Genomic DNA, 56,366 nt, shown 5'->3' on the forward strand with positions numbered 1-56,366 from the left:
TCATCTTCCTCGCCGAGGCGTTCACCCGGCCCGCGGTCATGCGGGCCCTGGCCCAGGCGGGCTTCCAGCAGTCGTACACGTACTTCACCTGGCGCAACACCAAGCAGGAGCTGACCGACTGCCTCAGCGACCTCAGCGCCGGGAGCGCCGCGTACCTGCGCCCCAACCTGTTCGCGAACACGCCGGACATCCTGTCCGGGTATCTGCAGCAGGGCGGCCGTCCGGCCTTCGAGGTACGGGCCGTGCTGGCGGCCACCCTCTCGCCGAGCTGGGGCGTCTACGCCGGCTACGAGCTGTGCGAGAACGACGCGGCCGGCGCCGGCAGCGAGGAGTACCTGCACTCGGAGAAGTACGAGCTGCGCCCGCGCGACTGGGCCGCCGCCGAGCGTGCGGGCGACTCCATCGCACCCCTCATCACGACACTCAACGGGATACGGCGACGCCACCCCGCCCTGCACGCGTTGCGGAACCTCCGCTTCCACCAGGCCGACGACGACGACGTCATCGTCTACAGCAAACGCGACGGCCAGGACCTGGTCGTGGTGGTCGCCAACCTCGATCCCCATCAGACCCACGAGGCCACGGTCACGCTGGACATGCCGGAACTCGGCCTCGGGCAGCACGAGACCGTGCCCCTGCGCGACGAGCTCAGCGGTGAGTCGTACACCTGGGGCCGGACCGACTTCGTACGTCTCGGCCCTGGCGGCGCGCACGTGCTCGTCGCCACCGGAGGTGCAGCCGCATCATGAGCGTCAACGAGCCCGTCCCCGACACCTTCCAGGACACCCCCGCGAAGGACCGCGACCCCGAGTGGTTCAAGCGCGCCGTCTTCTACGAAGTACTCGTGCGCTCCTTCCACGACAGCAACGGGGACGGCGTCGGCGACCTCAGAGGGCTGACCGCCAAGCTCGACTACCTGCAGTGGCTGGGCATCGACTGCCTGTGGCTGCCGCCGTTCTTCGCGTCGCCGCTGCGCGACGGAGGCTACGACGTCTCCAACTACACGGCCGCGCTGCCGGAGTTCGGCGACCTCGCGGACTTCGTGGAGTTCGTGGACTCCGCACACCAGCGGGGTATGCGCGTGATCATCGACTTCATCATGAACCACACCAGCGACCAGCACCCCTGGTTCCAGGCCTCCAGGAGCGATCCCGAAGGACGTTACGGCGACTACTACATGTGGGCCGACGACGATCAGCAGTACCGCGGCGCCCGCATCATCTTCGTCGACACCGAGTCCAGCAACTGGACGTACGACCCGGTGCGCAAGCAGTACTACTGGCACCGCTTCTTCTCCCACCAGCCGGACCTCAACTACGACAACCCGGCCGTCCAGGAGGAGATCCTCTCCGCGCTGCGTTTCTGGCTGGACCTGGGCATCGACGGCTTCCGGCTGGACGCGGTGCCGTACCTCTACGCCCGCGAGGGCACCAACTGCGAGAACCTGCCCGAGACCCACGACTTCCTCAAACGCATCCGCAAGGAGATCGACGCCGCCTACCCCGACACCGTGCTCCTCGCCGAGGCCAACCAATGGCCCGAGGACGTCGTCGACTACTTCGGCGACTACCCCGCCGGCGGCGACGAGTGCCACATGGCCTTCCACTTCCCCGTCATGCCCCGCATCTTCATGGCCGTCCGCCGCGAATCGCGCTACCCCGTCTCCGAGATCCTCGCCAAGACCCCCGAGATCCCCGCCGGCTGCCAATGGGGCATCTTCCTGCGCAACCACGACGAACTCACCCTCGAAATGGTCACCGACGAAGAACGCGACTACATGTACGCGGAATACGCCAAAGACCCCCGCATGCGCGCCAACATCGGCATCCGCCGCCGCCTCGCCCCCCTCCTGGACAACGACCGCAACCAGATCGAACTCTTCACCGCCCTCCTCCTGAGCCTCCCCGGCTCACCGATCCTCTACTACGGCGACGAGATCGGCATGGGCGACAACATCTGGCTCGGCGACCGGGACGCGGTGCGCACCCCCATGCAATGGACCCCCGACCGCAACGCCGGCTTCTCCTCCTGCGACCCCGGCCGCCTCTACCTCCCCACCATCATGGACCCCGTCCACGGCTACCAGGTCACCAACGTCGAAGCCGCCATGTCCTCCCCCTCCTCACTCCTGCACTGGACCCGCCGCATGATCGAAGTCCGCAAACAGAACCGCGCCTTCGGCCTCGGCACCTACCACGAACTCCCCTCCACCAACCCCGCCGTCCTCGCCTTCCTCCGCGAGCACGAGGACGATCTCGTGCTGTGCGTCAACAACTTCTCCCGCTTCGCCCAGCCCACCGAACTCGACCTGCGCGCCTACGCGGGACGGCACCCCGTGGAACTGATCGGTCAGGTGCACTTCCCCGCCATCGGTGAACTGCCCTACCTCCTGACGCTGGCAGGCCACGGCTTCTACTGGTTCCGGCTGACCGGCCGGACGCGACGTCCGGACCCACCCGCCGGGCACCGCTGAAGGGATGAGTCCCATGCTGAAGACGGCATCGCAGTCGCCGGGCGTACTCAGCCGGCCACAGCTGTCGGCCTCGCTCGCCGGACTCCTTCGCGAGTGGCTGCCGAAGCAGAGGTGGTACGCGGGCAAGGGCCGGCCGGTCACGGAACTGGCCGTCCTGTCGGCGACAGAGCTCTATCCGGGCTGCCTGCACCTGCTGGTGCGTACGGGCCATACCGGGCAGTCGGACGACTGCTACCAACTCCTTCTCGGCGTCCGCGAGCAGCTGCCGCCCCGGCTGCGGCACGCGTTCATCGGCCGACCGGACACGGGCCCGCTCACGGGGCTCAGCGTGTACGACGCCCTGCTGGACCCGTGGTCCGCGACGCTGCTCCTGGAACGCCTGCGCGTCCCCGGGGTCGCGGGTCCCCTGCGGTTCGAACGGGACGCGCGGACCGTGGTCCCGGGCGGACTCACGCCCCGGCTGTTCGACGGTGAGCAGTCCAACACCTCCCTGGTGTACGGGGACGCCTTCATCCTGAAGCTCTTCCGCCGCGTCCAGCACGGCGTCAACCCCGACCTGGAGGTGCCGCGGGCGCTGGCCCGCGGCGGCTGCGACCGGGTGCCTGCGGCAGTCGCCTGGTTCGGCACCACCGAACCGCGGCCGATGACGCTCGGCGTGCTGCAGCCCTTCCTGCGCGACGCGACGGACGGCTGGACGCTGGCGCTGCGGTCCCTCGCCGAGGGCGACGACTTCAGCGCCGAGTCGTACGAACTGGGCCGCGCCACCGCCGAGGTGCACGGGGCGCTCGCCCGGGCCTTCGGCACCGGGCCCGTGGACCCGCGCGGCGGCGAGCTGCTGGCCGCCGCCATGACCGAGCGGCTGGAGAACGCCGCCCGCCAGGTGGCCGGACTCGCTCCCCACATGGCCCGGCTGAAGGCGGCGTACCGCACCGTCGCGGCCGGCGGACCGGGCCGCCCGGCCCAGCGGATCCACGGCGACCTGCACCTCGGCCAGGTGCTCCGGGCGGGGCAGCGCTGGTTCGTCATCGACTTCGAGGGCGAACCGGCCCGGCCGCTCTCCGAGCGCCGGCACGCGCAGTCCCCCGTCCGCGACGTGGCGGGCATGCTCCGCTCCTTCGACTACGCGGCCCACGCCCGGCCCCCTCGGCAGGCCGGGTGGGTGCGGCGATGCCGGGACGCCTACTGCGCCGGGTACGCCGCACAGGCGCCCTGGGATCCGCGCGCGGAGGCCGGACTCCTGCGCGCGTACGAGACCGACCGAGCCGTCTACGAAGCGCTGTACGAGGCCAGGCACCGCCCTGACTGGCTCCCCGTCCCCATGGCGGCGATCGCCCGCCTCGCAGAGGAGAGCTGAGACCGTGGACACCACCCGCACGTCCGTCCCGCCGGCACCCCTCGACGCACGGGACAGGCACCGCCTGCTGTCGGGCACCCACCACGATCCGCACGCCGTGCTGGGCGCGCATCCCGGGCCCGCGGGCACGGCCTTCGTGGTCCTGCGCCCGTACGCCCAGGCGGTGGCGCTCCTCACCGGGGGGCGGTGCGTGCCGCTGAACGACATGGGCGACGGGCTCTTCTCCGGTGTGCTGCCGGTCGACTCCTCCGGTGGGCCGCCGCGGGACGCGATACCCGGGTACCGGCTGCGCGTCACCTACGACGGCCGGGACTTCGACCACGAGGACCCCTACCGCTTCCTGCCCGCCCTCGGTGAGCTCGACCTGCACCTGATCGGCGAGGGCCGGCACGAGGAGCTGTGGCGGGCGCTGGGGGCGCACCCGATGGTCCATCAGGGCGTGCCCGGCACCCGGTTCACGGTGTGGGCGCCGCATGCGCGGGGCGTCGGGGTCTGCGGTGACTTCAGCTCCTGGGACGGCGCCGCCCATCCCATGCGCTCGCTGGGTTCGACCGGCGTGTGGGAGCTGTTCGTCCCGGGGCTCGGCGCGGGGGCGCGCTACAAGTTCGACATCACCCGCCCCGACGGCACCCGCACCCTGCGCGCGGACCCGATGGCCCGCCGCACCGAGGTGCCGCCCGCGACCGCCTCCGTCGTCACCGAGTCGTCGTACGACTGGGGGGACGCCGAGTGGATGGCGCACCGGGCGGACCGTCCCGTGCACCGGTCCCCCTTCTCGGTCTACGAGGTTCACGCGGCGTCCTGGCGGCCGGGCCTCTCCTACCGGGAGCTCGCCGGCCAACTCACGGAGTACGTCACGGCCGCCGGCTTCACCCACGTGGAGCTCATGCCGGTCGCCGAGTACCCGTTCAGCGGCTCCTGGGGCTACCAGGTCACCGGCTTCTACGCCCCCACCGCCCGCCTCGGCACCCCCGACGACTTCCGCCACCTCGTCGACACCCTGCACCAGGCCGGCATCGGCGTCATCCTCGACTGGGTGCCGGCACACTTCCCGAAGGACGACTGGGCGCTCGCCGCCTTCGACGGAGCGCACCTCTACGAACCGGGGGACAGCCGGCGCGCCGAACACCCCGACTGGGGCACCCTGACCTTCGACTACGGCCGCAAGGAGGTCCGCAACTTCCTCGTCGCCAACGCCCTGTACTGGTGCGAGGAGTTCCACCTCGACGGCCTGCGGGTCGACGCCGTCGCCTCGATGCTCTACCTGGACTACTCCCGTGAGGACGGGCAGTGGGCACCCAACGAGTCCGGCGGCCGGGAGAACCTCGACGCCGTCGCCTTCCTCCAGGAGATGAACGCCACCCTCTACCGGCGCTGCCCCGGCGTCGTGACGATCGCGGAGGAGTCCACGGCGTGGAACGGCGTGACACGGGCCACCCACCTCACGGGCCCGGACGGCCTCGGGGGCCTCGGCTTCGGCATGAAGTGGAACATGGGCTGGTCCCACGACTCGCTCGAGTACGTCGGGCGCGATCCGGTGCACCGCCGCCATCACCACGGTGAGATGACCTTCTCGATGGTGTACGCGTACAGCGAGAACTACGTCCTGCCCCTGTCCCACGACGAGGTCGTCCACGGCAAGCGGTCCCTGGTCTCGAAGATGCCCGGCGACTGGTGGCAGCAACGCGCCAACCACCGGGCCTATCTGGGCTTCATGTGGGCGCACCCGGGGAAGCAGCTCCTCTTCATGGGCCAGGAGTTCGCGCAGGGCGCCGAGTGGTCCGAGGAGCACGGCCTCGACTGGCGGCTGCTGGATCCGGGCTACCCGGCGGAGGCCGACCACGCGGGCGTACTGCGGCTGGTCCGGTGCCTCAACCTCGCGTACCGGTCCACCCCCACCCTGTGGGAACAGGACACCGAGCCTGCCGGCTTCTCCTGGGTCGCGGCGGACGCGGCCGAGGACAACGTGCTGGCGTTCCTGCGCTTCGCCGCGGACGGCTCCCCGCTGCTGGCCGTGTGCAACTTCTCCCCGGTGGTACGCCATGACTACGCGCTCGGTGTCCCGGACGCGGTCGCGGTGTGGCGGGAGGTCCTCAACACCGATCTGGCCCTCTTCGGGGGAAGCGATGTCGACAACCCCGGCCCGCTGAAGCCCGCCTGGGAGCCGGCCCACGGCCGCCCGGCCTCGCTGCGGGTGACCCTTCCGCCGCTCGCCACGGTGTGGCTGCGCCCCGAGTGAGGGCACGACCTGCCGCCCCCGGACGCGATCCGGCAGGCCACGTACCGTACGGACCCTCCCCCGGCGGCCCGCGGGCGGCTAGTCTGCGCGGCAACGGGAGGCTCGGGGAGGCTGGTGCGGTGTTCTACTACGTGCTCAAGTACGTGCTGCTGGGACCACTCCTGCGGCTGGCGTTCCGGCCGCGGATCGAGGGCTTGGAGAACATTCCCGAGGAGGGCGCGGCCATCGTCGCCGGCAACCACCTGTCGTTCTCGGACCACTTCCTGATGCCGGCGATCCTCAGGCGGCGCATCACCTTCCTCGCCAAGGCGGAGTACTTCACCGGGCCGGGCATCAAGGGACGCCTGGTCGCGGCGTTCTTCCGCAGCGCGGGCCAGATCCCGGTGGACCGCACGGGGCGCAAGGCCGCGCAGGCGGCGATCGACGAGGGGCTCGGCGTCCTGCGCAAGGACGAACTCCTGGGCATCTACCCGGAGGGCACCCGTTCGCACGACGGGAAGCTGTACAAGGGGCGCGTCGGCGTGGCGGCGATGGCGGTGCGGGCGCAGGTCAAGGTCATCCCCTGCGCGATGGTCGGCACCTTCGAGCTGCAGCCGCCGGGACGCGTCATCCCGCGCGTCGGCCGGGTGACCATCCGCTTCGGCGAACCGCTGGACTTCACGCGGTTCGCGGGGATGGAGAAGGAGAAGGCCGTCCTGCGGGCCGTCACCGACGAGATCATGTATGCCATCCTGAAGCTGTCCGGTCAGGAGTACGTCGACCGGTACGCGACGGATGTGCGCGCCGAGCTGGAGGCCGCGCGCAAAGCGGCCTGAACGGCCACGGGGGGAACAGTGAGCGCACGGCTGAAGAGCCTTGCCCGGCAGAACCGCGAGATCACCGAACGGGGCGGCTACACCGCGCCCGGCGGATCGTGGGTGGCGCTGGACGGGCGGGTGGACGCCGCGGTGCGCGGCACGCGGGTGTACGGGCCGGAGCCGGTGGCCGTCTCCCCGGCCGGCGGTGCGGCGACCGTCTTCGAGGTCACCGGCGAGGACAGCCTGGCGGCGGCGCGGCGGCTCACCGAAGCCGGCCCCTCGCGGGTCGGGGTGCTCAACTTCGCGTCCGCGCGCAACGTGGGCGGGGGGTACGTCAACGGCGCCAGGGCCCAGGAGGAGGACGTCTGCCGGGCGTCCGCGCTGTACGAGTGCCTGCTGTCCGTACCGGAGTTCTACACCGCGCACCGGGCCGACCCGAGCCCGTTCTACAGCGACCGCGTCATCCACTCCCCGGCCGTGCCCGTGTTCCGCGACCGGCGGGGCGGGCTGCTGGACGCGCCGTACGGCGTCGACTTCCTGACAGCGGCGGCGCCGAACGCCGGGGTGATCGCGCGGCAGACACCGGAGCGCACCGGGGAGATCCCGGGCGCGCTGCTGCGGCGTGCCGGGCGGGTGCTCGAGGCCGCGGCGGCGGGCGGATGCCGGGAGCTGGTGCTCGGGGCGTGGGGGTGCGGGGTGTTCCGTAACGAACCCGCGGTGGTGGCGGGGGCGTTCGCGGCGCTGCTGCTCGACGGGGGCCGCTGCGCGGGGTGGTTCGAGCGGGTGGTGTTCGCCGTCTGGGAGCGCGCCGAGGCCGCACCGGCGCGCGGGGCGTTCGAGGAACGCTTCGCGGTCGCGCGGGCCTAGCTCGCGTCCGGGGTCGCGGTCGCGCCCGCCTAGCTCGCGTCCGGGGGTGCCGGGCGATGCTCGGCCGCGATGCCGAAGCGGCGGCGTTCGCCCATGGCGGACACGGGGGTGCGCAGCGTGGAGACGGTGCTGATCACGCCGTCCTCCGCGGGCGCGCCCAGCGCCTCGAGACGTGCCAGGTCACCGGAATCCCGTGGGCCATGCTGCCATGCTGACGGACTGTACGTTCTGTACATTTTCCCGTGCGGAAGGGGTGACCCCCGATGAGGCATCCGGGCGCCAGGTACGTCCTGCCGGAGTTCACGGAGCGCACGAGCGGCGGGTACCGGTCGCTGGATCCGTACGCGAAGCTCTTCCAGGAGCGCATCGTCTTCCTGGGCACGGCCGTCGACGACACCGCGGCGAACGACGTGATGGCCCAGCTCGTCCAACTGGAGCACGCCGCACCGGACATGGACATCTCCCTCTACCTCAACTCCCCGGGCGGGTCCTTCACCGCCATGTCCGCCGTCCACGACACGATGCGGTTCGTCGGCTGCGACATCGAGACCGTGTGCCTGGGCCAGGCGGCGTCCGTCGCGGCCGTGCTGCTGGCGGCCGGAACGCCGGGCAAGCGGTACATCCTGCCGGGGGCGCGGGTGCTGCTGCGCCAGCCCCGGCTGAGCGAGGCCGTCCAGGGGCAGGCGGACGATCTGCACATCCAGGCCGAGGAACTCCAGCGCCGCCGCCGGTGGATGGAGGACGTCCTCGCCGAGTACACCGGGCAGTCGGTGGAGAAGGTGCGCGCCGACATCGAGCGGGACCTGTTCCTGGACGCGGCCGCCGCCGTGGAGTACGGGCTGGCCGACCGGATCACCGAGCGCCACCGCCCTGCCGGACGGGGGTGAGCGTGCTGCCTCCGGAGCCGCCGAAGCTGCCCGCCCTCACCCGCGCCGAGGGCCGGTTCATCGACGCCTACCTCGCGGTGGTGGACCAGGTCGGCCGGATCAACCCGGCCCGGCGCGACCACACCTACGGCGCGCTGCGCGCCGCCCAGGCGCTCGTACGCAGCGCCGTGGAGCTGCGCGACGCGCTGGCGCAGATGCATCTGCGCGGCGAGAGCGACCTGCACTCGGCCACCCTGGAGGAGGCGCTGCGTGTGCTGGACGGAGAGCGCCGGGCGCTGCAGGTGACGCTGCCGCAGCCGCGGGACGAATAGCGGGCGCCCCTCCGCGGTTTCGCACGAAGGGCGTCGGATACGTTGACGTGATGACAGATCATCTCGCGGGGGTACTCGCCGACGCCGCACGCGGCGTCTTCCCGCCGTCCGACGGCTCCGTGCACGTACTGCCGCCGCCCTCGCCGAGGGACTCGGGGATCATCGCGCTGACGGCGTGCTCCCTGGTGTTCGCCGACGTGGACGAGCGGTGGGTACGGGACCTGCTGCCGCCGGACGATCTGTCGGCCCCCCTCAACCCGCCGTTCCTGCGGGCGCTGGAGGAGCGCACGGGACGGCGGGTCAACAACGTCGATGTGCTGACCGTCGCCTCCCGACTCGACGGCCCCCCACCCCTGGAGCTGGCGCCCACCGAGGACCGCCGCCATCCGCGGATCGTCCGCGCGCTGCACCACCGCGACGACGTCCGCGCGTGGACGGTGCCGGGTGGGACGGTGCTGCTGGGGCGCGGGGTCGCGGGGCGCTGGGAGGTGGCCGTCGAGGTGGAGCCGCCGGCGCGCGGCACGGGACTCGGCCGACGGCTCGCGGTCGCCGCGCGCCATCTGGTGCCGCAGGGCGAGCCGTTGTGGGCGCAGATCGCGCCGGGCAACGCGGCGAGCGTCCGGGCGTTCCTGGCGGCCGACTTCCTTCCGGTGGGCGCCGAGGCGCTGCTGGTGGCGGACCACGCATAGGGGCCCCCGGCTGGTGGCGGACCACGCATGGGCCCCCGGTGCCACGGGTGGGCTCACGCCACCGGTGTGCGCCACGGCATCGCGATCCAGATGGTCTTGCCGCCGTCCGGGGTGGGAGTGACGGTCAGCCGGCCGCCCGACTCCGCGACCAGGATGCGGATGATGGCCATCCCGCGGCCGTTGTCCTGCTGCACCGCGGCGGGCAGCCTGCGCGGCCAGCGCGGATGACTGTCCGTCACACCGATCCGCAGCTCCTCGTCGCGCTCCAGGATCAGGTCGAGCGTGAACGTCGGCGACTGGCCGAGGGTGTGCTGGATGGCGTTGGTGGCGAGTTCGGAGACGATCAGCCGGACCGTGTCCGCGACGTCCGTCCCGTCCGCGAGCCCCCACTCGCCCAGCGTCCGCACCGCGTAGCGGCGGGCTGTCGTCACTGAGACCGGCTCGCTCGGCAGAGTGACTGCGGCTTCTCGTTGGTCTGCCATGGCGTGCCGTCCCCTTCCACCCGGGGCCGGACTTCGACAGAGCGGTGAAGTCGAGGACGGCTTCGAGCAGTTACCTCGTGACGAGGTGTAACCGATGTTCCACCATCCACGACAGATCCATCAAGATATGCATATATCTGTCCCTCGAAGCGGTGAACTCTGCTACGGCCGACCGGATTCGCACGGCACAATGTCGCAACGCCCAACGGGCATTCGGCGAGCCGGGAGGCACCATGGCGCACGGTCCGGCGGTACGCCGCCGCAAACTCGGTGCGGAACTGCGCCGCCAGCGCGACCTCGCCGGCCTCACGAGCGGTGAGGCGGCCACCCGGGCGGGCTGGCACCAGTCCAAGGTCAGCCGGATCGAGACGGGACGCAGCGCGGCGAAGGCCGCCGACGTAAGGCTGCTGCTGGACGTGTACGAGTGCGCCGACGCGGACCTGCGGGCGGTGCTCGAGGCGCTGACCGTCCCGGACGCGCCGGACCGCGCCTGGTGGCGGGCGTACCGGGAGCTGCTGCCCGACGCGTACCGGGACTTCATCTCGCTGGAGGGCGAGGCGACGCTCGTCCGGACGCTGGAGACGATGGTGGTGCCCGGCCTGCTGCAGACGCCGGCCTACGCGCGCGCCGTCACCCGGGCGGCCATGGCCGGGGCGGCCGAGGGGAAGGTCGCGGCCCTGGCGGACGTGCGCATCGCGCGCCAGGCGGTGCTGCGGGCGACACCGCCGCTCACCCTGCACGCGGTGCTCGACGAGGCCGTGCTGCGCCGGGAGGTCGGCGGGCGGGAGGTGATGGCGGAGCAGTTACGGCACCTGGTGGAACTCGGGCGGCTGGAGAACGTCCGGTTGCAGGTGCTGCCGTTTTCCAGCGGTGTGCATGTCGGAGTCTGCGGGCCTTTCGTTATGTTCTCATTTCCGCACAGTTCCGACCTGGATGTTGTGGTTCTTGACCATCTGACGAGTAGCTTCTATCTCGAACGGAAAGAAGACCTGGGGGCGTACGTCGAGGCTTTCGCAGACCTTCAGGCAAGCGCCCTCTCGCATGAGCAGTCGTTGGCATTCATGGCCGGTATCAACTCCGGCATGTGAGGAGGCATGATGAGCGCATTGCCGCGATTTGTTCCCTCCAGTCAGGAACTGCACGACGCCGACTGGATTCGCAGCAGCCACAGCACGGGCGCCAACAATTGTGTGGAAGTCACCCCTGTCGGGGCGGGCGGTCTCGCGGTTCGCGATTCGAAGAACCCCCAGGGACCCGCCCTGGTCTTCACCCCCGCCGCATGGGCGGACTTCCTGTCCGCGATCCGCGGCGGGGACATCTGACGCCGCGGCGCGGCGCGTTCAGGCGCGCGGGGCGGACGCCGTAATCGCCCCGAGTGCCCGGTCGACGTCCTGCGGGCGCAGATCCGCACGCGCCGTCAGGCGCAGGCGGGAGATCCCGTCCGGCACGGACGGCGGACGGAAGCAGCCGACCCGGACTCCGTCGGCATGGCAGCCCGCTGCCCACTGAAGTGCCTGCTCCGGTGTGGGAGCGAGTACGGAGACCACCGCGGCGTCCGGCCGCAGCGACCTCAGGCCGGACGCCGTCAGTCCCTCGTGCAGCGCGAGGGCCACCTCGCGCACCTTCGCGACACGCTCCGGTTCCCGGCGCAGCAGCCGCAGCGCGGCCAGCGCCCCGCCGGCGGCGGCGGGGTTGAGACCGGTGTCGAAGATGAACGTGCGCGCCGTGTTGACCAGGTGCTCGATGACCGCGGCCGGGCCCAGGACGGCTCCCCCCTGGCTGCCCAGGGACTTCGACAGCGTCACGGTCGCCACGACGCCCGGCGCACCCGCCACGCCGTACGCCCGCGCCGTACCACTGCCGTCCGGGCCGAGGACGCCCAGGCCGTGGGCGTCGTCCACCAGCAGCGCCGCGCCGCGCTCCGCAGCCACCCGGTGCAGGGCGGACAGCGGCGCCGCGTCGCCGTCGACGGAGAAGACGGCGTCGGTGACGACCAGCGCCCGCCCGTCGTGCTCCGCCAGCGCCTTGTCCACGGCGTCCGGGGAGGCGTGCGGGGTCACCGTGGTGGCGGCGCGGGAGAGGCGGCAGCCGTCGATGAGGGAGGCGTGGTTGCCCGCGTCGGAGACGACGAGGCTGTCGGCGCCGGTCAGGGCGGTGACGGCGGCGAGGTTGGCGGCGTAACCGGAGGAGAAGACCAGGGCCGCCTCGAAGCCGCAGAAAGCGGCCAGCTCCGCCTCGAGCTCGGCGTGCAGCTCGGTCGTCCCGGTGACCAGCCGGGAGCCGGTGGCACCGGCGCCCCAGCGGCGGGCGGCGGCAGCCGCCCCCTCGACCACCTCGGGGTGGCGGGTCAGGCCCAGGTAGTCGTTGCCGGCGAGGTCGAGCACCGCGCTGTCCGCGGGGCGCGGGCGCAGGGTGCGCACCAGGCCGGCGCGGCGGCGGGCGGCGGCCGCGTCGGTGATCCATTCGAAGGGGTCGCGGGGCATGGCACGTCCTCGTCAGCGGTTCGGCGGGTCAGCAGTCGAGCAGTTCAGGGGTTCGGCGGGGCAGCAGTCGGGCGGTTCAGCGGTCGTCGGTCACGTGCGGGCACGCTACCGGTGGCCGCCTCCCGGCGCGGTGTGGCAAGACACACAGTGTCCGGGGCACCTCTTGTGCGGTGTCCCCTTGGCTCGCGGCGAGCCGGTAGGCGACTATCGGCGCCATGGACCTCCTCACAACGCTGGTGGACAAGGGGCTGCGCCGTGCGCTGCCCACGCGCGACGAAGCGCTCGCCGTCCTCGCGACCTCCGACGACGAACTCCTCGACGTGGTGGCCGCCGCGGGCCGCGTGCGCCGGCACTGGTTCGGCCGCCGCGTGAAGCTGAACTACCTCGTCAACCTGAAGTCGGGCTTGTGCCCGGAGGACTGCTCGTACTGCTCCCAGCGCCTGGGCTCCGAGGCGGGCATCCTCAAGTACACCTGGATCAAGCCGGAGGAGGCCGCCCGGGCCGCGGGGGCGGGCGTCGCGGGCGGCGCCAAGCGGGTGTGCCTGGTGGCCAGCGGGCGCGGTCCCACCGACCGCGACGTGGAGCGGGTCGCGGGGACCATCGCCGCGATCAAGGAGCAGAACGAGGGCGTCGAGGTGTGCGCCTGCCTCGGACTGCTCTCCGCCGGCCAGGCCGACCGGCTGCGCGCGGCCGGGGCGGACGCGTACAACCACAACCTCAACACCTCCGAGTCGACGTACGGCGACATCTGTACGACGCACGACTACGCGGACCGCGTCGACACCGTGCAGCAGGCGCAGGCGGCGGGTCTGTCGGCGTGCTCCGGGCTGATCGCCGGGATGGGCGAGAGCGACGGGGACCTGGTGGACGTGGTCTTCGGGCTGCGGGAGCTGGACCCGGACTCCGTTCCGGTGAACTTCCTGATCCCCTTCGAGGGGACGCCGCTGGCCAAGGAGTGGAACCTCACCCCGCAGCGCTGCCTGCGGATCCTGGCGATGGTGCGGTTCGTCTGCCCGGACGTCGAGGTGCGGCTGGCGGGCGGGCGCGAGGTGCATCTGCGCAGCATGCAGCCGCTGGCCCTGCACCTGGCCAACTCGATCTTCCTCGGCGACTATCTGACCAGTGAGGGCCAGGCCGGCCAGGCCGACCTCGACATGATCACCGACGCGGGCTTCGAGGTGGAGGGCGCGGGGACGACGACGCTGCCGTCGCACCGGGCGGACGTGGCCGCCGCCGGCTGCGGGGGCGGGGGATGCGGGCCGTGCGGCGAGGACGCCGGTGCCGCCGAGCCTGCCGCCGCCTGCGCCCCCGCCGCCGTGGCGGCGGCGCCCGCGGACGGCGCCGGGGCGCGTACGGACCTCGTGTCCGTACGCCGTCGGGGCGCGGGGACGGATCTGCCGCCCAATGCCTGAGCCGCTCTCCCCCGGCCGGCTGCTGGAGCTGGACCGGGAGCACGTCTGGCATCCGTACGGGCCCATGCCGGGGCGCCAGGAGCCGCTCGTCGTCGAGTCCGCGTCCGGGGTGCGGCTGCGGCTCGCGGAGCCGGTGCACGGCACCGCGGAGCTCGTCGACGGGATGTCGTCGTGGTGGTCCGCCATCCACGGCTACAACCACCCCGTCCTCAACCGCGCGGCGCACGACCAGCTGGAGCGCATGAGCCATGTGATGTTCGGCGGCCTCACCCACGAGCCCGCCGTACGGCTCGCCGCCCGGCTGGTCGAGATCACCCCCGAGCCGCTGCGCCACGTCTTCCTCGCCGACTCGGGCTCTGTGTCCGTCGAGGTCGCCGTCAAGATGTGCCTGCAGTACTGGCGTTCCGTGGGCAGGCCCGAGAAGCGCCGGCTGCTGACCTGGCGCGGCGGCTACCACGGCGACACCTGGCATCCGATGTCCGTCTGCGACCCCGACGGCGGCATGCACGAGCTGTGGAGCGGCTCGCTGCCGCGCCAGGTGTTCGCCCCGGCGCCTCCCGGCGGCTTCGGGGACGAGCCCGATCCCGCGTACGTACGGGAGCTGCGCACGCTGATCGAGCGGCACGCCGCCGAGGCGGCCGCGGTGATCGTCGAACCGGTGGTGCAGGGCGCGGGCGGGATGCGGTTCCACTCCCCCGGCTATCTGCGCGTGCTGCGCGAGGCGTGCGACGAGTACGGCGTCCTGCTGGTGTTCGACGAGATCGCGACCGGGTTCGGGCGTACGGGAGCGCTCTTCGCCGCGGACCATGCCGGGGTGTCTCCCGACGTGATGTGCGTGGGCAAGGCGCTGACCGGCGGCTATCTGACGATGGCGGCGACGCTGTGCACCTCGCGCGTGGCCGAGGGGATCTCGCGGGGCGAGGTGCCGGTGCTGGCGCACGGGCCGACGTTCATGGGGAATCCGCTGGCGGCGGCGGTCGCGGACGCGTCCATTGATCTACTGATCGGACAAGACTGGGCGTTCCACGTGAAACGCCTGGAATCCGGCCTCTCCGCGGGGCTGGCCGAGGCGGCCGGGATCGACGGGGTCGCCGACGTACGGGTGCTCGGCGGCATCGGCGTGGTGCAGCTGGACCACCCCGTCGACATGGCTGCGGCCACCGCCGCGGCGGTGCGGGCCGGGGTGTGGCTGCGGCCGTTCCGCGACCTCGTCTACACCATGCCGCCGTATGTCACCGACGACGACGATCTGGCGCGGATCTGCCGCGCCGTGTGCGCGGCTGCGGCCGCGGGATGAGGAGCTGCAAGTGAGCGTGCTGGTCGTCACCGGGACCGGGACGGAGGTCGGCAAGACCGTGGTGACCGCCGCGCTGGCGGCCGTGACGGCGGCCGGCGGCTGGTCGGTGGCCGCGCTGAAGCCCGCCCAGACGGGTGTCGCCCCGGGCGAACCGGGCGACGTGCACGAGGTGGTCCGGCTGGCCGGCGACACCGTCACGGGTGTGGAGCTGGCCCGCTTCCCCGACCCCCTCGCCCCGGCCACGGCCGCGCGCCGGGCGGGGGTGTCGCCGGTGCGGCCGACGGAGGTGGCGGAGGCCGCGGCGAAGCTGTCGGCCGCCCACGACGTGGTGCTCGTGGAAGGGGCGGGCGGGCTGCTGGTCCGGTTCGACGACGAGGGCTCGACGCTGGCGGACGTCGCCGCCCTGCTGCGCTGCCGGGTCCTGCTGGTGGCGCAGGCGGGGCTGGGCACGCTGAACACGACGGCCCTCACCGCGGAGGCGCTGAAGGCCCGCGACGTGCCGTGCGCGGGCGTGGTGGTGGGCAGCTGGCCGCACGAGCCGGGCCTGGCGGAGGTCTGCAATCTGACCGACCTCCCCGAGGCGGCGGGGGCTCCGCTGCTCGGGGTGCTGCCGGAGGGGGCGGGCCGGATGACACCGGAGGCCTTCCGGGGGGCCGCGCCCGGCTGGCTCGCACCGGAGCTCGGCGGCGTGTGGGACGCGGCGGGGTTCGTGGCCCGGCAGCGGGGCTGAGCGCCGAGCCTCACCGCGCCGGGACGTCTCCTGGAGGACAATCGCGGGTAGCCGTGCTCTGCCGCGTCCTTCCGGGAGGGATATGCCATGCCGCTGGGCAGCCGCCGTCCGCACCGTGATGCCGTGCACCATCCCCTCTTCGCCCGGTGGTACGCGGCCACCAGCCCGCGGGCCGACGTCGGATCGGGTGTGGCGGCGCACCGCGCCGAGCTCCTCGCCGGGCTGTCCGGGCGGGTCATCGAGATCGGCGCCGGCAACGGCCTGAACTTCCGCCACTATCCGGGCACGGTGTCCGAGGTCGTGGCGATCGAACCGGAGCACCGGCTGCGGCAGCTCGCGGTGGACGCGGCGATGCACAGCGACGTCCCCGTGGACGTGGTGCCGGGCGCCGCCGAGGCGCTGCCCGTGAAGAGCGAGGCGTTCGACGCGGCCGTCGCCTCGCTGGTGCTGTGCTCGGTACGGGACGTACCGCGCGCGCTCGCCGAACTGCGCCGCGTGCTGCGGCCCGGCGCGGAGCTGCGGCTGTTCGAGCACGTGCGGTCGGAGAAGCCGGTCAAGCGCAGGGTGCAGCGGCTGGCCGACGCCACCGTGTGGCCCCGGCTGTTCGGCGGCTGCCACAGCGGCCGCGACCTGCTGAGGGAGCTCGACGCGGCGGGCTTCGACCTGGTCGACCACCGGCGGCTGCGGGTGCCGGCGCGGGGGCCCGCGACGCCGGCGTCGGAGCATGTGCTGGGGGTGGCGCGGAAGCGGCTCTGAGGGGCCGGCCCGTGTCACCCCTCCCGGCGCCCCGGTCTCACTCCCCGGTCACGCCGTCGATCGCCTCGCGCAGCAGGTCCGCGTGGCCGTTGTGCCGGGCGTACTCCTCGATCAGGTGGCCGTAGACCCAGCGCAGGCTCGTGGTCCGGCCCCGCTTGTCGGTGAAGATCTCGTCCAGGCCGCGGTCGGCGACCGCGGCGTCGCAGGCGGCGGTCTCCGCCTGGTAGACGGCCAGGTCCGCACGGGCGTCGGCGGTCGGTACGTCGTCGAAGTCGCCGTCGGGGTTGTCGGGGGTCCAGTACAGGTCGTCCACGTCCTCGCCCAGGAAGCACTGGCGGAACCACCAGCGCTCCACCAGTGCCAGATGGCGCAGCAGGCCGTGCAGAGTGAGAGTGGAGGTAGGCACGCTCGGCGTGCGCAGCTGCTCGGGGGTCAGGCCCGCGCACTTCATCAGCAGGGTGTCGCGGTGATAGTCGAGCCAGCCCTGCAGCATCTCCCGTTCGGGAGCGGTTCGGGGCTCGGTACGGCGTTCGGTCTGCGGCATGGTCCAGGTCATGCGGCGCAGCCTAGCGGGCGGTCCGGCGCGGGTCCCCCGGATATTCCCGCTGGTGAGGAGGGCGCCCAGGAGCACCGTTACTCCCGCGGTAGCTCGTACGAGCTCCTCCCGCAGAACGAGGGAGCATCGTGGAGTTGGCCCGCCAGAGGGATGCCGAGGCGGCTGCGGGCCCCCTAGTCTCGGCCTGCAGGCGGGAGTTGAGCGGATCGAGCGCGAGGAGGCGCTGTGTCCACACCGGCGGCGGCACAGGAGTACGGTCTGGCGGACGGGGCCGGGATCGCGGCCCGGGCTGCCGGGCTGACCAAGGCGTACGGCACCGGCGAGACGACCGTCGTCGCGCTCGACGCGGTGGACGTGGCGATCACCCGCGGGCGGTTCACGGCGGTGATGGGGCCCTCCGGGTCCGGGAAGTCGACGCTGATGCACTGTCTGGCCGGGCTGGACACGGTATCCGCCGGGCAGGTGTGGCTGGGCGGGACGGAGATCACCGGGCTGAACGACCGGGAGCTGACCCGGCTGCGCCGCGACCGGGTGGGGTTCATGTTCCAGTCGTTCAATCTGCTCCCCACGCTCAACGCGCTGGAGAACATCACCCTGCCGATGGACATCGCGGGCCGCAAGCCCGACCGGGAGTGGCTGCGGCAGGTCATCGACACCCTGGGGCTGGGCGACCGGCTGAAGCACCGGCCGGCGGAGCTGTCTGGCGGGCAGCAGCAGCGCGTCGCCTGCGCCCGGGCGCTGGCCTCCCGCCCCGAGCTGATCTTCGCCGACGAGCCCACGGGCAACCTCGACTCGCGCTCCGGCCAGGAGGTGCTGGCGATGCTCAGATCGGCCGTGGACGAGCTCGGGCAGACGGTGGTGATGGTGACCCACGACCCCGGCGCGGCCGCGGTCTCCGACCTGGTGCTGTTCCTGGCCGACGGGCGGATCGTGGACGAGATGCCGCACCCGACGGCCGAGGCGGTCCTCGAGCGGATGAAGCGCTTCGACGGGGTACGGAAGAGCTGAGGCCCGGAGATGCTGAGGGCGAGCCTGCGGAGCTTCGTCGCACACAAGGGGCGGATGCTGCTGTCCGCCCTCGCCGTCCTGCTGTCCGTGGCCTTCGTGGCCGGGAGCCTGATCTTCTCCGACACCGTGAGCCGCACCTTCGACCGGCTCTTCCAGTCCAGCGCCGCCGATGTGGCGGTGGAGCCGCGGGAGGACTTCAACGAGGCCGGGGGCACGCGCTCGGGCCAGACACCCGTCATCCCCGCCTCGCTGCGGGAGAAGGTGGCCGGGGTGGAGGGCGTCGCCGCCGCCCATCTCGATGTCGGCGTCGAGAACATCACCCTGGTCGACGAGAACAACAAGCAGGTGGGCCCGACGACCGGCCCGCCCACCCTGGGTGCCAACTGGCAGCAGACCGACCACAGCGTCGTCGAGCTGCACAGCGGACGCGAACCGCGCGGGCCGGACGAGGTCCTGCTGGACAAGGACACGGCCGACCGCAAGGACGTGGAGATCGGCGACACGCTGAGGGTGATCGCCGCGCCGGGGTCGTTCGACGCCGAGGTCGTCGGCATCGCCGCGTTCACCTCGACCAACCCGGGCGCCGCGCTCGTCTGGCTCGAGACACCGGCGGCGCAGGAACGGCTGCTCGGGCGTACGGACGCCGTCACCTCGATCTCCCTGGACGCCGCGCAGGGAGTCTCCGACAAGGAGCTCAAGCAGCGGGTGGCGGCGGCCGTCGGCCCGCAGTACGCGGTGAAGACGGCGGACGAGCAGGCCAAGTCGGCGACGGAGGAGCTGGGCGGGTTCCTCGACATCATCAAGTACGTGATGCTCGGCTTCGCCGGGATCGCGGTGCTGGTCGGCGTCTTCCTGATCGTCAACACGTTCTCCATGCTCATCGCCCAGCGCACCCGCGAGCTGGGCCTGATGCGCGCGCTCGGCGCGGACCGGCGGCAGGTGCGGCGCTCCGTGCTCACCGAGGCGGTGCTGCTGGGCCTGGTCGGCTCCACGCTCGGCCTGGCGGCGGGAGTGGCTCTGGCGGCGGGGCTGATCGAGCTGCTGGGCGCGCTCGGCATGAACCTCGACGCGGCGGAGATGGTCGTGGTGTGGACGACGCCGCTCGCCGCGTACGTGGTGGGGCTGGGCGTGACGTTCGTCGCCGCGTATCTGCCCGCCCGGCGCGCGGCGCGGGTCTCGCCGATGGCGGCCCTCGCGGACATCGAGGTGTCCGGGACCGGGAAGCCGCTGCGGATACGGGCGGTCGTCGGCGCCGTGGTCGCGGCCGGCGGAGTGGCCTCGCTCGCGGCGTGCGCGGTGAACGCGGACACCTCGACGGCGTCGCTGTGGCTGGTCACGGGCGTGGTCCTCACCCTGATCGCCACGGTGATCGCGGGGCCGCTGCTGGTGCGTCCGGTGATCCGGGTGCTGGGCGGGGCGTTCCCGCGGGTCTTCGGACCGGTCGGGGCGATGAGCCAGCGCAACGCCCTGCGCAATCCGCGCCGTACCGGAGCGACCGCCTCGGCCCTGATGGTGGGGCTGGCGCTGGTCGGCGGGCTGTCCATCGCCGGGGCGTCGATGACCCGGTCCGTGGACGACGAGCTGGACCGCACGCTGGGCGCCGACTTCGTGATCACCGGCAACAACTTCATCCCGTTCCAGCACGAGGTCACCGAGCGGGTCCGCGACGTCGACGGGGTGGGGCTGCTGATCCGTGAGCGGGCCGCCACGGCCCGGATCACCCTGCCCGACGGCGGGACCACGCGGACCCCGATCGGCGCGTACGACCAGGGCGTCGACCGGGCGTTCAAGCTCGAGTACGCGGGCGGCGACACCGATGCCGCGCTGGCGAAGGACCGGCTCGGCGTGCAGAAGGACTACGCGGACGAGCACGGGATACGCATCGGCAGCGTACTGCCCGTCCAGTTCGCGGACGGCACGCGTGCGCGGCTCACCGTGGCGGCGCTGACGGTCGCGGAATCCGATGCCTTCACCGAGGGCGGCGGGTTCTTCATGGGCATCGAGACGCTGGACGAGTACCAGCCCGGCGCCCTGGACAGCGGGCTGCTCGTCAACGCCGCGGACGGCACCTCCCCGGAGCGGCTGCGCGCCGGGCTGGAGTCGGCGCTCGAGGAGTATCCGCAGGTGGCGGTGCGCGACCGCGCGGACTTCAAGGAGCTGATCCGCCAGCAGATATCCGTGCTGCTGTATCTGGTGTACGCGCTGCTGGGCCTCGCGATCGTCATCGCGGTGCTCGGCGTCGTCAACACCCTCGCGCTGTCCGTGGTGGAGCGCACCCGGGAGATCGGACTGCTGCGGGCGATCGGGCTGTCGCGCAGACAGCTGCGGCGGATGATCCGGCTGGAGTCCGTGGTGATCGCGGTGTTCGGCGCGGTGCTGGGCCTCGCCCTCGGGCTGGTCTGGGGTGTCTCCGTGTGGCAGGTGCTGGCGCTCGAAGGGCTGAAGGCGTTCGCCATCCCGTGGGTCACGGTCATCGCGGTCGTCGCCGGCTCGGTGCTGGTCGGACTGGCCGCCGCCCTGCTGCCCGCGCTGCGGGCGGCGCGGCTGAACGTACTGGCGGCCATCGCCCACGAGTGACGGACGGCGCGCTCGGGTTGCGCGAGGCGTGCGGGGCGCAGAGGACGGACGGGGCGCAGGGGACGGGCGGGGCAGACCGGGCGCACGGGGCGGAAAAACACTTGGACGGCGGGGGCGTCGGCGCGGGAGACTGCTGCGGTTTCCCCGCCGCCCCCCTGCTTCTGCCCTGCGCTGCTTCCTGCTGCGCGCGCGAGCACGGTGGCGGCCGCCGCACGACCATTCGGGGTGGAGATGGCAACGCCCGAAAGGCGCGGAGGTTTACCGGGCAAGGGCCCGGTGCTCCTCGCGCTCCGCTACTACGGACACGAACTCAAACGCCAGCGCCGGCTGACGGCGCCGGCCCTGCTGCTGCCCGCTCTCGGCAACATCGGCCTCAACTACCTCGCACCACTGGTCATCGCCAAACTCGTCGCCGACATCGCCGACGGCGGTGACACCGGACTCGACGCGACGCTCCCCTACGTCCTCGCCTTCGCCGGCGTCCTGCTCTTCGCCGAGGTGCTCTGGCGCGTCGGCCTGCACTGTCTGAACCGCCTCGACGCGCGCGGCGTGGAACACCTGTACGTCATCGGCATGGACGAACTGTTCGCCAAGGACGCCGCGTTCTTCCACGACAACTTCGCCGGATCCCTCACCAAGCGGGTGCTGAGCTTCGCCACCCGCTTCGAGGAGTTCGTCGACACCCTCACCTTCCAGATCATGGGCAGCGTCGTGCCCCTGCTGTTCGGCTCCGTGGTGCTGTGGCGCTACGAGCCGCTGCTGGTCGTCGTCCTGCTGACGATGATCGGGCTGACGGCGCTGTGTGTGGTACCGCTGATCCGCCGCCGCCAGGCGCTGGTCGACCTGCGCGAGCAGGCCATCGCCCGGGTGTCCGGCCATGTCGCCGACAGCCTGATGAACATGGACACGGTGCGGGCGTTCGCCGCCGAGGAGCGCGAGGCGGCCGAACACCGCTCCCGGGTCGCGGAGTCGCGCCGCCTCACCCTGCGCTCCTGGGACTACGGCAACCTGCGCATCGACACCCTGGTGGCCCCGATGTCCGTGGCCACGAACGCGCTGGGCCTGCTCCTCGCGGTGACCCTCGCCGGGAACGGGCACGACATCGAGGCGATCGTCGTCGCGTTCACGTACTTCAGCAACGCCACCCGGATCATGTTCGAGTTCAACCAGATCTACCGCCGGCTGGAGAGCTCGATGACGGAGGCCGCGCAGTTCACCGAGCTGCTGCTGAGTCCGCCGACCGTGCTGGACCCGGCGGAGCCCGAGCCGCTCGCCCCGCGGCCCCGCGACGTGTGCTTCGAGCGGGTCCACTTCACCCACCGGGGCGCCGACCCGCTCTTCGAGGGCCTCGACCTGGCCGTGCCCAGCGGGACGAAGGTGGGCCTGGTGGGCCGCTCCGGCGGCGGCAAGACCACCCTCACCCGGCTGCTGCTGCGGATGACCGACATCGACGGCGGCCGGATCCTCGTCGGCGGCCAGGACATCAGCCGGCTGCGCCAGGCCGACCTGCGCAACCTGATGGCGTACGTGCCGCAGGACCCGGCGATGTTCCACCGCACGCTGCGCGACAACATCGCCTTCGCCCGGCCCGGCGCCACCGACGCCGAGATCCGGCGGGCGGCGGAGGCGGCGCACGTCACGGAGTTCGCGGACGCCCTGCCCGACGGCTTCCGGACGATGGTGGGTGAGCGGGGCATCAAGCTCTCGGGCGGTCAGCGCCAGCGGGTCGCGCTGGCCCGGGCGATCCTGCGGGACGCGCCGATCCTGCTGCTCGACGAGGCGACCAGCGCACTGGACTCCGAGAGCGAGCTGCTGGTCCAGGAGGCGCTGTGGCGGCTCATGGAGGGCCGTACGGCGCTGGTGGTGGCGCACCGGCTGAGCACGGTCGCCGGCATGGACCGGCTGGTGGTCCTCGACCGCGGCCGCATCGTCGAGCAGGGCAGCCACCAGGAGCTGCTGGACGCCGAGGGCACGTACGCGAAGCTCTGGCGGCACCAGTCGGGCGGCTTCCTGGACGACACGGCGGACGACGAGCCCGCAACGGACGTCAGCAGCGTCCCCGTCCACAGTGTGGAAACCCGCTCGCCAGGCGGTCAGCCGCTCTGATTGGCTCGCCGCCATGAGCGATCTCCACATCCGCCACGCCACCCTCGCGGACATCGACGACGTGCTCGGCTTCTGGCGGGAGGCCGCCGAGGGCACGAGCATCAGCGACGACCGCGAGGGGGTGGCCCGCCTCATCGAGCGGGACCCCGAGGCCCTGCTCCTGGCGGAGCGCGGCGGCGCACTGGCCGGCTCGGTCATCGCCGGCTTCGACGGCTGGCGGTGCCACGCCTACCGGCTGGCCGTGCACCCCGCGCACCGCCGGCAGGGCGTCGGCACCGCCCTGCTCGAGGCGGCGGAGAAGCGCTTCGCGGCGCTCGGCGGGCGCCGCGCCGACGCCATGGTCCTCGAGGCGAACGAACGCGCCCAGCACGCCTGGGGCGCGTCCGGCTACCACCGCGAGGACCACTGGCGCCGCTGGGTCAAGCCGCTGTAGAGGGCTCCCCGGGACTCCCCGCACTCCCGCGGCCGCACCCCACGCCCATCCCCTTTGCCTTTCCTTTACTATGGACCGTCACACAGGAACCCGACGGACGACCAGAAAGGTGTGAGCGTCCCCTGATGGACGAGCCTCCCAGTAGCCGGTATCGCGTAGCCCGCCCCCCGTGTCCGATCATGGAGCGGTGGTGACCCGATGACCGAACTTCTCCTCCTGGCGCTCGCCCTCGCGCTGTGCCTGGCGTGCGGCCTCTTCGTAGCCGCCGAGTTCTCCCTGACCACCGTCGAGCGCAGTGAGCTCGAAGAGGCCGTGGAGCGGGGTGAGCCCGGCGCGGAGAGCGCGCTGAAGGCGGTCCGCAGCCTCACCTTCCAGCTCTCCGGTGCCCAGCTGGGCATCACGGTCACCAACCTCGTCGTCGGCATGCTCGCCGAGCCGTCCGTCGCCGCGCTCCTGCACGGGCCGCTGACTGCCGTCGGCGTCCCCGAGTCGGCCGTGCCCGGCGTCGCCCTGGCCCTCGGCACCGCGCTGTCGACCCTCGTGCTGATGGTGGTCGGCGAGCTGGTGCCGAAGAACTGGGCGATCTCCCGCCCGCTGCCCGTGGCCAAGCGGGTCGCCGCGTTCCAGCGCGGGTTCAGCGCCGCGTTCGGCCCGTTCATCCACTGGCTGAACAACACCGCCAACCGCCTGATCCGCCTGATGGGCATGGAGCCGGCCGAGGAGCTGGCCTCGGCACGCAGCCCGCAGGAGCTCGTCGCCCTGGCCCGGCACTCCGCGAGGGAGGGCTCGCTGGAGGCGGACACGGCCGAGCTGTTCGTCCGTACGCTCAATCTCGCGGACCTGACCGCCGAGAACGTGATGACGCCCCGGGTGCAGGTCACCGCCCTGGAGATCCAGGCCACCGCGGAGGACGTCGCCAACGCCACCCGCGCGACCGGCCTGTCCCGCTTCCCCGTCTACCGGGGCACCCTCGACACCGTCGTCGGCATCGCGCACATCAAGGACGTGCTGGCCATACCGGCCGAGCGCCGCCCCCGCGTACCGGTGGGCGATCTGATGCGCGAGCCACTGCTGGTGCCCGAGACGCTCACCGTGGACCGGCTGCTCGACCGGCTGTCCACCCAGCGCTCCATGGCCGTCGTGATCGACGAGTACGGCGGTACGGCCGGCGTGGCCACCCTGGAGGACATCGTCGAGGAGGTCGTCGGCGAGGTCCGCGACGAGCACGATCCGCACGAGACGGCCGACCTGGTCGCCACCGGCGCGGACGCCGACGGCCGGCAGACATTCGACGCCGACGGCGCGGTCCGGCCGGACCAGCTGGAGGCCATCGGCATGCGGGCGCCGGAAGGCCCGTACGAGACGCTCGCCGGGCTCGTCGCCACCGAGCTGGGGCGTATCCCGGCCGGCGGTGACCGGGTGCTGGTCGGCGGCTGGGAGATCGAGGTGGTCGACGCCACCGGCCGCCGCGCGGCGCGGGTCCTGCTGCGCGCGCCGGCGAACCACGGACACGAGCACGAGCGGAGTGAGGGCCGATGACCGCCGTACAGCTGCTGATCGGCCTGCTGACGCTGGTCGTGAACGCGTTCTTCGTCGGCGCCGAGTTCGCCCTGATCTCGGTGCGCCGGGCGCAGATCGAACCGTTCGCCCGCGCCGGCAACAAGCGGGCGCGGCGGGTGCTGTGGGGACTGGAGCACGTGTCGACGCTGATGGCGAGCGCGCAGCTGGGCATCACGCTGTGCACCCTAGTGCTGGGCATCGTGGCGGAGCCGGCGATCGCACACCTGCTGGAGCCGGTGTTCGACGCCGTCGGGGTGCCGCACGGACTGGTGCACCCGATCTCGTTCGTGATCGCGCTGTCCGTGGCGACGTATCTGCACATGCTCCTCGGCGAGATGCTGCCGAAGAACGTGGCGCTTGCCGACCCGGTCCGCTCCGCGCTGCTGCTGGGGCCGCCGCTGGTGGCCATGACGCGCGCGCTGCGGCCCGTGGTGTACGTCGTGAACGCCGCCGCCAACGGACTGCTGCGGCTGCTGCGGGTGGAGCCGAAGGACGAGGTCTCGGCGACGTTCTCCGACGACGAGCTGGCCCGGATCGTGCGCGACTCCGGTGAGGCGGGACTGATCGACGACCGGGCGAAGGAGCGGCTGCAGGACGCCCTGGAGCTGGGCCGCCGTCCGGTGCGCGAGATCGTGCTGCCGCCGGAGCGGGTGGTGTCGGCCCGGTTCGGGATCACCCCGGAGGGGCTGGAGCAGCTGTCGGCGGAGTCCGGGTTCTCCCGCTTCCCGGTGGCCGACGACGGCGGCCGCGTCTTCGGGTACCTGCATGTGAAGGACGCCCTGGACCGCTCCCCGCGGGACCTGCCGTTCCCGGTGAGCGCGATGCGGCCGATCGCCCGGGTCCGGGCGGCCACACCGCTGGACGACGTGCTGACCGCGATGCGCCGCAGCCGTACGCATCTGGCCGCGGTGACGGACGAGGACGGGCGCCCGGCGGGCATGGTCACGATGGAGGACGTGCTGCGCGAGCTCGTCGGACAGGGCGCGTAAAATCTCCACCGCTATGGAGATCAGTGCCCAGTACACCAGCTTTGTCGCGGTCGGCGACTCGTTCACCGAGGGAATGTCGGACCAGCTGCCGGACGGTACGTACCGCGGCTGGGCCGACCTGCTGGCGGCCCGCCTCGCGGGCCGCTCCCCCGGCTTCCGCTACGCCAACCTCGCCGTGCGCGGCAAGCTCATCGCGCAGATCCTCGACGAGCAGACGGAGCGGGCCGCGGCGATGAACGCGGACGTCGTCACACTGGTCGGCGGGCTGAACGACACCCTGCGGCCCAAGTGCGACATGGTGCGGGTGAAGGACCATCTGGAGCAGGCCGTGGCTACGCTGGCGCCGAGCTGCAAGCAGCTGGTGCTGATGCGCAGCCCGGGCCGCCGCGGCCCGGTCATGGAGCGCTTCCGGCCCCGCATGGAGGAGCTGTTCGACCATATCGACCGGCTCGCCGGGCGCTACGACGCGGCCGTGGTCGACCTGTACGCCTCCGAGGCGCTGGGCGACCCGCGCCTGTGGGACGAGGACCGGCTGCACCTGACCGCCGAGGGCCACCGGCGGGTGGCCGAGGCCGTCTGGCAGCGGCTGGGGCTGCCCGCCGAGTCCGACTGGAACACCCCGCTGCCGCCCGCCGTACCGCCGGGCCTCGTGGCGCGGCGGCGCGCGGACCTGTCCTTCGCGCGCAAGCACCTCGGCCCGTGGATCGGCCGCCGGCTGACCGGCCGCTCCTCCGGCGACGGGCTGCCGCCCAAGCGCGCCGAGCTGCTGCCGTACCTTCCGCCGGAGGCGTGACCTGCGGGGCCTGGAGAATCGTCCAGCTCCCCGGCCCCGTATCATTCGGTTACGTGAACAAGCCCCGCATCCCCAATGTCCTGGCCGGCCGCTACGCCTCCCCGGAGCTGGCCGTCCTGTGGTCCCCCGAGTACAAGGTCGTCCTGGAGCGGCAGCTGTGGCTGGCCGTGCTGCGCGCGCAGAAGGATCTGGGGATCGAGGTGCCGGACGCCGCGATCGAGGACTACCAGCGGGTGATCGACCAGGTCGACCTGGAGTCGATTGCCGCGCGGGAGAAGGTCACCCGGCACGACGTGAAGGCGCGGATCGAGGAGTTCAACGCCCTCGCCGGCCACGAGCAGGTGCACAAGGGCATGACGTCCCGCGACCTCACCGAGAACGTGGAGCAGCTGCAGCTGCGGCTGTCGCTGGAGCACGTGCGCTCCCGCGCGGTGGCCGTGCTGGCGCGGCTGGGCCGGCTCTCCGGCGAGTACGCGGAGCTGGTGATGGCCGGGCGTTCGCACAACGTGGCGGCGCAGGCCACCACGCTGGGCAAGCGCTTCGCCACCGCCGCCGACGAGCTGCTGGTGGCGTACGCGCGGCTGGAGGACCTGCTGGGCCGCTACCCGCTGCGGGGCGTCAAGGGCCCGGTCGGCACCTCCCAGGACATGCTGGACCTGCTCGGCGGCGACGCGGCCAAGCTGGCGGAGCTGGAGGAGCGGATCGCCGCGCATCTGGGCTTCGCGCGGGCGTTCACCTCGGTCGGCCAGGTCTACCCGCGCTCGCTGGACTACGACGTGGTGACCGCCCTGGTGCAGCTGGGCGCGGCGCCCTCGTCGCTGGCCAAGACGATCCGGCTGATGGCGGGCCACGAGCTGGTCACCGAGGGCTTCAAGCCCGGCCAGGTCGGCTCGTCCGCGATGCCGCACAAGATGAACACCCGCTCCTGCGAGCGCGTCAACGGCCTCATGGTCATCCTGCGCGGCTACGCCTCGATGACCGGCGAGCTGGCCGGCGACCAGTGGAACGAGGGCGACGTGTCCTGCTCCGTGGTCCGCCGGGTGGCGCTGCCGGACGCGTTCTTCGCGCTGGACGGCCTGCTGGAGACGTTCCTGACGGTGCTGGACGAGTTCGGGGCGTTCCCGGCCGTGGTCTCCCGCGAGCTGGACCGCTATCTGCCGTTCCTGGCCACCACCAAGGTGCTGATGGGCGCGGTACGGGCCGGGGTCGGCCGGGAGCTGGCGCACGAGGTCATCAAGGAGCACGCGGTGGCCTCCGCGCTCGCCATGCGCGAGCGGGGCGCCGAGCGCAACGAGCTGCTGGACAAGCTGGCCGCCGACGACCGGATCCCGCTGGACCGGGCGCAGCTGGACGCGCTGATGGCGGACCGGCTGTCCTTCACGGGCGCGGCCGGCGACCAGGTGGCCGCGGTGGTGGCCCGGATCGAGGAGCTCGCCAAGCAGCACCCCGAGGACGCCGCGTACACCCCCGGCGCGATCCTCTGACCCCGCGGCCGACCCGGGCGGACCTGGAGGCCGCCCGGGACCGCCTCGTACCGGACGTGGCCGCGGCCGGGCTCTCGGTGCTGTTCTGCGGCATCAACCCCGGCCTGATGACGGCGGCCACCGGCCACCACTTCGCCCGCCCCGGGAACCGCTTCTGGCCGGTGCTGCACCGCTCCGGCTTCACCCCGCGGCAGCTCGCCCCCGCCGAGCAGGACGAGCTGCTGTCGTACGGGCTCGGGATCACCAACGTGGTGGCGCGGGCCACCGCGCGCGCCGACGAGCTGAGTGCCGGGGAGTACGCCGAGGGCGGGCGGCTGCTGACGGCCAAGGTCCGCCGGCTGCGGCCGGGTTGGCTGGCGGTCGTCGGGATCACGGCGTACCGCGGCGCCTTCGGTGAGCCGAAGGCGGTCGTCGGGCCCCAGGAACGCACGATCGGCAGCACCCGGGTGTGGGTGCTGCCGAATCCGTCGGGGCTGAACGCCCACTGGACGCTGCCCGCAATGGGCGAGGAGTACGGCCGGCTGCGGGAGGCGGCGGGACTGCCGCGCCGGTGACCGGCCGGCCCGGGAAGGGCACGAAGCGCCGGTGACCGGCCGGCGCCTCAGGAGGACGCCCGCTCCGTGCTCCTGGTGGCCTGCTCCGGGAAGCCGGGGCGGCCGGCCAGGTCGGAGGTGCAGAAGGCGCAGCGGACGGCGGCGACCGGCACCGTGCTGAGGCAGTCCGGGCAGTCGGCCTTCGTGACCGGCTCCTCCTTGACCGGGTCGAAGCGGGACTGCAGCTTGCCGACCGGCAGCACCACCGCGAAGTAGATCACCGTGGCGACGAGGACGAAGCTGATCAGCGCGTTGAGGAAGGCCCCGTAGGGGAACTCGGTGCCGCTGACCGTGAACGTCTCCTTGCTGAAGTCGCCGACCACGCCGGTCGCGATGCCGATCAGCGGCGTCAGGAAGGCCGTGACGAAGCCGGTGACGACGGCCGTGAAGGCGGCGCCGATGACGATACCGATGGCCAGGTCGACCACGTTGCCGCGCAGCAGGAAGCTGCGGAATCCCTTGAACACCAGGTGCTCCACTCGTGAATGAATCGTTCCGCCCGACGGGCGGGACAGTCCCGGTGGACCGCCCGGCGGGCCATGCTGCCGATCCCGCCGGGTCAAGTCCAATCGGCTGACACGATCCGGTGATCTCCGGGGGCCGTCACGCGTCGCGGCGGCTCATCGACCACCAGCCGACGGCCACGGCCGCCGCGCTCCACAGCGCCAGGATCCCCATCCCCGTCCAGGGGCCGAAACCGGCCGTCGGGTCCTGGTAGAAGATCATCTGGCCGGCGCGGTCCGGGAGGTAGGCCGTGAAGTCGTCCCCGCCCACGCCGAGGACGAACGGCAGGATCAGGATGCACGGGATCAGGATGCTCAGCGTGGCCGTGCCGCTGCGCAGCAGCGCGGTCAGACCCGCCGCGAACAGGGCGATCAGCGCCGTGTACAGACCCGTGCCCACGCAGGCCCGCAGCACCCCCTCGTCGCCCAGCGACATCGCCGGCATGTCACCGCGCAGCGCCTGGCCGCCCAGGAACGAGGCGAATCCGCAGACCAGTCCGACCGCCAGGGCCAGCGCGCCGGTCACGGCCAGCTTCGCGCCGTAGAACAGGCCCCGGCGCGGCACCGCGGCCAGCGAGACGCGCAGCGCGCCGCCGTGGAACTCCGACGAGACCGCCATCGCGCCGAACGAGATCGCGGCGACCTGGCCCATGAGGATGCCGAAGAAGGCGTGGTACAGCGGGTCGAGGTTGCCCTCGTCCGTCTCGGTCGTCGCGGCGGTGAGCCAGCTGAAGCCGACGGTGAGCACGAACAGCAGCGACAGGGACAGCCAGGTGCCGCGCAGTGAGCGGAGCTTGATCAGCTCGGAGCGCAGGACGGCGGCCGTGGAGGTCCGTCCGGTCACGGGGACGGCGGCGAGGGTGGTGGTCATGTGCTCAGGCCTCCTGGCGGGTGGCGGCGAACTGGGTGGCGGTGGCGGTGAGATCGAGGTACGCCTGCTCGAGCGTGGCCTCCTCGGCGGCGAGTTCGAGGATCGGGATGCCGGCGTCGGCCGCGAGCGGACCGACGTCCTCGACCCGGGCGCCGTCGACGATCAGCCGTCCGTCGTCCGCCGGCACGGGCACGTAACCCCGGTCGTGCAGCAGCGCGCGCAGCCGCTCGCCCTCGGTCGTACGGACGCGGACGCGGGGCTTGATCCGGGCGTCGATGAACTCCTTCATCGGGGTGTCGGCGAGCAGCCGGCCGCGGCCGAGGACGACGAGGTGGTCGGCGAAGGAGGCCGTCTCGCTCATCAGATGGCTGGAGACCAGGACCGTGCGGCCCTCGCGGGCCAGTCCGCGCAGCAGTTCGCGGATCCAGATGATGCCCTCGGGGTCCAGTCCGTTGGACGGTTCGTCCAGCAGCAGCACCCGCGGATCGCCGAGCAGGGCGGCGGCGATGCCGAGGCGCTGGCGCATGCCGAGGGAGAAGGTCCTGATCCGGCGGCCGGCCACCGACGCCAGGCCGGTGCGCTCCAGCACCTCGCCCACCCGGCCGTCCGGGATCCGGTTGCTGGCGGCGAGCGCGCGCAGATGACTGCGGGCGGTGCGCGAACCGTGCGCCGCGCCCGCGTCCAGCAGCGCGCCGACGTGGTGCAGTGGTTCGGCGATCCCGGCGTACGGCCGGCCGCCGATGGTGGCGGTGCCCGCGGTGGGGCGGTCCAGGCCGAGCATCAGCCGCATGGTGGTCGACTTGCCCGCGCCGTTCGGGCCGAGGAAGCCGGTGACGCGGCCGGGCTCGACGGTGAAGGTGAGGCTGTCCACGGCCCGGACCCGGCCGTAGTCCTTGCTGAGGTCGTGCACTGCGATCGAGGTCATGCCCTCAGCCTGGCGTTACGGCGGGGGCCCGGGCTTCCCCCCGCCGGGGGTTCGCTCTCCCCCGCGCGGGGGAGTCGGGGCCCCGCGCCGGCCTGGCACGATGGCTGGGTGATCAAGATTCTCCGGGACTTGCTGACCGGTGCGGTGCGGCCCCTCACCCGGGCCGTCACCTATACGCGGTGGGTGCATCTGCTGCTGGGCGCGCTGCCGGCGCTGGTGGCGGCGATGGTGCTCGGCACGGCGCCGTTCTTCCTGTCCACGGTGATCATGCCGATGGCGGTGATCGTGCCCCTGCTGGCCGTCGCCGCGCTGGTGCCCCAGATGCGCGTGCTGGAGTCGGCGCAGGCGCGGACCCTGCTGTTCCCCGGGCCGCACGCGCGCGTGCGCGGCGAGGACCCGGGCATCGCGCGCGGCCCCTCGGCGTCGTGGGACGACCGGGTCCGGGTGCTGGGCTGGCTGGTGCTGCGGCTCGTCGCCGGATCGCTGGTCGGGCTGGTGACGGTGGTGCTGTGGGGGCAGTCGCTGGGGCTGCTCGTCGGTCCGGCCGGCGGCGCCACCGATCTGCCCTGGATCGACCGCTGGACCCCGTGGTACGCGCTGCTCTCCCCCGTCGTGTTCGCCCTGCTGCTGGCGGTGGTCGTGGTGGCCGGGGCGGGGATGGCCCGCGCGGCGCGCGCCCTGCTCGGGCCGTCGCGTACGGAGCGGCTGGCCGCGCTGGAGGCGCGCACCGAGCGGCTGCTGGAGCACAACCGGCTCGCCCGCGAGCTGCACGACTCCATCGGCCACGCGCTGACCGTCGCCGTCGTGCAGGCCGGCGCGGCGCGGGCCGCCGGCTCGCCGGAGTTCACCGAGCGGGCGCTGGCCGCCATCGAGGACACCGGCCGCCAAGCCCTGGACGAGCTGGACCGGGTGCTGCGGGTGCTCCGCGAGGACGCCGGGCGCGAGCCCTCCTCCCGGCCGGGCCTGACGCAGGTCGACCGGCTGGTGGACGCGGCGCGGGCGTCGGGCGCGGAGGTCTCCTTCGCGGTGATCGGTGATCTGGAGCAGGTGCCGGGGCCGGTGTCGCGGGAGGCGTACCGGATCGTCCAGGAGTCCCTCACCAACGTGCTGCGCCACGCGGGCAGCGTGCCGGTGCGGGTGCGCGTCGACGCCGGCGGCCGGGCGCTGGAGCTCGACGTACGCAACGAACTGCCCGACGGGCAGGCCCGGCTGCAGGGCGGGGGCAGCGGGCTGCGGGGCATCCGGGAGCGGGCGGCGCTGCTCGGCGGCGAGGCCCGTACGGGGGCCGAGGAGGGCGTGTGGCGGGTGTGGGCCAGGCTGCCGATAGTGTGAACCGGTGGGAACGATCAGCGTACTGCTCGTGGACGACGACCCGTTGGTGCGGGCGGGGCTCCGCGCGATCCTGGAGGCACAGCCCGACATCGAGGTGGCCGGGGAGGCCGCGGACGGCGCGGCCGTGCTGCCGCTGGTGCGCCAACTGAGGCCGGACGTGGTGGCGATGGACGTGCGGATGCCCCTGCTGGACGGCATCGAGGCGACGCGGCTCGTCCTGCGGTCGGTCGACGACCCGCCCAGGATCCTCGTCGTGACGACCTTCGAGGAGGACGAGTACGTCTACGAGACGCTGCGCGCCGGCGCCGACGGCTTCCTGCTCAAGCGCGCCCGGCCCGCGGAGATCGTGCACGCGGTGCGGATCGTGGCGGAGGGCGAGTCCCTGCTGTTCCCGGCGGCGCTGCGGTCCATCGCCGCCACCCGCGGCAACGACACGGCGGCCCGCGCGATGGAGCGTGCCGCGCTCACCGAGCGTGAGGCCCAGGTGCTGCGGCTGATCGCCCGCGGGCTGACCAACGCGGAGATCGCCGCGGAGCTCGTGCTGGGGACGGAGACGGTGAAGTCGCACGTGAGCGCCGTACTGACGAAACTCGGCGCCCGGGATCGTACCCAGGCAGTCATCGCCGCCTACGAGTCCGGGTTCGTCGCTCCCGGTGCGGGCGGATAGCGGATAGCATCCGCCCCACAAGGGCTTTTGATGGGGAGGCGGACGTTGGGGCAGCTCACCGGTGGGGATCCGTCCCTGCTGCGACGCATCAACTCCGCGGTGGCGCTGCACGCGCTGCGCGACGCCGACGCCCTCACGCTCACCGAGCTGGTGCGCGTCACGGGGCTGTCGCGGCCGACGCTGGAGGGCGTCATCGAGGGGCTGGTCGAGTCCGGTCTGGTGGTGGAGGCCCCGGCGGACGCGGGCACGACGCGCAAGCAGGGCCGGCCGGCGCGGCGGTTCCGCTTCCACGCCGAGTCGGGGCATCTGCTGGGCATCGAGATCGGCCCGCACCGGGTGGCGGCGCTCCTCTCCGACCTGGACGGCGGGCTGCGCGGCTCCGTCGCACGGGACGTCGCCGAGGACGCCCCCGCCGAGGAGCGGCTGGAGCGCACCCGGGCCGCGGTCGGCGACCTGCTGCGCCGCTCGGGCGTCGCCCGCAGTTCGCTGCGCGCCGTCGGGGTCGGTACACCCGGCATCGTCGAGGCCGACGGCACGGTACGGCTGGGCACGGCGCTGCCCGGCTGGACGGGGCTGCGGCTCGGGGACCGGCTGCAGCGCTCCTTCCGCTGCCCGGTGATCGTGGAGAACGACGCCAACGCGGCGGCCGTCGCCGAGCACTGGCGGGGGGCGGCGCGCGAGTGCGGGGACGTGGTGTTCGTCCTGGCCGGGCTGTCACCGGGCGCGGGCGCGCTGATCGGCGGCCGGCTGCACCGCGGCTTCAGCGGGGCGGCCGGGGAGATCGGCGCGCTGCACCTGCTGGGGCGCGAGGCGTTCCCGGAGAAGCTGCTGTCGACGACCGGTGAACCGCTGCATCCGCTGGACGAGGCGGCGGTCGCCCAGGTCTTCACCCGGGCGGCGGCCGGTGAGGCGGGCGCCCGGGACGCGGTGGAGCGCTTCCTGCACCGCCTGGTGCACGACGTGGCGGCGCTGGTGCTGGCCCTCGACCCCGAGCTGGTGATCGTCGGCGGGTGGGCGGCGGGGCTGGACGGCGTACTGGAGCCGCTGCGCCGCGAGCTGGAGCGCTACTGCCTGCGCCCGCCGCGGGTGGCGCTGTCGCTGCTCGGCGAGGCGGCGATCGCCACGGGGGCGCTGCGGCTTGCGCTCGATCATCTGGAGCGGGAGCTGTTCGCGGTGGAGAGCACGGTCTCGGCGCGGGCGTGAGGGCCCCAACGGGGCTTGTTCGGCAGGGTTGCTGAGAAAATCCGTGGCGCGCGGACCCTTTGGCGTGTGACAGTCGGTACACCGAAGGGGCGTAGCTCAGCTGGCCAGAGCGCCGGTCTCCAAAACCGGATGCCGCAGGTTCGAATCCTGTCGCCCCTGCCAAAGGCCGTCCCACCGCGGTGCCGCCCCGCCACGCGAGGTGCGAAGCATTCCCGTGAGTGGTGAAATCGGGACATGAACGACGAATTTGAAGATGTGGGACCCATCGACTACCTGGTCCTCGAGTTCCCGGGCAACAAGATGACCGGGGAGGCGTTCCCCCTGCTGGTGGACCTGGTCGACCGGGGCATCGTCCGCATCCTCGACCTGGTCTTCGTACGCAAGGACATCGACGGCTCCCTGGTCGCGCTGGAGCTCGCCGACCTGACCGGCGACGGCGAACTCGACCTCTCCGTGTTCGAGGGCGCCTCGTCCGGCCTACTGGGCGGAGACGACATCAGCGAGGCCGGGAAGGTGCTGCAGCCGAACAACTCCGCCGCGATCCTCGTGTACGAGAACCTCTGGGCCGCCCCGCTCGCCGGGGCCCTGCGGCGCAGCGGCGCGCAGATGGTAGCAGGGGGCCGGATCCCCGTCCAGGCCCTGCTGGCCTCGCTGGAGGAGCTGGAGGACAGGGACACGGGCAGGGCCGCCGCCTGATCGGCCGTGCGTTTCAGCGTTTCCGAGAGTGAGGAGAAGTGACATGCCAGGTCTTCTTCGCGGAGTAGCCCGCACCGCGGTGGTCGCGGGCACGGCGACCGCGGTGTCCAACCGGGTCTCGCGCCGCCAGGCGGGCCGCTGGGCCGCCCAGGAGGCGCCGCAGCAGCAGTATCCGCCGCCGCAGGCCGCTCCCCCGCCGGCCGCTCCGGCTCAAGCCGCCCCGGCGGACGATATGAGCAGCAAGATCGCTCAGCTCAAGGAGCTCAGCGGGCTCGTGGAGCAGGGAGTACTTACCCAGGAGGAGTTCGCCGTCCAGAAGAGCAAGATCCTCGGTTCCTGACCCGCCGGAGCCGCCCGGTCAGCTCGCGATCACGCTGCCGTCGTCGCTGAACGTCAGCCGGCAGGTGTCGGCGCGGTACGTGTCGACGGAGACGGCCACCGTGCGGTCCTCGACCGTGTAGCGGGTGGTCACCACGAGCACCGGGGCTCCCGGCAGGCGGTCCAGCTCCCGGGCGTCCTCGGCGCGCGCCGACCCCAGCTCGACCGTACGGTCCTGGCCCGCCAGGTCGAGCCGGCCCAGCTCCGCCAGGACGGCCTCGGGCGCCGCGGGCGCGTCACCGAGACCGGGCACGGACGCGGCGGGAACGTACATCAGCTGCGCGGCGACCGTCTGACCGTGGCGGGCGCGGACCCGGCGCACAGTGTGGACGTGCGCGGAGCGGTCCGTCCCCAGCATGCGCGCGATGGAGGCGGGTGCGGCCTCCCGCGTGACGCCGACGGGCTCCCACAGCTCCTGCTCGTCCGGCCAGGCGTGCGATCCGGACCCGACCGGGACGCCGATCCGGGGCGGCGCGACGGTGGTGCCGACACCGCGCCGGCGCTGCAGCCGCCCCTCGAGCTCCAGCTGGTCGAGCGCCTGCCGCAGGGTGGCCCGGGCGACGCCGAAGCGGGCGGCGAGGTCGCGCTCGTTGGGCAGGATCTCGCCCACGGCGAACTCGGAGTCGAGCGCGTCGCTCAGCACGGACTTCAGGTGCCAGTACTTGGGCTCCTGAACTGCTTCAAGCTGCGTGGTCCCCACCCTGTCCTCCGCCTGGTTCTAATTCAGAGGTCTTTATTAAAGGTTGTTGCAGTAACAGTGACAGTAGGGGGGTCGGAGGACTTGGTCAAGACCAATCAGCGGAGGACCTCAGCCCGCAACAACGGAAGCAGACATTCCGGTACGCGGGCGCACAGCAGCCGGGGGCGGCGCGGCACCGATGGCGGTCGACTCCCCCAGCCGGACCCGGCTCCCGTCCCGCCCTGACCGCCCCGCGACTCAGGGCTGCGCCGGGGTCGCGGCTGAGGGGCCCGCGACCAGCGAGTGCTCCTGCTGGATGCTCGACTGGAACTCGGTCGTCCAGGTCGTCATCTCGCTCTCGACCTGGCCGCGCACCGCGTCGACGAGACCGGTGATCATGGCGAGGCGGCGTTCAAAGACCGTGTCCTCGGGTTCGCCGGGATCGCCGCGCAGGATCTCCGCGGCCCAGGCGAGGCGGAACTCGTTGAGCCTGAAGCGCAGTCCGTGGGCGGCGGCGATGTCGCGCATCCAGCCGGAGCTGAGGCCGAAGAAGTGGTCGTACGCCTTGCAGCCGGCCGCCGCGGCCAGCAGGACGTAGCCCCACCCCTGGATGTCCGCGCCGGTGGCGGCGCCCGCCAGGGGGAAGCCGGTCCCCGCCACGGCCAGGATCACCGTCAGGGCGCGGCAGGCCCGGGAGCTGGCGCGCTTACGGCGTTTGTCGTTGAAGTACCACTCGACGGCGTCCTCCGCCTCCTGCTCCGCCCAGGAGCGCAGGCTGTCCAGCGCGCGCAGGCGGGGTTCCCCCGGCACAGGGGCCGGGAACGGGCGTCCCCGCAGGTCGCGGCTCCGTCGCGGACCGCTGCCCCGCGCCTGCTCGTCCGTCATCGTCCGCCTCCCCGCAACCGGCGCCCCTCTCCAGCACGTTGAGGCTATCCGATGCAGGTCAGGCCGCGTGGCGCTCCTCGTGAACAGCGCCCGCAGCGAGCAGGCCGGCGGCACCCGCCGGACCGGGCTGTGAGATCGTCCAGACGGCGGGACCCGACGGAAGGAGCGGCACATGGGCAAGGTCACGGTGGTCACCGGCGGAAGCCGGGGGATCGGGGCGGCCGTCGCCGTACGGCTGGCGCGGGCCGGGCATCGCGTCGGGATCGGGTACGCGCAGGCCGCCGGGGCCGCCGAGGACACCGTGCGGGCGGTGCGGGAGGCCGGGGGCGACGCCGTCGCCGTACGGGCCGACGTGAGCCGGGAGGACGAGGTCGACGCCCTGTTCGAGACCGTGGCGCGCGAACTGGGCGCCGTCACCGGGCTGGTGAACAACGCCGGCGTGCCGGGGCCGCTCGGGCGGATCGCCGAGCAGTCGGTGGACGACATCCGGCGGGTCATCGACGTCAACCTGACCGGCGCGGTCCTGTGCGCCCGGCGCGCCGCGCAGGCCATGGCGACGTCCCTCGGCGGGCCGGGCGGCGCCATCGTGAACATCTCCTCCGGCGCCGCCACCCTCGGCGGGGCCGGCGAGTACGTGCACTACGCCGCCTCCAAAGCCGGCGTCGACGCCCTGACCGTGGGCCTGTCGAAGGAGCTGGCCGCCGACGGCATCCGGGTCAACTCGGTGCAGCCCGGCGCGATCGTCACCGGCATCCACGCCACGATGGGCGACCCGGACCGCGCCTGGCGCGTCGGGCGCGACGTCCCGATGGGCCGCCCCGGCGAGCCGGAGGAGGTCGCCGCGGCGGTGGCCTGGCTACTTTCGGACGAGGCCTCGTACACCACGGGCGCGGTCCTGCGGGTCGCCGGCGGCCGGTGACGGGTCGGCGGCCGGTGCCGGAGGGGGCACTGCTGACGGACCGGCCGCCGCCGACGGATCCGCGGCCGGGAGACGGACCGCCACCCGCGGCAGGAAGTAGCCGACGAGCGGCCCCATGGACAGCGCGATGAGTACGGTTCCCGCTCCGACGGTTCCGCCCAGCAGCCAGCCCAGGCCGGCGACGAGGACTTCGATGCAGGTGCGGACCGCCGCGATCGGCAGCCGGGTGAGGCGGACGAGTCCCGTCATGATGCCGTCACGTGGACCGGACCCGAACTGGGCACCGAGGTACAGCGCGTCGAAGAAGGCGAGGGCGACCAGCCCGAGGACGAGGTAGCCGCCGCGCTCGACGATTCCGTGCGGAGCGGGAAGCACCGCGGCGGTGGCGTCCGCCGCGAAGCCGACGATGGCGACGTTCAGCAGCGTGCCGAGACCCGGCAGTTCGCGCAGCGGTATCCAGGCGAGGAGCACGAGCACCGAGATCAGGTTGGTCGCCCAGCCGAACGATATGCCGAGCGACGCCGCCGTTCCCTCCGTGAGTACGTTCCAGCTCGCCGCGCCGAGTCCCGACTCGACGAGCAGCATGACCGAGGCCCCGTAGCCGACCAGACCGGCCAGGAGCTGGGGTATCCGCCGCGCCTTGCGGCCGGCCCGGATCTGGGCGCGGAAGCCCAGGCGCGGCGTGACGGGTCGGGGGCGGCGGGCTGCGGTGGAGGGAGCGGAAGGTGCCATGCGGCCACCCTCCGGGACATCTGGACCTCGATTCCATAGCCAGATCGGCTACGCTGGTCCGGTGAAGACCAGCTCGTACGCCGTCGCCCGCATGCTGGGTCCCTGGCGGGAGGGCACGGGGCCCGCGCACCAGCGCCTCTCCGACAAGCTGCGGCTCCTCGTTCTGGACGGACGCCTCACCCTCGGCGCCTCCCTGCCCAGCGAACGCGACCTCGCCACCGCTCTCGGCGTCAGCAGAACGACCGTGGGCACCGCCTACGCGGCCCTCGTCGAGCACGGCTATCTCGCGACGCGGGCGCGCGCCAGGGCGATCGTGCGCCTCCCGGACCGCGCGCCGGCCCCGCAGCCGGCCACCCCGGACGCGGCCGCCATCGACCTGTCCGTCGCCGCGCCCGCCGCGCCGGGCGAGATCCTCCACGCCGCCTTCGCGTCCGCGCTCGAACGGCTGCCGCGCCATCTGGGGCAGCACGGCTACCACCGGTCCGGGCTGCCGGAGCTCCGGGAAGCGGTCGCCGGCTGGTATCTGCGCCGCGGCCTGGCCACAACGCTCGACCAGATCCTGGTCACCAACGGCGCCCAGCACGCGATCGCCCTGCTCGCGCGGACGCTGCTGGCGCCACGGGACAAGGTCGTGATCGACCATCCGACCTACCCGCACGCGATCAGGACGTTCACGGAGGCGGGCGCCCGGCTGCTCCCCGTCCCCCTCGGGCCGACCGGGTGGGACGCCGCGCAACTCCGGGCCGCGGCGCGGGATGCCGACCTCGCGTACCTCATCCCCGACTTCCACAATCCGACGGGCCTGTGCATGCCCACGAGCATGCGGCGGGGCCTGCGGCTCGGCTGCCCCACGGTCGTCGACGAGACCATGGCCGACCTGGACCTGGACGGAACCGGCCCGGAGCCCGTCGCCGCGCACCTGCCGACGGCGATCAGCGTCGGCTCCGTCTCGAAGAGCGTCTGGGGCGGTCTGCGCATCGGCTGGATCCGCGCGGCCCCCTCCCTCCTCGCCCGCGTGGTGCAGGCCCGCCCGGCCACGGACCTCGGCACACCCGTGATCGACCAGCTCGCCACGGCCACGCTCCTCGACCAGGACCTGACCCGGCGCCCCGCGGCGCTGCGGCAGCTGGCGGCACAGCGCGACGCGCTGCTGGAGGCGCTCGCCGCACACCTCCCCGACGTCGACGCGCCGCGGCCGGCCGGCGGACTGACCGTGTGGGCGGCCTTCCCCACGCCCCTGAGCTCGCGGCTGGCGGCGATCGCGCCCGACCACGGACTTGTCCTGGCGGCCGGGCCCCGGTTCGGCGTCGGCGGCGCGTTCGAACGCCACCTCCGCCTGCCGTACGCGCTTCCGCCGGATCAACTCACCGAGGCGGTCCGCCGCCTCGCCCACGCCCGCCAGGCCCTCACCCGCGGCGCCACCGGGAGCCACGCCCCCGCAACGGTCGTATGAGCGCCGGCGCTCCGAACCCGACGCAGGCGCTCAGTCCGCCACGCCCTGCATCTTCTCCGGGTTGCGGATGAGGTAGATCGACTGGATGCGGCCGTTGACCGTCTCGACCGTGATGACCGTGTCGGGCTTGCCCTCGGACAACACCACCAGGGACAGGGCGCCGTTGACCTCGCGCAGCACGTACTCCGCCTGGGGCGGCGCCTTGTGGGAGACGCCGGCGACGAAGCGGCCGACCTTGTCGGCGGACTCGATGATCCGGCGCGGGGCGCGGGACTTGCCGCCGCTGTCGCTGACCAGACTGACGTCCGGCGCGAGCAGCCGCATGAGCTGCTCCAGGTCGCCGCCGGCCGCCGCCTCGAGGAACCGCTCGGTGAGGTCCTTGCGCTCGGCCGGATCGACCGTGTAGCGCGGTTTGCGCTCGTCCACGTGGCGGCGGGCGCGCCCCGCCAGCTGCCGTACGGCGGGCTCGGACCGGTCGAGCATCTCCGCGATCTCGGCGAACGGATAGCCGAACGCCTCCCGGAGCACGAACACCGCACGCTCCAGCGGGGACAGCGACTCCAGCACGACCAGCACCGCGAGGCTGACCGTGTCCGCCAGCACGGCGTGCTGCTCCGCGTCGGGCGCGGTCTCGCCGAAGTCCGTCGCGATCGGCTCGGGCAGCCAGGGGCCGACGTACGACTCGCGCCGCGACTGGGCCTGGCGCAGCCGGTCGATGGCCAGATGGGTCGTCATCCGCACCAGATACGCCTTGGGTTCGCGGACCTGCTCCCGGTCGAGGGAGGACCACTTCAGCCAGACGTCCTGCACCACGTCCTCGGCGTCCGCGAAGCGGCCGAGCATGCGGTACGCGACGCCCGTCAGGAGGGGGCGGTGGTCCTCGAAGGCATCAAGCTCGGTTGCGACAGCCACTCCCCCATCCCAGCGCAGGCCGCCGCCCGTGTCCAGCCGGATCTTGATCACACTCCGGAGGGCGACCGCGCCGGTCCGGCCGTCTCGTACGACGAGGCCCGACGGGTACGACGGAGCAGCCCCGAACGCGCAGGGCGGAGCAGCCCCGAGCCCACCGCCACGCCCAGTCCGACGAGCAGGCTGCCCGCCGCCTGCGGCAGCCCGTAGCCGCCGGCCCCGACCAGCGGGGCCGTGAGCGCCGCCGAGACCGGGATGAGGCCGGAGAAGAGCGTGGCGCGTTCGGCGCCGATCCGCTGGACGCCCGCGTACCAGCAGACGAAGCCGACGACCGTGACCACCACCGCCTGCCAGCCCAGTGCCAGCGCCTCCGCACCGGTCGGCATCCGCACCGCGTCCCCGCCGTCGAACACCAGGCCCACCGCGAAGGACTCGGCCGCCGCGACGCCGCAGACCGCCGTGGCCAGCAGCCGGGGGCCGAGCGGCCGCAGCACGGGCACCGCCAGCACCGCGAACCCCACCTCGCCGAGCAGCGCCGCCACCGAGAACACCAGCCCCGCGGTGTCCGTCCGCCCCCAGCCCTGCACCGTGAACGCCCCCGCCGCCACGAGGAGCGCCCCCACGAGCACCGCCCGCGCCGGCCGGCGGCCGTCGAGCAGCGGGCCCAGGACGGCGACCAGGACCGGCGCGCAGCCGACGAGGACGCCGGGGACGGCCGGTTCGGCGGTGCGTTCGGCGGCCAGCACCGCGCAGTTGAAGCCGAGCATGCCGATGGCGGCGAGCAGCGCCAGCCGACCCCACTGGCGGGCGGTGAGCCGGCGCAACGGCGCAAGGCCGGCGCGGCCCACGAGCGGGAGGAGCAGGAGGCAGGCCAGTCCGTACCGGATGCCCTGGCCGCCCGCGTAGGGGTAGTCGCCGAGGACGCTGTTCACGGTGAAGGAGCCGCCGACCAGGAAGCAGGCGACGGCGGCGAGGAGCGCGCCGCGGGGGTCTGTTCGCTTCATGGACACGACCCTCGCAGCGGGGCGGTCCGGTATTAAGGTCCACTGGCATGGAGCTGTCGGGGACCAATGCGAAGACCGCGGGACAGGAGCCGGCGGTGCGGGAGTCCGCCGTCGGCACCCGCGCCTGGACCGCCGCCTGGGAGCTGCTGCTCCCCGCCGCCACCGCCCCCGCCCGCCGCCGCGGCCTCACGCTGCAGTCGGCGCTGCGCGACGCCGTACGCAGCGGGCGGCTCGCCGCCGGCACCCGGCTGCCGCCGAGCCGGGAGCTGGCCACCGACCTGGGTGTGTCGCGGGGCCTGGTCACGGACGCGTACGAGCAGCTCGTCGCCGAGGGCTATCTGCGCGCCGGACGCGGCGCCGGCACCTGGGTCGCCGAGGTCGGCGGGAGTACCGCCGGGGTGCCGGACCCGCGCGCGGCGGACGAAGAGCGGCGCCCGGACGTGGACTTCAAGCCCGGCACCCCCGACCTCTCGCTGTTCCCCCGCGCCGCCTGGTCGGCCGCGCAGCGCCGCGCGCTCGCCGAGCTGCCGCACCGGGCCCTGGGCTATCCGGATCCCTCGGGGCTGCCGCGGCTGCGCCAGGTCGTGGCCGAGCTGCTGCGGCGCCGGCGCGGCGTGGTCGCCGACCCGCGGCGGGTGATCGTGTGCTCGGGCGTGGCGCAGGCGATGACGCTGCTGGGCCTCGCGCTGTACGGGCGCGGGCACCGGCTCGCGGCCGTCGAGGATCCGGGAAGCCCGCCGCACGCGGGGCAGTTCGAGGCGGTGGGCATCCGCACGGCGGGCGTGCCGGTGGACGGCGAGGGGATCGTCGTGGCGAAGCTGGCCGAAACGGGGGCGGATGTCGCGGTGCTGACGCCGTCGCACCAGTTCCCGCTGGGCATCTCCTACTCGGCGCGCAGACGCACCGAGCTGCTGCAGTGGGCACGGGACGGGGACCGGCTGCTCGTCGAGGACGACTACGACGGCGAGTTCCGCTACGACCGGGCGCCCGTGGGCGCGCTGCAGGGACTTGATCCGTCGCGTGTCGCGTACAGCGGGTCGGTCAGCAAGTCGCTGGCGCCCGGGCTGAGGCTGGGCTGGATGGTACTGCCGGACGGTCTGACGGAGGAGGTCGCCGGGCACAAGCTCCATCTGGACCTGGGGAACTCGGTCATCGACCAGGCGGCGTTCGCCGATCTCGTCGTACGCGGCGAGTACGACCGGCATCTGCGCCGCTGCCAGCGCGCCTACCGGTCCCGTCGGGACGCGCTCGTCGCCGCGCTCGCCGAGCAGCTGCCGGGGGCGTCGGTGACCGGCATCGCGGCCGGGCTGCATGTGATCGTGGAGCTGCCGCCGGGCGACGTGCCGGAGCACGCGCTGGTGGGTGCGGCCGGGCGGGCGGGGGTGCGGGTGATGCCGCTGTCGTCGTACGCGGACAGCGCCGGCGACGACCGGCGCGTACGGCTGGTGCTCGGCTACGGGCATCTCCCGCCCGGCGACATCGTCCGCGGGGTGGAGAGGCTGAAGGCCGTCTGGGATGCGCTGCGGTGAGGCGGAGGCGGGTCACCCTCCCCCGCCACGTGGGCAGTTGTTCACTGCGCGTTCGTACTCGGTGCACACGGCCGGGATAGATGTGGGAACGGGCCGGCGACGGGCGGCGGCCTTCGGGAGGGACGTGTGGACGTGACCAACGGACCGGGCAGGCGGAACGTACTGCGGGCGGGCGCGGCGGCGGGCACCGCGGGGGTGCTGGGCGGCTTCGGCTCCCTCGTGGCTCCGGCGCAGGCGTACTCGGGGCGGCCCGAGGCCGCGTGGGGCGTACAGGTCGGCGATGTGACGGCCACGTCGGGGCTGGTGTGGGTGCGGTCGGACCGGCCGGCCCGGATGGTCGTGGAGACGTCCGCCACCGAGTCGTTCTCCCGGGTACGGCGCTGGACCGGGCCGGTCGTGGGCCCCGGCACCGACTTCACCGGCACCACGCCGCTGTTCGGGCTGCCGCCCGGGCAGCAGGTGCACTACCGGGTGGTGCTCGAGGACCCGGACGAGCCGCGGCGCGCCTCCGAGCCGGTGACCGGGACGTTCCGCACCGCCTCGGCGGCGCGCTCTGACGTGCGGTTCGTGTGGTCGGGCGACACGGCCGGGCAGGGCTGGGGCATCAACCCCGAACACGGCGGCTACCGCACGTACGAGGAGATGCGGCGGCTGGACCCGGACTTCTTCCTGCACAGCGGCGACACCGTCTACTCCGACGGCGTGATCCTGCCGGAGGTGGCGCTGCCCGACGGGACGGTGTGGCGCAATGTCACCACGCCGGAGAAGTCGAACGTCGCGGAGACCCTCGACGAGTACCGCGGCAACTTCCGCTACAACCTGCTCGACGCGAACCTGCGCCGCTTCAACGCCCAGGTGCCGGTCGTCGCCCAGTGGGACGACCACGAGGTGGTCAACAACTGGTACCCGGGCGAGATCCTGACCGACCCGCGCTACACCGAGCAGCGCGTCGACGTGCTGGCGGCCCGCGCCCGGCGGGCGTTCGCCGAGTACTTCCCGCTGAGCACGCTGCGCCCGGACGGCGACGGGCGGGTCTACCGGGTCGTACGCCAGGGCCCGCTGCTGGACGTGTTCGTGCTGGACATGCGCACCTACCGCGACGCCAACTCGCCGAACCGGCAGCCCGAGGACGGGCAGGGCATCCTCGGCGCGCGGCAGCTCGAATGGCTCAAGCGCGAGCTGGAGCGGTCGCGGGCGACCTGGAAGGTCATCGCCTCCGACATGCCGCTGGGGCTCGTCGTACCGGACGGGGCGACGGACTACGAGGCCGTCGCGCAGGCCGATCCGGGTGCGCCGCTGGGGCGGGAGCTGCAGATCGCCGAGCTGCTGCGGCACATCAAGCGGCGACGTATCACGGGCACGGTGTGGCTGACGGCGGACGTGCACCACACCTCGGCGCAGCACTACGATCCGGCGCGGGCGGCGTTCTCCGACTTCGAGCCGTTCTGGGAGTTCGTGTCGGGGCCGATCAACGCGGGCGCGTTCCCGGCCTCCGCGCTGGACGGGACCTTCGGCCCGGACCGGGTGTTCGTCAAGGCGCCGGCGGTCGGCAACGTGCCGCCGTCCGGGGGCTTCCAGTTCTTCGGGCAGGTCGACATCGACGCCGCCAGCGGGGTGATGACGGTGCGGCTGCGGGAGACGGGCGGCGGGGTGCTCTTCACCCGCGAGCTGCGGCCGGGGCTGGTGGGACAGTGACTGGATCGGGGAATCCCCGGGAATTGGTAACAAATCACCCTTTACTCACACGTCACAGTTCGTTCGTGATCACGCAACACCCGTCGGGGACGCTGAGCACATGACTCACCACACTCAGCAGTCGAGAACGCACACCTGGCGACGCGACGTCGTCGAGCTGGCCGCCATGTTCTGCGCCGTGGCGGTCGCGGACACCGTGGCCAAGTCCGTGGCGCACGCCCCCGAAGGGCCGCAGATGCTGCTGCTGTCGGCGGGCGTGCTGCTGGTGACGGCCGGGCTGCACACCTGGTGGGCGCGAAGGCACGCGCCTCCGGCCGTCCCAGCGGCCGGGGGCGGCGGTGCCGGACCCGCCGATGACCTGCCGCCCGGTGAGACCACGCTGTGGCGGATGCGCACGACCGTGCGCGACCGGCCCGGGTCGCTGGCCGCCGTGTGCGGGGCGCTGGCCGGGCAGCGGGTCGACATCCTCACCCTGCAGACCCATCCGCTGGCGGACGGGACGATGGACGAGTTCCTGCTGCGCGCCCCCGCGGAGCTGCCACCGGCCGCGCTGTCCGCCGCCGCGTCCGGCGCGGGCGGGCGCGACACCTGGCTGGAGCGGGCGGACCCGCACGATCTGGTCGACATCCCGACCCGGGTGCTGGGCCTGGCCGCCCGCACCGCGACCGACCCCGCCGAGCTGCCGCTGGCACTGCGCCGGCTGCTGGGCCGGTGCACCATCCACTCGCAGCCGGCGGTGTCCCTCGGCGGGCAGCCGCTGGTCAGCGACATGCCGGAGGAGGGCGACCTGGACGGCGTCCGGATGCGGCTGCCCGATCCGGCGGGCGGGCAGATCACCGTGGAGCGGCCGTATCTGCCGTTCACCCCGACGGAGTTCGCCCGCGCCCGCGCGCTGGTGGAGCTGGACGCCCGGCTCGGCCCGCGCATGCCGCACAGCAGTACGGTCACGACCCTGCCCGAGGGCAACGCCGTGACCGTACGCAGGGCCGGGGCGGGCGACGTACCCGCCGCCCGGCAGATGCACGACCGGTGCTCGCAGCGCACGCTGGCCCACCGCTACCACGGCCCGGTCGTGGACGCGGACCGCTATCTGGACCATCTGCTCAGTCCCCGCTTCGGCCGCACCCTCGCCGTGGAGAGCGCCTCCGGGCGGCTGGTCGCCCTCGGGCATCTGCTCTGGGACGGCGACGAGGCCGAGGTGGCGCTGCTGGTCGAGGACGACTGGCAGGGGCGCGGGGTGGGCTCCGAGCTGCTGCGCCGGCTGATGGATCTGGCGCGGGAGTCCGGGTATCCGAGCGTGTACGCCATCACCCGGTCCTCCAACAGCGCGATGGTGGCCACCATGCGCTCCCTGGGGCTCCCTCTCGACTACCAGATCGAGGAGGGCACCCTGGTGCTCACCGCCCGGCTGGAGCGGCAGCCGGCAGCGCAGAAGCAGCTGTCGTAACACCGCCGAGGGCCGCGTCGAGGTCCGCCCACAGGTCCTCGACGTCCTCCAGGCCCACGGACATCCGCAGCAGCTTCTCGCTGATGCCGCCCGAGCGGCGGTCGGCCGGGTCGACGATGCGGTGGCTGATGGAGCCCGGGTGCTGGATGAGCGTGTCGACGCTGCCGAGGCTGACCGCCGGGGTGATCAGCCGGACGCCGGCGATCACCTCGTGCGGGTCGCCCTGCACCTCGAACGCGACCATCGCGCCGCCGATCTTCGGGTAGTGCACCTTCGCCACCCGGGGGTCGGCGGCCAGCCGCTCGGCCAGCACCGCCGCGGAGGCGGACTGCGCCTTCACCCGGACCGGGAGCGTGGCCAGGCCGCGCAGCAGCAGATAGCCGGCCAGCGGGTGCAGGACGCCGCCGGTGGCGAAGCGGATCTGGCGGAGCTTACGGGCGAACTCCTCGTCGCAGGCGACGATCCCGCCCATCACGTCGCCGTGGCCGCCCAGGTACTTGGTGGCGCTGTGCAGCACCAGCCGGGCGCCCTGCTCGACGGGGCGCTGCAGCACCGGCGTGGCGAAGGTGTTGTCGGCGAGCAGCGGGACCTCGCCGCAGGAGTGGGCGACGGCCCGCAGGTTCACCTCGGCCAGCGTGGGGTTGGCGGGGGTCTCCACCATGACGAGCCCCGTGTCGGGGCGGATGGCGTCGGCGACGCCGGCCGGGTCGGTCCAGGTGACCTCGGTGCCGAGCAGGCCGGTGTTCAGCAGATGGTCGCTGCAGCCGTACAGCGGGCGCACGGCCACGACGTGCTTCAGGCCCATGCTGACCCGTACCAGCAGCACCGCGCTGAGCGCCGCCATGCCGCTGGCGAAGGCGACCGCGGACTCGGCGCCCTCCAGCTTCGCCAGCGCCTGCTCGAAGCGGGCGACCGTCGGGTTGTCGAGCCGCGCGTACACGGGCGGGCCCTCGAGCTGGGCGCCGGTGGTGGCGAACTCGTCGAGGCGGGCGGCCTCGGCCCGGCTGTCGGAGGAGGGGTAGGTCGTCGACAGGTCGAGGGGGGCGGCGTGCAGGCCGAGGGCCGCGAGGTCCTCACGGCCGGCGTGCACGGCCTCGGTGGCGAGGTGCCGCGCTGAGAGGTGCGCTGGGATCTCCATGGCGTCATGCTGAACACTTACCGGGGTTCTTCGGCCTGACCCCGTGCTAAGTTCGGAAGATGTCCGATTCAGTGCCTTTGGATTCGGTGGACCTGGAGATTCTGCGTGTCCTGCAGAACGACGCCCGGACCACCAATCGTGAGCTGGCCGCCGCTGTCGGCGTCGCGCCGTCGACCTGTCTGGACCGGGTGGCGCGGCTGCGGCGGTCCGGTGTCATCCTCGGCCACCGGCTGCAGCTCGATCCGGCGAAGCTGGGACGGGGGCTGCAGGCGCTGCTGATGGTGCAGGTGCGACCGCACCGGCGGGAGCTGATCGGGCCGTTCGTCGACCGGGTGCGGGCGCTGCCGGAGTCGCGCGCGCTGTTCCATCTGACCGGCCCGGACGACTATCTGGTGCACGTGGCGGTCGCCGATCCGGCGGACCTGCAGCGGCTGGTGCTGGACGAGTTCACCTCCCGCAAGGAGGTCGCGCGGGTCGAAACCAGGCTGATCTTCCAGCAATGGGACTGCGGCCCGCTCCTGCCCGCGCATTGAGGATGACGCGGACCGTCCCCGTGTATGAGGATGGCCAGCATGTCCGACACCACGAACACGACTCTCCCCCGGCAGGTCGCCGACGCCTACGTCGACGCGCTCATCGCCCTCGACCCGATCACCGGTACGTATCTCGGCGTACGGGAGAGCTCCCCCCTGCTGCCCGACTTCTCGCCCGCCGGCCAGCAGGCCCTCGCCGACCTGGCGCGCGGCACCCTGGCGAAGCTGGACGAGGCGGAGGCCCTGCCGGAGGCGGCGGGGGACGCGGAGCGGCGCTGCGCGCGGCTGCTGCGCGAGCGGCTGGAGGCCGAACTCGCCGTGCACGAGGCCGAGGAGGGTCTGCGCGCCGTCAGCAACATCCACTCCCCCGCGCACAGCGTCCGGGAGGTCTTCACCCTCACGCCGACCGAGACGGACGAGGACTGGGCGGCGGTCGCCCAGCGGCTGCGGGCCGTTCCGGAGGCACTGGAGGGCTACCGCCGGTCGCTGGAGCTGGGCCTGGAGAAGAAGCTGTTCGCCGGGCCGCGCCCGACCGACACGTTCGTCGTCCAGCTCACCGAGTGGTCCGAGGGCCGCGGCTGGTTCGCGGAGTTCGCGGCCGCCGGCCCGGACAGCCTGCGCGAGGAGCTCGACGCGGCGGCCGAGGCCGCCCGCACGGGCCTGGAGGTCCTGCGCGACTGGATGCGCGACGTCTACGCCCCGGCGGTGGCCGGCCAGCCCGACGTGGTGGGCCGGGAGCGGTACGCCACCTGGGCCCGGTACTTCAACGGCACCGACATGAACCTGGACGAGGCGTACGCGTACGGCTGGTCCGAGTACCACCGCATCCTCGCCGAGATGCGGACCGAGGCGGAGAAGATCCTGCCGGGCGCCGAGACGCCGTGGGCCGCCATCAAGCACCTGGACGTGCACGGCGAGCACATCGAGGGCGTCGAGGAGGTGCGCGAGTGGCTGCAGAGCATCATGGACGAGGCCATCGAGGCGCTCGACGGCACGCACTTCGAACTGGCCAACCGGGTCAAGCGCGTCGAGTCGCGCATCGCCCCGCCCGGCGGCGCCGCGGCGCCGTACTACACCGGCCCCTCGGAGGACTTCTCACGGCCGGGCCGCACCTGGCTGCCGACGATGGGTGAGACCCGCTTCCCGGTGTACGACCTGGTATCGACCTGGTACCACGAGGGCGTGCCGGGCCACCATCTGCAGATCGCGCAGTGGGTGCACGTAGCGGACCAGCTCTCCCGCTACCAGGCCACCATCGGCGGCGTCAGCGCCAACGCCGAGGGCTGGGCGCTGTACGCGGAGCGGCTGATGGACGAACTGGGCTTCCTGACGGACGCGGAGCGGCGGATCGGCTACCTCGACGCGCAGATGATGCGCGCCGCGCGGGTGATCGTCGACATCGGCATGCACCTGGAGCTCCAGATCCCGGCGGACTCGCCGTTCCACCCGGGTGAGCGCTGGACGCCGGAGCTGGCGCAGGAGTTCTTCGGGATGCACAGCGGCCGCCCGGCGGACTTCGTGGAGAGCGAGCTGACCCGCTATCTGTCGATGCCGGGCCAGGCCATCGGCTACAAGCTCGGCGAGCGGGCGTGGCTGAAGGGCCGCGAGGCGGCGAAGGCGCGCCACGGCGAGGCGTTCGACGCGAAGAAGTGGCACATGGCGGCGCTGTCCCAGGGCCCGCTCGGGCTGGACGACCTGGTGGCGGAGCTGTCCGCGATCTGACGCCGCCGGCACGTGAGGACGGCGGCTCAGGCGAAGCGCACGCCGAGGCCGCCGTCCACCGCCCAGTCCGCGCCGGTCACGTACGACGCGGCGTCCGAGGCGAGGAAGCAGACCGTCTCCGCCACCTCGTGCGGTGTGCCGATCCGCCCCAGGGGCTGCGCGCGCAGGACCTCGCGCTCCGCGTCCGGGTCCGCGTGGCCGGCGAGGTACTCGTCGACCAGCGCGGTGCGGATGTACCCGGGGCTGACGGCGTTGACCCGGACGCCGAACGGGGCGACCTCCAGGGCGAGCGAGCGGGTGAGCCCGACGAGGCCGGACTTGGCCGCGGCGTAGGGGTACATGCCCGCACAGGTCAGCTTGGCGTGCAGGGACGCGATGTTGACGATCGACCCGCCGCCCCGCTCCTTCATGCCCGCCAGCACGTGCTTGGCGCACAGGAACGCCGCCTTCAGGTCGACGTCGAAGACCCCGTCCCACTCGGCGGAGGTCATCGCGACCGGGTCCGCGTAGACGTTGCGGCCCGCGTTGTTGACCAGGACGTCGATCCGGCCGAAGGCGCGCACCACCTGGGACATCCCGTCGGCGACCGCCCCCTCGTCGGTCACGTCCACCGGGAGCGCGAACACCCGGGCACCGGTCGCCGCCAGCTCCCCGGCCGTCTCGGCCAGCGCGACCGCGTCGAGGTCGAACAGGGCCACCGCCGCTCCCTCGCGGGCCGCCACCTCGGCGATCGCCTGTCCGATGCCGCGCGCCGCGCCGGTCACCACCACGGTCTTGTCCGCCAGCCGCTGCATGTGCACTCCTCGGGCCTGTCCCTTGCCTGATGACGATCCGGATCCGGCGCCGGCCCCTGCTGTCCATAGCCGTGATCAGCACGTAAAGTTAGCAGCCAAGCTGCTAAGTGAGAAGTGCGAGGACCCAGCATGGCAGTACGCCGCGCCACCCTGGCCGACCAGGTCGCCGACGAGATCATCGCCCTCATCGAGGAGACCGGTCTGCGGCCCGGGGACGACATCCCGCCCGAGGGCGAACTCGCCGCGCGGTTCGAGGTCAACCGGCTCGCCGTGCGCGAGGCCATCCGCACCCTGTCCGCCCGGGAGATCCTCGTCTCCAGCCAGGGCCGGCCGGCCCGGGTCAACGTACCGACGGCACGGGTCTTCGGCCAGATCCTGCGCTTCCGGCTGCGCCAGGAGTCGCTGAGTTACGAGGACCTGCTGGACGCCCGGCTGGCGATCGAGGGAGCGCTGGCCCGCCGCGCGGCGGAGCGCACCGGGCGCGGCGAGGGCTCGGTGGAGGCGGCGGACGGGCTGCTGGCGCAGATGGCACAGGCGGTCGACGACCGGGAGCGGTTCGTCGACCTCGACGTCGCCTTCCACGCCGAGATCGCCGCACAGGCCGGCAACGGGATGCTCGGCCTGGTCCTGGACTCGCTGGCCGAGGTGCTGCGTGAGCAGCGGCTGGCCAGCTACTCGGGGCACAGCCGGCGCGGCGACAGCCACGCGACGACCATCGAGGCCCACCGCGCGATCCTGGACGCGATCCGCGCCGGCGATGCCGGGGCGGCGGCGGCGGCGATGGACACCCACCTCGCGGAGACCGGCAAGGACCTCGACGGGGAGGCGCACGCGTGACGACCCGCTACGTACTGCGGCTCCAGGCGGACCCGGCCGACGACCCCGGCGCGGTCGGCGAGCGGCTGCTCGCGATGGCCCGCGCCGCCCGCGCGGAGGAGATATGCGTCTTCCTCTTCGGCATGGAGTTCAACGACGGCCACGACAGCCTGGACGGGATCCGGAGCTGGCTGGACGCCACGCGCCCCTGGCGGACCCGGCTGCGCGAGGCGGGGGTGGCCGTCAGCCTCAACCCCGGGCACACGGTGGGCCACAGCGACTGGGGCCGCTCACTCAAGGCCGGCCAGACCTGGCAGCCGATGGTCGACCAGCACGGCACGGCGGCGAAGGCGCAGGTGTGCCCGCTGGATCCCGGCTGGCGCGCCTACTACGCCGAGACGCTGCGGCTGTACGCGGCCGAGGACGTGGCCGCCGTCTGGATCGAGGACGACATCCGGCTGCACAACCACCAGCCCCTGGACTGGGGCGGCTGCTTCTGCCCGCTCCACCTGGCCGCCTTCACCGAGCGGACCGGTGTCCGCACGGACCGGGCCGGACTCGTCGCGGCCTGCACCGCGCCCGGCGAGCCGCACGCCTGGCGCGGGCTGTGGCTGGACTTCTGGGACGCGACCCAGCGCGAACTGCTCGCCTCCTGGCGGGAGATCCTGGGCGGCCGGCTGGGACTGATGTCCTCGCGCACCGACAGCCATGCCGCCGAGGGCCGCGACTGGGCCGCCTGGCTGTCCCTGCCCGCCCTGCACCGGCCGCACTTCTGGGGCTACTCCGACGCGGGCGGCGACCAGCTCCCGTGCGCCGCGCTCCAGCTGGACATGCAGCGCGCGGTGCAGCCGCCGGGCCTGGTCAGCCTGCCGGAGATCGAGTGCTGGCCGTACGGGCAGTGGAACAAGTCCTTCCGGCAGACCGCCGCGCAGATGTCGCTGGCGCACGTCCTGGGCTGCGACGGCCTGGCGATCAGCCTGTACGACTTCCTCGGCAACCACCCCGACGACGAGCCGCGCCGGGCCGCCTTCCTGGCCGGCTGGCGGGACACCTTCGACTGGCTCGCGGAGACCTTCCCCACGTCGCTGCGGACGACGGGCATCGGACTGCCGTGGTCGCAGGACACCGGCCGCACGGCCCGTACGGCGGCGCCGGGATGGCGGTCGCTGGTGGTCCGGCACGGCGACTGGGCCGGGCTGCTGGGCGCGGCCGGGCACGCGGTCACGGCCCGCGGCGGGGCCGCGGTCAACGCCCTGGCGGGCGAGGCGGCCTGGGCGTGCGGCGACGACGAGCTGCGCGACTGGCTGGCGGGCGGGCTGCTGCTGGACGCGGTGGCGGCGCGGATCCTGTTCGAGCGCGGGTACGGCCCCGTGATCGGCCTCGCGGACGCGAGCGCCGGGCCGTGCGGGTTCGTCCGGGAGGTCTGCACCGACAAGGAGTTCGCGCTGCGGGAGGGGGCGATGGTCTCGGCCGACGTCGAGAGCTACGACGCCGCCCGGATGCTGCACGCCGTCCCGCTGCCCGCCGCCCGCACGGTCAGCGTGATGCACGACCAGCGCGGCCGCGAACGCGGGCCCGGTGTGGTGCTGTACGGCAACGACCTCGGCGGCCGGGTCGCGGTGACCGCCTGGCCCGCGCACACGCCGGGCCGGGTGCTGATGAACGTCCAGCGCGAGGCCCAGCTGTCCGCCGTACTCGACTGGCTGTCCGGCGGGGCGCACGCCCGCGTCGAGGGGCATCCGTGGCTGGTGCCGCAGGCGCTGACGGACGGCACCCGCTGGCGGCTGGTGGTGTGGAACGTATCGCCCGACGAGGCCGGGGAGTTCACCGTACGGCTGCCCGCCGGAATGCCGCAGCCGCGTGCGGCGGTCCAGGTGACCGCGCGGGGCGAGCGGCTGGAGCTGCCCGTGCCGGCCGGGGGGCGGGTGGTGCCGCAGCGGCCGCTCGGGCAGTGGGAGTACGTGGTCCTGCTCGGCTGATGCGTGAAGGGGGCCGCCCCGGGTGGGCGGCCCCCTCTTACGCCTACTGCTGGGTGACGACGTTCAGTTCGGCCGCGCCGGCCCACGGTTCGCCGTTGACCGAGCTGAGTGCGACCAGCTTGAGGTACGCGGCCTGGCGTCCGTCCAGCGGGACGACCTGCTCGGCCGCGCTGTCCGGCCACGCGCCGGTGGCCACGGGGGCACCCCAGTTCACGCCGTCCGCCGACAGATAGACCGCGTAGTCCTTGATCCGGTCGTTCGTGTGGTTCTGCCGCGGCAGGTACCGGAACTCCTTCAGCGCGTACGAGCCGCCCAGGTCCAGCGCGATGTGGTGCGGGTAGTCGGGTGACGCCTCGGACCAGGCGGTGCCCCACCAGGTCGCCGGGTCGCCGTCGAGGGCCATCACCGCGCGGGTGTCCTCGGCCGCCGCCTCTTCGCTGTCCACGTCCAGCACCTTGATCCGGTCCTGCGGCAGATAGCCGGGCGGCACCGTGTCCACCGCGGTCTGCGCGGTGACCGCGAGCTGCCTGCCGGCCGCCGTGTAGGCCGCCCCGGCGGCCAGGGTGAACGTGCCGGCCGCGATGCCCGCCTTCGGCGTCACCAGCCAGGTGACCTTCGCCGCCGCGCCCGGGGCGAGGGAGGCGACGGTGTCGGAGGACTCGGGCACGGCGCTCCAGCCCTCCGGCACGGTCAGCGAGGTCCGTACGCCGGTGGCGGGCGTCCGCTCGCCGTTGGTGAAGGTGACGTCCACCTTGTTGGCCGCGCCGGGGACCAGCTTCCCGGTCTTCGGCTCGACGGCGAGCGTGGCGCAGGCGACGTCCTCGGCGGCCGGGCCCAGATCGGTCACCGTGAAGTCGTCCATGACGAAGTCGGCCTGGTCGGGGGCGGATCCGAGCTTGCGGACACCGACGTAGTAGTCGCCGCAGTCGCCGGCGGTGAACTCGTGCTCGTACCGGGCCGTGGTGCGCTGCTGCGCGAACGGCAGCCGCTGGGTCTCGGTCGTGCGGGCGCCGCCGCCGGCGAGCCGGTCGTAGCCGACGGAGAGGGCGTACTGGCCCGCGAAGGCGTTCTGGTGGTCGAACGCCACCCGGTAGCGGTGCCCCGTCTCGAAGCGCACGGTCTGCGGCACGGTCCGGTAGACCAGCTGGGCGCCCTCCTCATGGGACTTCAGCGACCAGTCGCCGTCCAGCACCTGGTCCGTCAGCTGGCCGTTCCAGCCGGCCTGGGTGTAGGGCGCGTGCTTTTCGGCCCGCACGGTGCGGATGTTGCCGGGTTCGGTCTGCACGAACGGGCCCCAGCCCTGCTCGCCGTCCTCGAAGTCCCAGTGGGCGACGGTGCCGTCCTTCTCGGTCTTCGTGGTCTCGACGATCCGTACGTCGTCGAGCTTCACGGCGGCGTCCGCGGCTTTGGCCGTGACGGCCAGCGGGGCGGTCTCGGCGGTGGCGGTGAAGCGGACGGTCAGGCGCTGGAAGTAGGTGCCGCTCTTCTCGTCGATGCCGACGGCGTCCTTGGCGGTGGAGCGCTCCAGCCAGTTGCGCGCGCCGCCCGACTCGAGCGTCACCCTGCGGGTCCTGCCGGGCTGGACCTCCACCCACACCGAGGCGGCGTAGCGCTTGCCCGGCACCAGGCCCCGCAGCGTGGTGCCCAGCCGGGTGTCGGTGCCGCCGGCGGGGATCACGGCCTCGTACTGGCCGGCGGCGTTGCGCTGCACGGAGGCGGGCCCGTCGGCCCGCCAGGCGTCCAGGGTGCCGGAGTTGAAGCCGGGGTCGGCCACGTGCCCGCCTTCGCCGAAGTCCGCGTCCGGGAGGGCGGGCGCCTGGTCGCGGTAGAGGACGTACGGCTGTCCCTTGTCGGCGGTGATGGTGACTTGCCGTCGTGCACCGGCAGCTCGGCGGCCTTGACGCGGCCCTGGTCGGTGAGCCGGTACAGGGTGACCTCGCGGTCGCTCTGCCAGGCGGCCGGCAGCGGCCAGGTGGTCGTGCCGCCGCCGGGGTTGAAGTGGTAGGCCTTCGTGGCGGTCCACGGCAGCAGGTAGGTGCCGCCGTCCTGGACCTTGTCGTCGCCGACGTAGACCCGGCGGGTGCCCGAGGCGTCGGTGACCCGGACGCCGCCGGTCAGCCGGACCTCGTGGTCGGTCCAGCGGGTGATCTTCTGCTTCTGCAGGAACTTGGCGGGCAGGTTGCGGTTCCAGATGGTGGCGTAGAAGGCGTTCCAGTCCTTGCCGTTGCCCCAGCCCTCCCATTCCTTGATGTTCGCGGAGCCGAGCAGCGGGTTGTCGATCCAGACGTCCTTCTCGCCGTTGCGGATAAACCGGATGACCTGGGAGTTGATGCCGCGCAGGTTGTCGCCGCCGTAGCCGGGCTCGTTGGCCCAGTGCGACCAGAGCGAGGACCGCTCCAGCTTGTCCGCCCACTCGGTGCCGAGCTGCCAGCCCTGGCCGCGCAGTACGCTCTGCAGCTTCTCGGCCTGCCAGCCGTGGCTGTAGTAGACGTCGATGTAGAGGAACTTCAGGTTCGGGTCGGTCTCGTCCCGCAGCTGCTGGAAGCGCTTGGCCACGTCGCCGCTGGTCAGGTCGCGGCGCTGGTCGATGTAGTACGACTGGCCGAGCCAGTCCCAGCCCTTGGCCTTGGGGTCGGCCAGCTGCTCGCTGAAGTTCCGGGCCTCCGGGTACGCCTCGGTGG

Annotated in this window: 53 protein-coding genes and 1 tRNA gene (2 of these 54 cut by a window edge); 39 read left to right on the top strand and 15 right to left on the bottom strand. The window is 73.1% G+C overall.

Annotated elements, in window-relative coordinates; genetic code table 11:
- The 9 genes from AB0M28_RS07435 to AB0M28_RS07475 form a co-directional block, all read left to right on the top strand.
- Positions 1–749, top strand: the 3' portion of a protein-coding gene (locus AB0M28_RS07435) for an alpha-1,4-glucan--maltose-1-phosphate maltosyltransferase (protein WP_365399380.1). 1,288 nt of this gene lie to the left of the window's left edge; the window shows 749 of its 2,037 coding nt (coding positions 1,289–2,037); its start codon lies beyond the left edge, outside the window; the stop codon is at positions 747–749.
- Positions 746–2,473 (top strand): maltose alpha-D-glucosyltransferase, encoded by a 1,728-nt coding sequence (gene treS / locus AB0M28_RS07440; RefSeq protein WP_365399230.1) that lies wholly within the window; start codon positions 746–748, stop codon positions 2,471–2,473. The genes AB0M28_RS07435 and treS overlap by 4 nt, the downstream gene beginning before the upstream one ends.
- Positions 2,474–2,486: 13 nt before the next feature.
- Positions 2,487–3,827 (top strand): maltokinase, encoded by a 1,341-nt coding sequence (locus AB0M28_RS07445; RefSeq protein WP_365399232.1) that lies wholly within the window; start codon positions 2,487–2,489, stop codon positions 3,825–3,827.
- 4 nt (positions 3,828–3,831) lie between these two features.
- A complete protein-coding gene (gene glgB, locus AB0M28_RS07450; RefSeq protein ID WP_365399235.1) occupies positions 3,832–6,066 on the top strand; it encodes a 1,4-alpha-glucan branching enzyme in 2,235 nt (744 codons plus the stop codon).
- A gap of 119 nt (positions 6,067–6,185) precedes the next feature.
- Positions 6,186–6,881 carry a lysophospholipid acyltransferase family protein gene (locus tag AB0M28_RS07455; RefSeq protein ID WP_365399238.1) on the top strand — a complete coding sequence of 232 codons (696 nt, stop codon included), beginning with the start codon at positions 6,186–6,188 and terminating at the stop codon, positions 6,879–6,881.
- An 18-nt stretch (positions 6,882–6,899) separates the two neighbouring features.
- Positions 6,900–7,730: a TIGR02452 family protein gene (locus AB0M28_RS07460; RefSeq protein ID WP_365399240.1), complete on the top strand. Its 831-nt coding sequence runs from the start codon at positions 6,900–6,902 to the stop codon at positions 7,728–7,730.
- A gap of 263 nt (positions 7,731–7,993) precedes the next feature.
- Positions 7,994–8,617: an ATP-dependent Clp protease proteolytic subunit gene (locus AB0M28_RS07465; RefSeq protein WP_365399243.1), complete on the top strand. Its 624-nt coding sequence runs from the start codon at positions 7,994–7,996 to the stop codon at positions 8,615–8,617.
- A 2-nt stretch (positions 8,618–8,619) separates the two neighbouring features.
- Positions 8,620–8,928 carry a hypothetical protein gene (locus AB0M28_RS07470; RefSeq protein ID WP_365399245.1) on the top strand — a complete coding sequence of 103 codons (309 nt, stop codon included), beginning with the start codon at positions 8,620–8,622 and terminating at the stop codon, positions 8,926–8,928.
- 50 nt (positions 8,929–8,978) lie between these two features.
- Entirely contained in the window at positions 8,979–9,617 is a 639-nt protein-coding gene (locus tag AB0M28_RS07475; RefSeq protein WP_365399248.1) for a GNAT family N-acetyltransferase, read from the top strand.
- A 53-nt stretch (positions 9,618–9,670) separates the two neighbouring features.
- Here the strand turns inward: AB0M28_RS07475 and AB0M28_RS07480 are convergent, their stop codons facing one another.
- Complete coding sequence (locus AB0M28_RS07480; protein ID WP_365399251.1) at positions 9,671–10,099, bottom strand: ATP-binding protein; 429 nt, start codon at positions 10,097–10,099, stop codon at positions 9,671–9,673.
- Between the two features lie 233 nt (positions 10,100–10,332).
- Between AB0M28_RS07480 and AB0M28_RS07485 the strand changes: the two genes are divergently transcribed.
- Positions 10,333–11,187 carry a helix-turn-helix transcriptional regulator gene (locus tag AB0M28_RS07485; RefSeq protein WP_365399254.1) on the top strand — a complete coding sequence of 285 codons (855 nt, stop codon included), beginning with the start codon at positions 10,333–10,335 and terminating at the stop codon, positions 11,185–11,187.
- A 9-nt stretch (positions 11,188–11,196) separates the two neighbouring features.
- Positions 11,197–11,421, top strand: coding sequence for a DUF397 domain-containing protein (locus AB0M28_RS07490; RefSeq protein ID WP_365399257.1), 225 nt, complete (start codon positions 11,197–11,199; stop codon positions 11,419–11,421).
- An 18-nt stretch (positions 11,422–11,439) separates the two neighbouring features.
- On the opposite strand, the gene AB0M28_RS07495 is transcribed toward AB0M28_RS07490, so the two are convergent.
- A complete protein-coding gene (locus AB0M28_RS07495; protein WP_365399259.1) occupies positions 11,440–12,582 on the bottom strand; it encodes an 8-amino-7-oxononanoate synthase in 1,143 nt (380 codons plus the stop codon).
- A gap of 215 nt (positions 12,583–12,797) precedes the next feature.
- Between AB0M28_RS07495 and bioB the strand changes: the two genes are divergently transcribed.
- From bioB to AB0M28_RS07515, 4 genes are all read left to right on the top strand, one after another.
- On the top strand, positions 12,798–13,994 hold the full coding sequence (gene bioB, locus AB0M28_RS07500) for a biotin synthase BioB (protein WP_365399262.1): 1,197 nt from the start codon (positions 12,798–12,800) through the stop codon (positions 13,992–13,994).
- Positions 13,987–15,291 (top strand): adenosylmethionine--8-amino-7-oxononanoate transaminase, encoded by a 1,305-nt coding sequence (locus AB0M28_RS07505; RefSeq protein ID WP_365399265.1) that lies wholly within the window; start codon positions 13,987–13,989, stop codon positions 15,289–15,291. Before bioB ends, AB0M28_RS07505 begins: the two co-directional genes overlap by 8 nt.
- A 10-nt stretch (positions 15,292–15,301) precedes the next feature.
- Entirely contained in the window at positions 15,302–16,021 is a 720-nt protein-coding gene (gene bioD / locus AB0M28_RS07510) for a dethiobiotin synthase (protein ID WP_365399268.1), read from the top strand.
- A gap of 87 nt (positions 16,022–16,108) precedes the next feature.
- Positions 16,109–16,777 (top strand): methyltransferase domain-containing protein, encoded by a 669-nt coding sequence (locus tag AB0M28_RS07515; RefSeq protein WP_365399271.1) that lies wholly within the window; start codon positions 16,109–16,111, stop codon positions 16,775–16,777.
- 37 nt (positions 16,778–16,814) lie between these two features.
- Here the strand turns inward: AB0M28_RS07515 and AB0M28_RS07520 are convergent, their stop codons facing one another.
- Positions 16,815–17,333 carry a DinB family protein gene (locus AB0M28_RS07520; protein WP_365399273.1) on the bottom strand — a complete coding sequence of 173 codons (519 nt, stop codon included), beginning with the start codon at positions 17,331–17,333 and terminating at the stop codon, positions 16,815–16,817.
- A gap of 225 nt (positions 17,334–17,558) precedes the next feature.
- On the opposite strand from AB0M28_RS07520, the gene AB0M28_RS07525 reads away from it, so the two are divergent.
- The 9 genes from AB0M28_RS07525 (at position 17,559) to mug (ending at position 28,837) form a co-directional block, all read left to right on the top strand.
- Positions 17,559–18,341: an ABC transporter ATP-binding protein gene (locus AB0M28_RS07525; protein ID WP_365399276.1), complete on the top strand. Its 783-nt coding sequence runs from the start codon at positions 17,559–17,561 to the stop codon at positions 18,339–18,341.
- Positions 18,342–18,350: 9 nt separating this feature from the next.
- A complete protein-coding gene (locus AB0M28_RS07530; RefSeq protein WP_365399278.1) occupies positions 18,351–20,918 on the top strand; it encodes an FtsX-like permease family protein in 2,568 nt (855 codons plus the stop codon).
- A 231-nt stretch (positions 20,919–21,149) separates the two neighbouring features.
- Positions 21,150–23,024: an ABC transporter ATP-binding protein gene (locus tag AB0M28_RS07535; RefSeq protein WP_365399281.1), complete on the top strand. Its 1,875-nt coding sequence runs from the start codon at positions 21,150–21,152 to the stop codon at positions 23,022–23,024.
- 13 nt (positions 23,025–23,037) lie between these two features.
- Positions 23,038–23,457 (top strand): GNAT family N-acetyltransferase, encoded by a 420-nt coding sequence (locus AB0M28_RS07540; protein WP_365399284.1) that lies wholly within the window; start codon positions 23,038–23,040, stop codon positions 23,455–23,457.
- 198 nt (positions 23,458–23,655) lie between these two features.
- A complete protein-coding gene (locus AB0M28_RS07545; protein WP_365399285.1) occupies positions 23,656–24,996 on the top strand; it encodes a hemolysin family protein in 1,341 nt (446 codons plus the stop codon).
- The gene (locus tag AB0M28_RS07550; protein WP_365399288.1) at positions 24,993–26,006 is read left to right on the top strand and encodes a hemolysin family protein; all 1,014 of its coding nucleotides are present in this window, start codon (positions 24,993–24,995) and stop codon (positions 26,004–26,006) included. Before AB0M28_RS07545 ends, AB0M28_RS07550 begins: the two co-directional genes overlap by 4 nt.
- Before the next feature lie 13 nt (positions 26,007–26,019).
- On the top strand, positions 26,020–26,799 hold the full coding sequence (locus tag AB0M28_RS07555; protein ID WP_365399291.1) for an SGNH/GDSL hydrolase family protein: 780 nt from the start codon (positions 26,020–26,022) through the stop codon (positions 26,797–26,799).
- A gap of 53 nt (positions 26,800–26,852) precedes the next feature.
- Positions 26,853–28,283: an adenylosuccinate lyase gene (purB, locus tag AB0M28_RS07560; RefSeq protein WP_365399294.1), complete on the top strand. Its 1,431-nt coding sequence runs from the start codon at positions 26,853–26,855 to the stop codon at positions 28,281–28,283.
- Positions 28,284–28,339: 56 nt separating this feature from the next.
- The gene (gene mug / locus AB0M28_RS07565; RefSeq protein WP_365399297.1) at positions 28,340–28,837 is read left to right on the top strand and encodes a G/U mismatch-specific DNA glycosylase; all 498 of its coding nucleotides are present in this window, start codon (positions 28,340–28,342) and stop codon (positions 28,835–28,837) included.
- 47 nt (positions 28,838–28,884) lie between these two features.
- Here the strand turns inward: mug and mscL are convergent, their stop codons facing one another.
- The 3 genes from mscL to AB0M28_RS07580 all read right to left on the bottom strand — a co-directional run bounded on the left by mscL (position 28,885) and on the right by AB0M28_RS07580 (position 31,175).
- A complete protein-coding gene (mscL, locus tag AB0M28_RS07570; RefSeq protein WP_365399300.1) occupies positions 28,885–29,343 on the bottom strand; it encodes a large conductance mechanosensitive channel protein MscL in 459 nt (152 codons plus the stop codon).
- 136 nt (positions 29,344–29,479) lie between these two features.
- Positions 29,480–30,250 (bottom strand): ABC transporter permease, encoded by a 771-nt coding sequence (locus tag AB0M28_RS07575; protein WP_365399303.1) that lies wholly within the window; start codon positions 30,248–30,250, stop codon positions 29,480–29,482.
- Between the two features lie 4 nt (positions 30,251–30,254).
- Entirely contained in the window at positions 30,255–31,175 is a 921-nt protein-coding gene (locus AB0M28_RS07580; RefSeq protein ID WP_365399306.1) for an ATP-binding cassette domain-containing protein, read from the bottom strand.
- A gap of 132 nt (positions 31,176–31,307) precedes the next feature.
- On the opposite strand from AB0M28_RS07580, the gene AB0M28_RS07585 reads away from it, so the two are divergent.
- From AB0M28_RS07585 to AB0M28_RS07610, 6 genes are all read left to right on the top strand, one after another.
- On the top strand, positions 31,308–32,507 hold the full coding sequence (locus tag AB0M28_RS07585; RefSeq protein WP_365399383.1) for a histidine kinase: 1,200 nt from the start codon (positions 31,308–31,310) through the stop codon (positions 32,505–32,507).
- Positions 32,508–32,511: 4 nt separating this feature from the next.
- Positions 32,512–33,174 (top strand): response regulator transcription factor, encoded by a 663-nt coding sequence (locus tag AB0M28_RS07590; RefSeq protein WP_365399308.1) that lies wholly within the window; start codon positions 32,512–32,514, stop codon positions 33,172–33,174.
- A gap of 45 nt (positions 33,175–33,219) precedes the next feature.
- Positions 33,220–34,377, top strand: a complete 1,158-nt coding sequence (locus AB0M28_RS07595) for an ROK family transcriptional regulator (RefSeq protein ID WP_365399311.1) — start codon at positions 33,220–33,222, stop codon at positions 34,375–34,377.
- Positions 34,378–34,462: 85 nt separating this feature from the next.
- Positions 34,463–34,539: transfer RNA gene (locus AB0M28_RS07600), tRNA-Trp, on the top strand.
- Between the two features lie 72 nt (positions 34,540–34,611).
- Complete coding sequence (locus AB0M28_RS07605; protein ID WP_365399313.1) at positions 34,612–35,073, top strand: DUF6325 family protein; 462 nt, start codon at positions 34,612–34,614, stop codon at positions 35,071–35,073.
- A 43-nt stretch (positions 35,074–35,116) separates the two neighbouring features.
- Positions 35,117–35,413 carry an SHOCT domain-containing protein gene (locus AB0M28_RS07610; protein ID WP_365399316.1) on the top strand — a complete coding sequence of 99 codons (297 nt, stop codon included), beginning with the start codon at positions 35,117–35,119 and terminating at the stop codon, positions 35,411–35,413.
- A gap of 18 nt (positions 35,414–35,431) precedes the next feature.
- On the opposite strand, the gene AB0M28_RS07615 is transcribed toward AB0M28_RS07610, so the two are convergent.
- Positions 35,432–36,151 (bottom strand): GntR family transcriptional regulator, encoded by a 720-nt coding sequence (locus AB0M28_RS07615; protein WP_365399319.1) that lies wholly within the window; start codon positions 36,149–36,151, stop codon positions 35,432–35,434.
- A 237-nt stretch (positions 36,152–36,388) separates the two neighbouring features.
- A complete protein-coding gene (locus AB0M28_RS07620; RefSeq protein WP_365399322.1) occupies positions 36,389–37,015 on the bottom strand; it encodes an SLATT domain-containing protein in 627 nt (208 codons plus the stop codon).
- A gap of 172 nt (positions 37,016–37,187) precedes the next feature.
- Here AB0M28_RS07620 and AB0M28_RS07625 point away from each other — a divergent pair, with 172 nt between their 5' ends.
- Entirely contained in the window at positions 37,188–37,934 is a 747-nt protein-coding gene (locus tag AB0M28_RS07625; RefSeq protein ID WP_365399325.1) for an SDR family oxidoreductase, read from the top strand.
- On the opposite strand, the gene AB0M28_RS07630 is transcribed toward AB0M28_RS07625, so the two are convergent.
- Positions 37,872–38,666: a hypothetical protein gene (locus AB0M28_RS07630; protein WP_365399326.1), complete on the bottom strand. Its 795-nt coding sequence runs from the start codon at positions 38,664–38,666 to the stop codon at positions 37,872–37,874. The genes AB0M28_RS07625 and AB0M28_RS07630 overlap by 63 nt on opposite strands.
- A gap of 61 nt (positions 38,667–38,727) precedes the next feature.
- Here AB0M28_RS07630 and AB0M28_RS07635 point away from each other — a divergent pair, with 61 nt between their 5' ends.
- Positions 38,728–40,119, top strand: coding sequence for a PLP-dependent aminotransferase family protein (locus AB0M28_RS07635; protein ID WP_365399329.1), 1,392 nt, complete (start codon positions 38,728–38,730; stop codon positions 40,117–40,119).
- A 30-nt stretch (positions 40,120–40,149) separates the two neighbouring features.
- Here AB0M28_RS07635 and AB0M28_RS07640 read toward each other — a convergent pair whose 3' ends face one another.
- Together AB0M28_RS07640 and AB0M28_RS07645 are read right to left on the bottom strand one after the other, a co-directional pair.
- Positions 40,150–41,031 carry an RNA polymerase sigma-70 factor gene (locus AB0M28_RS07640; RefSeq protein WP_365399332.1) on the bottom strand — a complete coding sequence of 294 codons (882 nt, stop codon included), beginning with the start codon at positions 41,029–41,031 and terminating at the stop codon, positions 40,150–40,152.
- A gap of 47 nt (positions 41,032–41,078) precedes the next feature.
- The gene (locus tag AB0M28_RS07645; RefSeq protein WP_365399335.1) at positions 41,079–42,032 is read right to left on the bottom strand and encodes a DMT family transporter; all 954 of its coding nucleotides are present in this window, start codon (positions 42,030–42,032) and stop codon (positions 41,079–41,081) included.
- Between the two features lie 47 nt (positions 42,033–42,079).
- On the opposite strand from AB0M28_RS07645, the gene AB0M28_RS07650 reads away from it, so the two are divergent.
- The 3 genes from AB0M28_RS07650 to AB0M28_RS07660 all read left to right on the top strand — a co-directional run bounded on the left by AB0M28_RS07650 (position 42,080) and on the right by AB0M28_RS07660 (position 46,703).
- Positions 42,080–43,561, top strand: coding sequence for a PLP-dependent aminotransferase family protein (locus AB0M28_RS07650; protein ID WP_365399338.1), 1,482 nt, complete (start codon positions 42,080–42,082; stop codon positions 43,559–43,561).
- Between the two features lie 162 nt (positions 43,562–43,723).
- Positions 43,724–45,256: an alkaline phosphatase D family protein gene (locus tag AB0M28_RS07655; protein ID WP_365399384.1), complete on the top strand. Its 1,533-nt coding sequence runs from the start codon at positions 43,724–43,726 to the stop codon at positions 45,254–45,256.
- Positions 45,257–45,356: 100 nt separating this feature from the next.
- Entirely contained in the window at positions 45,357–46,703 is a 1,347-nt protein-coding gene (locus AB0M28_RS07660) for a GNAT family N-acetyltransferase (protein ID WP_365399341.1), read from the top strand.
- Here AB0M28_RS07660 and AB0M28_RS07665 read toward each other — a convergent pair.
- Positions 46,654–47,841, bottom strand: coding sequence for a PLP-dependent transferase (locus AB0M28_RS07665; RefSeq protein ID WP_365399345.1), 1,188 nt, complete (start codon positions 47,839–47,841; stop codon positions 46,654–46,656). The genes AB0M28_RS07660 and AB0M28_RS07665 overlap by 50 nt on opposite strands.
- A 59-nt stretch (positions 47,842–47,900) precedes the next feature.
- Here AB0M28_RS07665 and AB0M28_RS07670 point away from each other — a divergent pair, with 59 nt between their 5' ends.
- Positions 47,901–48,374 carry an Lrp/AsnC family transcriptional regulator gene (locus tag AB0M28_RS07670; protein ID WP_365399347.1) on the top strand — a complete coding sequence of 158 codons (474 nt, stop codon included), beginning with the start codon at positions 47,901–47,903 and terminating at the stop codon, positions 48,372–48,374.
- A gap of 39 nt (positions 48,375–48,413) precedes the next feature.
- A complete protein-coding gene (locus AB0M28_RS07675) occupies positions 48,414–50,096 on the top strand; it encodes a DUF885 domain-containing protein (RefSeq protein ID WP_365399350.1) in 1,683 nt (560 codons plus the stop codon).
- A gap of 26 nt (positions 50,097–50,122) precedes the next feature.
- Here the strand turns inward: AB0M28_RS07675 and AB0M28_RS07680 are convergent, their stop codons facing one another.
- Entirely contained in the window at positions 50,123–50,890 is a 768-nt protein-coding gene (locus tag AB0M28_RS07680; protein ID WP_365399353.1) for a glucose 1-dehydrogenase, read from the bottom strand.
- Between the two features lie 129 nt (positions 50,891–51,019).
- Between AB0M28_RS07680 and AB0M28_RS07685 the strand changes: the two genes are divergently transcribed.
- Positions 51,020–51,727 (top strand): FCD domain-containing protein, encoded by a 708-nt coding sequence (locus AB0M28_RS07685; RefSeq protein WP_365399356.1) that lies wholly within the window; start codon positions 51,020–51,022, stop codon positions 51,725–51,727.
- Positions 51,724–53,685: a hypothetical protein gene (locus AB0M28_RS07690; RefSeq protein ID WP_365399359.1), complete on the top strand. Its 1,962-nt coding sequence runs from the start codon at positions 51,724–51,726 to the stop codon at positions 53,683–53,685. The genes AB0M28_RS07685 and AB0M28_RS07690 overlap by 4 nt, the downstream gene beginning before the upstream one ends.
- 43 nt (positions 53,686–53,728) lie before the next feature.
- On the opposite strand, the gene AB0M28_RS07695 is transcribed toward AB0M28_RS07690, so the two are convergent.
- Together AB0M28_RS07695 and AB0M28_RS07700 are read right to left on the bottom strand one after the other, a co-directional pair.
- Entirely contained in the window at positions 53,729–55,459 is a 1,731-nt protein-coding gene (locus tag AB0M28_RS07695) for a discoidin domain-containing protein (RefSeq protein WP_365399362.1), read from the bottom strand.
- Positions 55,360–56,366 carry the 3' portion of an endo-alpha-N-acetylgalactosaminidase family protein gene (locus AB0M28_RS07700; RefSeq protein ID WP_365399365.1) on the bottom strand. It continues 1,153 nt past the right edge of the window, so 1,007 of the gene's 2,160 nt are visible here — the last part of the coding sequence; the start codon falls outside the window, past its right edge — the gene reads right to left on this strand; it ends in the stop codon at positions 55,360–55,362. The genes AB0M28_RS07695 and AB0M28_RS07700 overlap by 100 nt, the downstream gene beginning before the upstream one ends.

Source organism: Streptomyces sp. NPDC051940, assembly GCF_040680895.1.
Taxonomy (GTDB): domain Bacteria; phylum Actinomycetota; class Actinomycetes; order Streptomycetales; family Streptomycetaceae; genus Streptomyces.

What these genes read in the sequence shown, in the direction of transcription:
- AB0M28_RS07665 (WP_365399345.1), bottom strand. Translation starts at nt 47,841, where the DNA reads ATGGAGATCCCAGCGCACCTCTCAGCGCGGCACCTCGCCACCGAGGCC.
- AB0M28_RS07520 (WP_365399273.1), bottom strand. Translation starts at nt 17,333, where the DNA reads ATGACCTGGACCATGCCGCAGACCGAACGCCGTACCGAGCCCCGAACC.
- AB0M28_RS07680 (WP_365399353.1), bottom strand. Translation starts at nt 50,890, where the DNA reads ATGCAGCGGCTGGCGGACAAGACCGTGGTGGTGACCGGCGCGGCGCGC.
- AB0M28_RS07670 (WP_365399347.1), top strand. Translation starts at nt 47,901, where the DNA reads ATGTCCGATTCAGTGCCTTTGGATTCGGTGGACCTGGAGATTCTGCGT.
- AB0M28_RS07445 (WP_365399232.1), top strand. Translation starts at nt 2,487, where the DNA reads ATGCTGAAGACGGCATCGCAGTCGCCGGGCGTACTCAGCCGGCCACAG.
- AB0M28_RS07480 (WP_365399251.1), bottom strand. Translation starts at nt 10,099, where the DNA reads ATGGCAGACCAACGAGAAGCCGCAGTCACTCTGCCGAGCGAGCCGGTC.
- AB0M28_RS07580 (WP_365399306.1), bottom strand. Translation starts at nt 31,175, where the DNA reads ATGACCTCGATCGCAGTGCACGACCTCAGCAAGGACTACGGCCGGGTC.
- AB0M28_RS07465 (WP_365399243.1), top strand. Translation starts at nt 7,994, where the DNA reads ATGAGGCATCCGGGCGCCAGGTACGTCCTGCCGGAGTTCACGGAGCGC.
- AB0M28_RS07685 (WP_365399356.1), top strand. Translation starts at nt 51,020, where the DNA reads ATGGCAGTACGCCGCGCCACCCTGGCCGACCAGGTCGCCGACGAGATC.
- AB0M28_RS07675 (WP_365399350.1), top strand. Translation starts at nt 48,414, where the DNA reads ATGTCCGACACCACGAACACGACTCTCCCCCGGCAGGTCGCCGACGCC.
- AB0M28_RS07645 (WP_365399335.1), bottom strand. Translation starts at nt 42,032, where the DNA reads ATGAAGCGAACAGACCCCCGCGGCGCGCTCCTCGCCGCCGTCGCCTGC.
- AB0M28_RS07545 (WP_365399285.1), top strand. Translation starts at nt 23,656, where the DNA reads ATGACCGAACTTCTCCTCCTGGCGCTCGCCCTCGCGCTGTGCCTGGCG.
- AB0M28_RS07660 (WP_365399341.1), top strand. Translation starts at nt 45,357, where the DNA reads ATGACTCACCACACTCAGCAGTCGAGAACGCACACCTGGCGACGCGAC.
- AB0M28_RS07555 (WP_365399291.1), top strand. Translation starts at nt 26,020, where the DNA reads ATGGAGATCAGTGCCCAGTACACCAGCTTTGTCGCGGTCGGCGACTCG.
- AB0M28_RS07515 (WP_365399271.1), top strand. Translation starts at nt 16,109, where the DNA reads ATGCCGCTGGGCAGCCGCCGTCCGCACCGTGATGCCGTGCACCATCCC.
- AB0M28_RS07620 (WP_365399322.1), bottom strand. Translation starts at nt 37,015, where the DNA reads ATGACGGACGAGCAGGCGCGGGGCAGCGGTCCGCGACGGAGCCGCGAC.
- AB0M28_RS07475 (WP_365399248.1), top strand. Translation starts at nt 8,979, where the DNA reads ATGACAGATCATCTCGCGGGGGTACTCGCCGACGCCGCACGCGGCGTC.
- AB0M28_RS07485 (WP_365399254.1), top strand. Translation starts at nt 10,333, where the DNA reads ATGGCGCACGGTCCGGCGGTACGCCGCCGCAAACTCGGTGCGGAACTG.
- AB0M28_RS07605 (WP_365399313.1), top strand. Translation starts at nt 34,612, where the DNA reads ATGAACGACGAATTTGAAGATGTGGGACCCATCGACTACCTGGTCCTC.
- AB0M28_RS07540 (WP_365399284.1), top strand. Translation starts at nt 23,038, where the DNA reads ATGAGCGATCTCCACATCCGCCACGCCACCCTCGCGGACATCGACGAC.
- bioB (WP_365399262.1), top strand. Translation starts at nt 12,798, where the DNA reads ATGGACCTCCTCACAACGCTGGTGGACAAGGGGCTGCGCCGTGCGCTG.
- AB0M28_RS07490 (WP_365399257.1), top strand. Translation starts at nt 11,197, where the DNA reads ATGAGCGCATTGCCGCGATTTGTTCCCTCCAGTCAGGAACTGCACGAC.
- AB0M28_RS07550 (WP_365399288.1), top strand. Translation starts at nt 24,993, where the DNA reads ATGACCGCCGTACAGCTGCTGATCGGCCTGCTGACGCTGGTCGTGAAC.
- AB0M28_RS07575 (WP_365399303.1), bottom strand. Translation starts at nt 30,250, where the DNA reads ATGACCACCACCCTCGCCGCCGTCCCCGTGACCGGACGGACCTCCACG.
- AB0M28_RS07650 (WP_365399338.1), top strand. Translation starts at nt 42,080, where the DNA reads ATGGAGCTGTCGGGGACCAATGCGAAGACCGCGGGACAGGAGCCGGCG.
- treS (WP_365399230.1), top strand. Translation starts at nt 746, where the DNA reads ATGAGCGTCAACGAGCCCGTCCCCGACACCTTCCAGGACACCCCCGCG.
- AB0M28_RS07505 (WP_365399265.1), top strand. Translation starts at nt 13,987, where the DNA reads ATGCCTGAGCCGCTCTCCCCCGGCCGGCTGCTGGAGCTGGACCGGGAG.
- AB0M28_RS07625 (WP_365399325.1), top strand. Translation starts at nt 37,188, where the DNA reads ATGGGCAAGGTCACGGTGGTCACCGGCGGAAGCCGGGGGATCGGGGCG.
- AB0M28_RS07610 (WP_365399316.1), top strand. Translation starts at nt 35,117, where the DNA reads ATGCCAGGTCTTCTTCGCGGAGTAGCCCGCACCGCGGTGGTCGCGGGC.
- AB0M28_RS07495 (WP_365399259.1), bottom strand. Translation starts at nt 12,582, where the DNA reads ATGCCCCGCGACCCCTTCGAATGGATCACCGACGCGGCCGCCGCCCGC.
- AB0M28_RS07630 (WP_365399326.1), bottom strand. Translation starts at nt 38,666, where the DNA reads ATGGCACCTTCCGCTCCCTCCACCGCAGCCCGCCGCCCCCGACCCGTC.
- AB0M28_RS07530 (WP_365399278.1), top strand. Translation starts at nt 18,351, where the DNA reads ATGCTGAGGGCGAGCCTGCGGAGCTTCGTCGCACACAAGGGGCGGATG.
- AB0M28_RS07535 (WP_365399281.1), top strand. Translation starts at nt 21,150, where the DNA reads ATGGCAACGCCCGAAAGGCGCGGAGGTTTACCGGGCAAGGGCCCGGTG.